The 57671-nt window shown below is 35.9% G+C and carries 47 protein-coding genes (2 of these 47 running past the window's edge); 25 read left to right on the top strand and 22 right to left on the bottom strand.

What is annotated here, in order from left to right; all coding sequences use genetic code 11:
• The 4 genes from PL77_RS07070 to PL77_RS07055 form a co-directional block, all read right to left on the bottom strand.
• Window positions 1-90, bottom strand: partial view of a damage-control phosphatase ARMT1 family protein gene (locus PL77_RS07070; RefSeq protein ID WP_082026433.1) — the start only. 1086 nt of this gene lie to the left of the window's left edge; 90 of the gene's 1176 nt are visible here — the first part of the coding sequence; its start codon is at window positions 88-90; its stop codon lies off the left edge, out of view.
• Window positions 91-342: 252 nt separating this feature from the next.
• Window positions 343-1206 (bottom strand): AraC family transcriptional regulator, encoded by an 864-nt coding sequence (locus PL77_RS07065; RefSeq protein WP_044203221.1) that lies wholly within the window; start codon window positions 1204-1206, stop codon window positions 343-345.
• Between the two features lie 26 nt (window positions 1207-1232).
• The gene (locus PL77_RS07060) at window positions 1233-2846 is read right to left on the bottom strand and encodes a sodium:solute symporter (RefSeq protein ID WP_044203375.1); all 1614 of its coding nucleotides are present in this window, start codon (window positions 2844-2846) and stop codon (window positions 1233-1235) included.
• Window positions 2847-3403: 557 nt separating this feature from the next.
• Window positions 3404-4438, bottom strand: coding sequence for a glycosidase (locus PL77_RS07055; protein WP_044203374.1), 1035 nt, complete (start codon window positions 4436-4438; stop codon window positions 3404-3406).
• Between the two features lie 404 nt (window positions 4439-4842).
• Here PL77_RS07055 and PL77_RS07050 point away from each other — a divergent pair, with 404 nt between their 5' ends.
• From PL77_RS07050 to PL77_RS07040, 3 genes are all read left to right on the top strand, one after another.
• A complete protein-coding gene (locus tag PL77_RS07050; RefSeq protein ID WP_044203220.1) occupies window positions 4843-6831 on the top strand; it encodes a T9SS type A sorting domain-containing protein in 1989 nt (662 codons plus the stop codon).
• 939 nt (window positions 6832-7770) lie between these two features.
• A complete protein-coding gene (locus PL77_RS07045) occupies window positions 7771-8169 on the top strand; it encodes a hypothetical protein (RefSeq protein WP_044203218.1) in 399 nt (132 codons plus the stop codon).
• Between the two features lie 923 nt (window positions 8170-9092).
• Window positions 9093-9491: a hypothetical protein gene (locus tag PL77_RS07040; RefSeq protein ID WP_044203217.1), complete on the top strand. Its 399-nt coding sequence runs from the start codon at window positions 9093-9095 to the stop codon at window positions 9489-9491.
• A 135-nt stretch (window positions 9492-9626) separates the two neighbouring features.
• Here PL77_RS07040 and fbp read toward each other — a convergent pair whose 3' ends face one another.
• From fbp to PL77_RS07015, 5 genes are all read right to left on the bottom strand, one after another.
• Complete coding sequence (gene fbp, locus PL77_RS07035) at window positions 9627-10658, bottom strand: class 1 fructose-bisphosphatase (RefSeq protein WP_044203215.1); 1032 nt, start codon at window positions 10656-10658, stop codon at window positions 9627-9629.
• Between the two features lie 707 nt (window positions 10659-11365).
• Entirely contained in the window at window positions 11366-11932 is a 567-nt protein-coding gene (locus PL77_RS07030; RefSeq protein WP_044203372.1) for an LUD domain-containing protein, read from the bottom strand.
• Window position 11933: 1 nt separating this feature from the next.
• Window positions 11934-13304 carry a LutB/LldF family L-lactate oxidation iron-sulfur protein gene (locus tag PL77_RS07025; protein ID WP_044203213.1) on the bottom strand — a complete coding sequence of 457 codons (1371 nt, stop codon included), beginning with the start codon at window positions 13302-13304 and terminating at the stop codon, window positions 11934-11936.
• Window positions 13288-14061: a (Fe-S)-binding protein gene (locus tag PL77_RS07020; protein ID WP_044203210.1), complete on the bottom strand. Its 774-nt coding sequence runs from the start codon at window positions 14059-14061 to the stop codon at window positions 13288-13290. Before PL77_RS07020 ends, PL77_RS07025 begins: the two co-directional genes overlap by 17 nt.
• 477 nt (window positions 14062-14538) lie before the next feature.
• Window positions 14539-15423: a class II aldolase/adducin family protein gene (locus PL77_RS07015; RefSeq protein WP_044203208.1), complete on the bottom strand. Its 885-nt coding sequence runs from the start codon at window positions 15421-15423 to the stop codon at window positions 14539-14541.
• A gap of 206 nt (window positions 15424-15629) precedes the next feature.
• Here PL77_RS07015 and aldA point away from each other — a divergent pair, with 206 nt between their 5' ends.
• The 8 genes from aldA to PL77_RS06975 all read left to right on the top strand — a co-directional run bounded on the left by aldA (window position 15630) and on the right by PL77_RS06975 (window position 22882).
• A complete protein-coding gene (gene aldA / locus PL77_RS07010; RefSeq protein WP_044203206.1) occupies window positions 15630-17096 on the top strand; it encodes an aldehyde dehydrogenase in 1467 nt (488 codons plus the stop codon).
• An 83-nt stretch (window positions 17097-17179) separates the two neighbouring features.
• Window positions 17180-17359, top strand: coding sequence for a hypothetical protein (locus tag PL77_RS07005; RefSeq protein ID WP_044203204.1), 180 nt, complete (start codon window positions 17180-17182; stop codon window positions 17357-17359).
• A gap of 192 nt (window positions 17360-17551) precedes the next feature.
• Window positions 17552-18742 carry a DUF6786 family protein gene (locus PL77_RS07000; RefSeq protein WP_156152280.1) on the top strand — a complete coding sequence of 397 codons (1191 nt, stop codon included), beginning with the start codon at window positions 17552-17554 and terminating at the stop codon, window positions 18740-18742.
• Window positions 18743-18894: 152 nt separating this feature from the next.
• The gene (locus tag PL77_RS06995; RefSeq protein WP_044203370.1) at window positions 18895-19812 is read left to right on the top strand and encodes an AraC family transcriptional regulator; all 918 of its coding nucleotides are present in this window, start codon (window positions 18895-18897) and stop codon (window positions 19810-19812) included.
• A 341-nt stretch (window positions 19813-20153) separates the two neighbouring features.
• Window positions 20154-20594, top strand: a complete 441-nt coding sequence (locus PL77_RS06990) for a nuclear transport factor 2 family protein (RefSeq protein WP_082026432.1) — start codon at window positions 20154-20156, stop codon at window positions 20592-20594.
• Window positions 20595-20603: 9 nt separating this feature from the next.
• Window positions 20604-21032 (top strand): nuclear transport factor 2 family protein, encoded by a 429-nt coding sequence (locus PL77_RS06985; RefSeq protein WP_044203200.1) that lies wholly within the window; start codon window positions 20604-20606, stop codon window positions 21030-21032.
• Between the two features lie 27 nt (window positions 21033-21059).
• Window positions 21060-21968 carry an alpha/beta hydrolase gene (locus tag PL77_RS06980; protein ID WP_044203199.1) on the top strand — a complete coding sequence of 303 codons (909 nt, stop codon included), beginning with the start codon at window positions 21060-21062 and terminating at the stop codon, window positions 21966-21968.
• A gap of 317 nt (window positions 21969-22285) precedes the next feature.
• Window positions 22286-22882, top strand: coding sequence for a hypothetical protein (locus PL77_RS06975; RefSeq protein ID WP_044203197.1), 597 nt, complete (start codon window positions 22286-22288; stop codon window positions 22880-22882).
• 217 nt (window positions 22883-23099) lie between these two features.
• On the opposite strand, the gene PL77_RS06970 is transcribed toward PL77_RS06975, so the two are convergent.
• Both PL77_RS06970 and PL77_RS06965 read right to left on the bottom strand, forming a co-directional pair.
• Entirely contained in the window at window positions 23100-24920 is a 1821-nt protein-coding gene (locus tag PL77_RS06970; RefSeq protein WP_044203194.1) for an arylsulfatase, read from the bottom strand.
• Between the two features lie 205 nt (window positions 24921-25125).
• Entirely contained in the window at window positions 25126-26154 is a 1029-nt protein-coding gene (locus PL77_RS06965; RefSeq protein WP_044203189.1) for a LacI family DNA-binding transcriptional regulator, read from the bottom strand.
• 229 nt (window positions 26155-26383) lie between these two features.
• Between PL77_RS06965 and PL77_RS06960 the strand changes: the two genes are divergently transcribed.
• The 3 genes from PL77_RS06960 to PL77_RS06950 all read left to right on the top strand — a co-directional run bounded on the left by PL77_RS06960 (window position 26384) and on the right by PL77_RS06950 (window position 31174).
• Window positions 26384-28162, top strand: coding sequence for an L-fucose isomerase (locus PL77_RS06960; RefSeq protein WP_044203186.1), 1779 nt, complete (start codon window positions 26384-26386; stop codon window positions 28160-28162).
• A 228-nt stretch (window positions 28163-28390) separates the two neighbouring features.
• Complete coding sequence (gene fucK, locus PL77_RS06955; protein ID WP_044203183.1) at window positions 28391-29788, top strand: L-fuculokinase; 1398 nt, start codon at window positions 28391-28393, stop codon at window positions 29786-29788.
• Between the two features lie 339 nt (window positions 29789-30127).
• Complete coding sequence (locus tag PL77_RS06950; RefSeq protein ID WP_044203181.1) at window positions 30128-31174, top strand: GntR family transcriptional regulator; 1047 nt, start codon at window positions 30128-30130, stop codon at window positions 31172-31174.
• A gap of 128 nt (window positions 31175-31302) precedes the next feature.
• Here PL77_RS06950 and trpA read toward each other — a convergent pair whose 3' ends face one another.
• Window positions 31303-32079 (bottom strand): tryptophan synthase subunit alpha, encoded by a 777-nt coding sequence (gene trpA / locus PL77_RS06945; RefSeq protein ID WP_044203177.1) that lies wholly within the window; start codon window positions 32077-32079, stop codon window positions 31303-31305.
• 226 nt (window positions 32080-32305) lie between these two features.
• On the opposite strand from trpA, the gene dapF reads away from it, so the two are divergent.
• Window positions 32306-33085, top strand: coding sequence for a diaminopimelate epimerase (gene dapF / locus PL77_RS06940; RefSeq protein ID WP_044203175.1), 780 nt, complete (start codon window positions 32306-32308; stop codon window positions 33083-33085).
• 174 nt (window positions 33086-33259) lie between these two features.
• The gene (locus tag PL77_RS06935) at window positions 33260-35230 is read left to right on the top strand and encodes an OmpA family protein (RefSeq protein WP_052444232.1); all 1971 of its coding nucleotides are present in this window, start codon (window positions 33260-33262) and stop codon (window positions 35228-35230) included.
• 89 nt (window positions 35231-35319) lie between these two features.
• Here PL77_RS06935 and PL77_RS06930 read toward each other — a convergent pair whose 3' ends face one another.
• A complete protein-coding gene (locus tag PL77_RS06930) occupies window positions 35320-37245 on the bottom strand; it encodes a DUF3857 domain-containing protein (RefSeq protein ID WP_082026431.1) in 1926 nt (641 codons plus the stop codon).
• Window positions 37246-37249: 4 nt separating this feature from the next.
• Window positions 37250-39253, bottom strand: a complete 2004-nt coding sequence (locus PL77_RS06925; RefSeq protein WP_082026430.1) for a DUF3857 domain-containing protein — start codon at window positions 39251-39253, stop codon at window positions 37250-37252.
• Window positions 39254-39618: 365 nt separating this feature from the next.
• Between PL77_RS06925 and PL77_RS06920 the strand changes: the two genes are divergently transcribed.
• The 4 genes from PL77_RS06920 to PL77_RS06905 all read left to right on the top strand — a co-directional run bounded on the left by PL77_RS06920 (window position 39619) and on the right by PL77_RS06905 (window position 44025).
• The gene (locus PL77_RS06920; protein ID WP_044203167.1) at window positions 39619-39981 is read left to right on the top strand and encodes a CoA-binding protein; all 363 of its coding nucleotides are present in this window, start codon (window positions 39619-39621) and stop codon (window positions 39979-39981) included.
• Entirely contained in the window at window positions 39981-40883 is a 903-nt protein-coding gene (locus PL77_RS06915) for a histone deacetylase (protein ID WP_044203165.1), read from the top strand. The genes PL77_RS06920 and PL77_RS06915 overlap by 1 nt, the downstream gene beginning before the upstream one ends.
• A 284-nt stretch (window positions 40884-41167) precedes the next feature.
• Window positions 41168-42862, top strand: a complete 1695-nt coding sequence (locus PL77_RS06910; protein ID WP_044203164.1) for a Na/Pi cotransporter family protein — start codon at window positions 41168-41170, stop codon at window positions 42860-42862.
• A 203-nt stretch (window positions 42863-43065) separates the two neighbouring features.
• A complete protein-coding gene (locus PL77_RS06905) occupies window positions 43066-44025 on the top strand; it encodes an acetyl-CoA carboxylase carboxyltransferase subunit alpha (RefSeq protein ID WP_044203162.1) in 960 nt (319 codons plus the stop codon).
• Window positions 44026-44093: 68 nt separating this feature from the next.
• Here PL77_RS06905 and PL77_RS06900 read toward each other — a convergent pair whose 3' ends face one another.
• Both PL77_RS06900 and PL77_RS06895 read right to left on the bottom strand, forming a co-directional pair.
• Window positions 44094-46097 carry a hypothetical protein gene (locus PL77_RS06900; RefSeq protein ID WP_044203161.1) on the bottom strand — a complete coding sequence of 668 codons (2004 nt, stop codon included), beginning with the start codon at window positions 46095-46097 and terminating at the stop codon, window positions 44094-44096.
• Entirely contained in the window at window positions 46094-46930 is an 837-nt protein-coding gene (locus tag PL77_RS06895; protein WP_156152279.1) for a hypothetical protein, read from the bottom strand. Before PL77_RS06895 ends, PL77_RS06900 begins: the two co-directional genes overlap by 4 nt.
• A 334-nt stretch (window positions 46931-47264) precedes the next feature.
• On the opposite strand from PL77_RS06895, the gene PL77_RS06890 reads away from it, so the two are divergent.
• The 5 genes from PL77_RS06890 to PL77_RS06870 all read left to right on the top strand — a co-directional run bounded on the left by PL77_RS06890 (window position 47265) and on the right by PL77_RS06870 (window position 52990).
• Window positions 47265-48539 carry a hypothetical protein gene (locus tag PL77_RS06890; RefSeq protein ID WP_044203158.1) on the top strand — a complete coding sequence of 425 codons (1275 nt, stop codon included), beginning with the start codon at window positions 47265-47267 and terminating at the stop codon, window positions 48537-48539.
• Between the two features lie 3 nt (window positions 48540-48542).
• On the top strand, window positions 48543-49676 hold the full coding sequence (locus PL77_RS06885; protein ID WP_052444231.1) for a glycosyltransferase: 1134 nt from the start codon (window positions 48543-48545) through the stop codon (window positions 49674-49676).
• On the top strand, window positions 49667-50272 hold the full coding sequence (locus PL77_RS06880; protein ID WP_044203156.1) for an RNA polymerase sigma factor: 606 nt from the start codon (window positions 49667-49669) through the stop codon (window positions 50270-50272). The genes PL77_RS06885 and PL77_RS06880 overlap by 10 nt, the downstream gene beginning before the upstream one ends.
• Before the next feature lie 216 nt (window positions 50273-50488).
• The gene (locus tag PL77_RS06875; RefSeq protein ID WP_044203155.1) at window positions 50489-51478 is read left to right on the top strand and encodes an aspartate-semialdehyde dehydrogenase; all 990 of its coding nucleotides are present in this window, start codon (window positions 50489-50491) and stop codon (window positions 51476-51478) included.
• Between the two features lie 201 nt (window positions 51479-51679).
• Window positions 51680-52990: a Na+/H+ antiporter NhaC family protein gene (locus PL77_RS06870; protein ID WP_044203154.1), complete on the top strand. Its 1311-nt coding sequence runs from the start codon at window positions 51680-51682 to the stop codon at window positions 52988-52990.
• A 230-nt stretch (window positions 52991-53220) separates the two neighbouring features.
• Here PL77_RS06870 and atpG read toward each other — a convergent pair whose 3' ends face one another.
• The 6 genes from atpG to atpB form a co-directional block, all read right to left on the bottom strand.
• Window positions 53221-54117: an ATP synthase F1 subunit gamma gene (gene atpG, locus PL77_RS06865; protein ID WP_044203152.1), complete on the bottom strand. Its 897-nt coding sequence runs from the start codon at window positions 54115-54117 to the stop codon at window positions 53221-53223.
• Between the two features lie 73 nt (window positions 54118-54190).
• Window positions 54191-55768: a F0F1 ATP synthase subunit alpha gene (atpA, locus tag PL77_RS06860; RefSeq protein WP_044203150.1), complete on the bottom strand. Its 1578-nt coding sequence runs from the start codon at window positions 55766-55768 to the stop codon at window positions 54191-54193.
• 76 nt (window positions 55769-55844) lie between these two features.
• Window positions 55845-56381 (bottom strand): ATP synthase F1 subunit delta, encoded by a 537-nt coding sequence (atpH, locus tag PL77_RS06855; protein WP_044203148.1) that lies wholly within the window; start codon window positions 56379-56381, stop codon window positions 55845-55847.
• 53 nt (window positions 56382-56434) lie between these two features.
• Window positions 56435-56926, bottom strand: coding sequence for a F0F1 ATP synthase subunit B (gene atpF, locus PL77_RS06850; RefSeq protein ID WP_044203146.1), 492 nt, complete (start codon window positions 56924-56926; stop codon window positions 56435-56437).
• A 123-nt stretch (window positions 56927-57049) separates the two neighbouring features.
• Entirely contained in the window at window positions 57050-57301 is a 252-nt protein-coding gene (atpE, locus tag PL77_RS06845; protein WP_044203144.1) for an ATP synthase F0 subunit C, read from the bottom strand.
• A gap of 134 nt (window positions 57302-57435) precedes the next feature.
• Window positions 57436-57671: the end of a F0F1 ATP synthase subunit A gene (atpB, locus tag PL77_RS06840; protein WP_044203142.1), read on the bottom strand. 826 nt of this gene lie beyond the right edge of the window; only the last 236 of its 1062 coding nucleotides appear in the window; its start codon lies beyond the right edge, outside the window; the stop codon is at window positions 57436-57438.

The following is a 57671-nucleotide window of genomic DNA, read 5'->3' as shown; positions in this document are numbered from 1 at the left end:
ATTTTTTACGGTGTAATACGCAAATGATGATCGGTCACTGGTATGGATCAGTTGGTGCATTTTATCAAAATTATAAGTCTTTCTACACATTCCTGCTATTCAAAAGCAATAAGGGTGTAAAGATAGCCTTATTGCAGTTTTTGCGAAACGAATTTTATATAATATGATAAATGATTTTCGTTAGAAGTCGGAGACTTCTTGTGATCTTTAAAGCACAAATGACGCTGTCGCTTAACATTTGCGCTAGGGGAATGTACTCCCTCAATGGCGCGAATGTTAAGCGACAGCGTCATTCATGTCCTATGAATCATCAGAAATCTCCTGATTTCTAAAAAAAGCCAACTACGCCGTCTGCAAATCCGCCAATGATTTTCTAAAATCGGAAGGTGTCAGGCCTTTGAATTTTTTGAATTGACGGTTGAAATTTGAGAGGTTATTGAAACCGCATTCGTAGCAGATTTCGGCGATGTTTTTATTTGAATTGATCAGGAAGAAGGCGGCTTTGCCTAATCGAATATCGTTGAGGAATTTGATAAAGCTTTTGCCTGTTCTTTTTTTGAAGAAATGACTGAAGGCGGAATCACTCATATTAATCAAGAGAGCTGCCTCTTTGACGTCAATTGGGCGGTGGTAGTTTTCAAAAATAAACTCCAGTACCTTGTTGATTCTTCGGCTTGTCTCTTGTGGATGCACGCCGATAAAACCATCAGAAGCTAGTGATCTTGTTTCTTGGCTGATGCCCATTTGGTGCAAGAGGTTGAAAAATAATATTACTCTTTCGAAGCCCGAACTGATCACCAAATCTTTTAAGATTAGCTTAATTCTATAGCGGTCTGTTCCTTCAAAAACGACGCCTTTACCTGAGTTGGAAAAGAGGGTTTTAATACTTTCAAATTCATTTTTCTTTAAGAGAGAATCTGAAAATATACTTCTTTTAAACTGTAAAGTAGTCACACATGGTTTGTCTGTAGATCCCTCTTCTTTCATCCATTTGTGCTGAATGTTGGGGCCTAAAAACACTAAATCTTCCTGCTCATAATTTTCCACGGAATTACCTACAATCCTTCGTCCATTACAACCTTCCACTAGGGTCAGTTCAAAATCATCATGCAGGTGAATAGGGTAATCAAAGTCTGCATTCATATGATGTTGTAAGACAAATAGATTTTCGTCACTTACCGGTGTTATTTCTGGAAAAACCTTCATGAGCTATATTGTTGTTTACCTTAATTTTAAATAAAAATGACAAAAGAAAGAATCGCTAAGATTGCTAAAATAATGGCTTGTACTCTAAAGTTATGATACCATTTGCTATTTTTCAATTCTTTGGTCTCTTCATGCCATATTTCTGTTGTCCATAGGTTGCCTTTTAATTGTAATGTAGAAGGGGCTTTGGTACTTACGGAAGTGATCACACAAACCGCTACACTGATAGAAACTAGAATCGGTACCATCAATAAGAAATGGACGTCTGCTAGGAATGTTTTGTCTTTGAAAAGTAATAAACCTACAGCTGTAATGGCACCTACTAATAATGTGGCAAAGGCGCCGTTGGCATTGGCACGCTTCCAAAATAAACCTAAGAAGAAGATGGTCACAATTGGAGGTGCCAAGTAAGAAGCCATTTCTTGATAGTAATCTACTAGTGAGCCGAACTTCTGGATATTAGGTGCCCACACTGCGGCGATAATCAAGATGATAACTGAGATCACTTGTCCTACTTTTACCAACTTTTCTTTTGAGGTGTTAGGAAATGCGTTGGAATAAAAGTCCATTGTCAATAAGGTTGAGGCTGAATTGATGGAAGCGGATAAGGTAGAAGTCAATGCTGAAATCATAGCGGCCATGATAATTCCCATCAAGCCTACTGGCATTAAACTCATGATCAGTCTTGGATAAATCTCATTGACGTCTACTAGGTTTGTGACTTCATTACCGAACATGGATAGTGGAACTTCTACCTCAAAAAGATGCATCAAACGAGCGCACAAGCCTGGGAAGATGAAGATGAATAATGTGAAGATGTAAAGGAAACCTACAAATAAAACACCTTTACGTCCGTCTTCAATTGATTTTGCAGAGAGCACTCTTTGTACCATCACTTGGTTATTTCCCCAGAAATAAAAACCGAGTACTGGAATACCTAATATAATACCTAACCAAGGGGTGGTGGCATCGTCCATTGGTCGAACTAAATGCAACCACATTCCATCACTGAAACGGTCCATCAATACATCCCATCCGCCAATTTCAGCAAAGGCTAAATAAGAAAGGATAATAGAACCGATGATCAAAATAACGGCTTGTACTAATTCGGCATTGATGGCTGAAGACAATCCTCCAAAAATAGTATATGAGCCTGCTATAATGGCCATGATATAAATGACTGTAGAAAGATCTGCTTCTGGGAAAATCAATCGGATAATCAATGCTCCTGAATATAATGCGGCGGCGGCATCTAAAAATACATTACCAATTATGGTGATGATAGAGAAGAAGGTCTTCGGTCTTTTGTCGTATCTTTTTTCCAAAAACTCAGGCATGGTATACACTCCTGATTTGATATAAAAAGGAAGAAAGAACATGGCAAAAAAGATCATTACCAAAATGGAAACCCATTGGTAATTGAAAACGGCTAACCCTGTTTTAAAGCCTTCGGCAGATTGGCCAATTAATGTAGTGGACGAAACCGAAGCGGCAAACAAAGATAAGCCCACTGCTTTCCAGGACATATTTCTTCCGGCAAGAAAATAAGATTCTGAATCCGAATTATTTGCATTTTTAAAAGCCCAGAAAAGTATGATTACGATATAAACAACAACAAAGCATAAGTCTATGTTGCTCATTTGGAAGTCCATAAGTTTTAATTTAAATCTGTATATTTCATTTCATATAATTAGCAAGGCACGGTCATTTCACTAAAACGCCCCTTCAGTGTTAAGCATATAATTAACTACTGTCAACTTCCAAGCTTCCTTCTTCTTCATTTTTGTCTTGAAGCAAAAAATTCAAGGCTTAGAAGTCAAAAGCTAAATTTCATTCCTTTCGCCTAAATGATTTTAAACTCGCTGCGCTCAAACAGTAAAATCATTTTTAACGGCTCAATCCATAAAATTCTTAACGCTTTTCCCTTCAAGGCCGGGAGAGCACTACCAAACGAATAGGGTAGTCTTCCAATGGCGCGAATGTTAAGCGTAAGCGTCATTCGTGACCTATAGATCATCAGAAATCTCCCGATTTCTAAAAACCATTCTTGGTTCACAATCTAATTAAGCAATAGTATCACCTGAAACTGAACTTTAGTGATGTCTTCCGACTTAACACTTACGATATAGAAATTATAAAAAAATCATTTCTTTAAAAAAATTAAGGTCCCTGTTGAAACGGGACCCTAATTAACACATTAATCCATTACCAAAGTAGTTTCTTTCGTATTATCCTTAATGAAAGAAACTAGCTCATGGATATCGCAAGTCGCTACACCACAATATTGATCACTACCACCATAATAAATGTACAGTGTGTCATCAACTAAAACATTTCCAGTTGGGAAGACCACACCCCACTTATAAAGACCGCTTTTTTCCCAGTCTTCTTCAGGTTCCATGATGAAATCTTTGGTTCTGTACAAGATCTTTGTAGGATCTTCTAAGTCCAACAAACAAGCTCCAACTCTATAGCAGTTGTCCTTGTCCACACCATGGTAAAGCATCACCCATCCTTCGTCCGTTTTCACAGGAGGAGTGTTGCCACCTACTTTCACTTCCCACCATTCTTCACCTTTTAATAGTAAGTCAGATTCATGCTTCCAATTGACCATATCATCAGAAGATTGAATCCAGATTGCAGGGTATTCCGTACCATATTCCTCACCGATCCACTCTTTCGGGCGGTGTAGCATATAGTATTTATCATTGATTTTTTCAGGGAAAATAATCACATCACGGTCATCCAATTCAGGTTTTGTGATTCTTCCTACCCTACGGAAATTCTTTAAGTCTTTAGAGATAGCTAAGCCCGTATTGGCAATGTTTTTCTTTAATACGTCCGGATGGTACTCATCCATTTCAGGAGCCACAACAGCATCATAACTGTATTTCCAATATTGTCCCGGAGGGAATGCTCTATATGCATAAGTGATATAGAAAGTATCACCAAATTTTACAATTCTTGGATCTTCCACACATCCTGAATCGGGTCCATCTTCTGAAGGAGAAAAAACCGGTTGATCTTGTACTCTAGTGAAGTTGAAACCATCTTCACTTTCAGCAAGACCAAAATAGATCTTATGGTCAAAATCGTCTCCCGCCGCTCGATACATCATATAAAACTTCCCGTCTTCATACCACGCTCCAGGGTTACACACTACCAAGTTTTCCCACTCGTTGGATGCATGTGGAGATAATACTGGATTTCCTTCAAATTTTGTAAGTTTCATGTTCATTTAAGTTTAAAGGCTCCAAGGAAAGAAAGACTATTTCTTGCCCTGATTCCTAAAAACAGTTGAGGAATAAATTTGAACTTCATTTCCTCACCTGCTCAGATAAAAAAAAGATTGACGACGACATGAATACAAATGTAGAGGGGGGAGATGATGCAATCTTATAGGATAAAACGCAATAGTGATACTTTTTTGAAATTGTTAAGATAAATACATTACTATATACTCTAAAAAGTATCTATTGATGATATAAATTCGTGTGATATTCAAAAAAGTATCATGTTGTAACACAAAAGTAGTAGTGAAGGCCCTATCTCCTATCTACCTTTACAACCGTACTAATGCAAAACAACATTACTTTTTGTACGGGTACTTAATCTTTCATTTAATGAGTATGATATATGAAATTTTTACAGCTATTCATTTTTTTATTTTTCGCACTTCAGCTTCACTTATTCGCTTCTACTATTCAACCTGAAATTTTAGAAGTCAACACTGAAAACACTACTATTAATACTTTTGATAAGTTTGAAGCACTTGTAAAAGTAAAAGCAGACTTTGAAAATCCTTACGATCCTCAACATATAGATGTAAGTGCATCGATCACATTACCGGATGCGAGCACTATTACTTATCCTCTTTTCTTTTTAGAAGGTGATAGTGATAACTCTACTTGGGGATTAAGAATTGCCCCTAGAACTTCAGGAGAATATACTTATACGATTACTGTTGTAACCGGTGAGCAAAGTACAACATCCACTTCTTTCACTTTTAATGCTACAGAAAGTGAAAACCCAGGTTTCCTTCATACTATTGACAAAAACTACAACAACTTGGTTTTTGATAATGGTGATGGCTTCAGAGGTTTTGGTTTGAATATGGGTTGGGAAGCTAGAAACAGCGAAAACCCAAAGTATACCTATGACTTCTGGTTTGATTTATTGGCATCACATCAAATCAACTTTGTAAGAACTTGGTTGAATGTACCTTGGAACTTACCGATTGAATGGAACAAAGTCGGTTCAGACCGATACAATGATTATAATGGTGTGGGCTACCACCCTGAAGGTTTGGCACGTATTGAATACATGATTGATGAAGCCGAAAAAAATGATCTCTATTTAATGCTGGCTATGGATTTCCATGGTGCACTTTGGGTCAATAATAATGACGGATGGGGGAATAATGTATGGAAAGATCACCCTTACCAACAATTAGCAGGTTGTGTTAATCCTAATGACTTTTTCACTTTTGAAGAAGCAAGAAGACTTTATAAAAACAGATTAAGATACATCGTAGCACGTTGGGGGTACTCTACTTCGGTAGGCGCTATTGAATTTTTCAATGAGGTGGATAACACCATTATCTATGATGGGCAAAATGTAAATCCTGCTGATGTAGTAGAATGGCATGATATCATGAGTAAGTACCTGAAATCAATCGATTATCATGAGCATATTGTTACGACAAGTATTAGTCATAATACTGTCAATGGTCTTTTTGATGTTCAGGAATTAGACCTTATTCAATCTCACCTTTATGGTTCTGTAGGAGGTATGGCTCAAAAAATTCAAGAGCTAACCAATAAGCATCAAAAACCTTATGTAGTTGGTGAAATGGGATTGGACTTTATGCCACCTAATAATAATGATGAAGCCAAGTGGATTAAAGATTTACAAAAAACAATGTGGTTGGGCATGTTTGAAAAAACATCAATCATTCCTATGACATGGTGGTGGGAAAACTATGAAGTTTGGAATGCTTACGACAAGTTTGAATTCCTTGCCGAGTTTACTGAAAAAATGACGACAAAGAGTGACAATGAAATCGCAGACCTTACATTAGTCAACAGTGAAGATCTTGAAGGGCAAGGAATGGTCCTCAGAAATAGACATGGCTATGCCTTTATTCATGGAAATGGGCAAAACCTCAGAAACATTACCTTCCAAATTGATGGATTACCTCGTGATGAATACACATTCTATGTCTACAATGCCTACACTTATGAAGAAAAAGACAGAGTCGATGTAACAGCAAGTAACTCTGGTAAATTTTACATCGAAATCAAAGAAATCAAATCAAATGAAGATGTAGTGTTGTACTTGGAAAACAAACGTGGTGATGTGACTAGCATTGATGATAGATTCAGAACGATTAACTGGAAACTATTTCCCAACCCTGCACAATCAAAATTGAACTATGCCATTGAGGAAATGTTCAACCCAACTAACGCTCAATTTTTCATTTATGATATGAATGGAAAATTAATGAAACACTCTTCTCTTTCAAAGAGTGAAAGCATCAATATTGAAGGCTTACCGAAAGGTGTTTATGTCTTCAAAATTATTGCAGATGAAAGAGAAGATCACAAAGTGTTTATTAAGCAATAGATTTTAACAATCCTGGATTTATCTGCTCAACGGTTCAATGCTCAATTTCAAACTTTATTTAGGTTTGGGGTTGGGCATTTTCTTTCAATTAAAATTTATACAAGCTTTATAGAAACTACTTTCAAACTACCTTCTTCTTCATTTTTTCCATTGATGAAAAAACGAAGCAAAAAAATCTAGGCTTAGAAGTCAAAAGCTAAATTTCATTCCTTTCGCCTATTAAAAGGATAACTCGATCAAAACTTCATCGTTTTGAGATGCTCAAACAAGAAAATCATTTTTAACGGCTCAAAACATAAATTTTTTAACGCTTTTCCCTTCAAGGCCGAAGATAGAACTAGTAAACTAAAAGTGTAGAAACCCCACTGACGCGAATGTTAAGCGATAGTATTATGGGTGCCTAAAAGATCAACAGAAATCTCACGATTTCTAACTAACATGAACACTCATTTCCCCTCCTTTTTCAAAAACGTACACCTTACGCTAATTTTACATAAAGACGGTATGTATTTAATAATATCTAAAATATAAACTTGAAAAATGATATATTTTTACAGTATTATAAATTTAATGGTTGATTTTTTATGAAAATGACAAATAACATCTCTCCTATTTCAAAAGGTTTTAAATATTACAGCTAACGAATTCCACTCAACAAAACAAAAACAAGATATTTGAGAGCGATCATAAAATATTATTCTAAATAAATGTAAACAAATATAGTGAAACAGAATAATATTCTGGTATAAAACATAAAAAGTGACCGTTTACGAACAAGTTGTTCAGATATGTAATGAAAACAGTGTTTCATTTACACTTAAAACCCAAAACAAACACCATAACACTTTAAAAATCAACACATTAACCCACTTTGGCAAGTCTTTAGTGTATAGTAAAACATAATTCAATGATACAAGAAAACACAAAATATATATAGTCATGAAATCTTTAAAACAACTTTTAGTTCTAGCGTTATTTGCAATCATCACTGTAAATCCTTCTTTCGCTAATCCTACTGATAACGAAGATAATGAGATTGACAAATTACGTGCTGCGGTTGAAAATGCAACAGCTACTGACTGGGAAGCTTACGCTGATGCGGCTGACAGATGTATCGAGTTAAAAGCAAACTTAAGTGAAGCTTATGTTTGGATCGAAAAATCAATTGCAATCGACGCTAATGCTGAGAACTTAGAAATCAAAGGAGATTACTTAGCATTAAATGGAGCAGACGATATGGCGATTGAAACATACAACAAAGCAATTTTAGCAGGAATGCTTGCTGGCGAAGATGTTTCTAAAATACAAAAGAAAGTATTGAAGTTATCTCGTCGCTAAAAAATAGCCTACGAGAGACGGATACTACTAAACATGAACGATAGATAAAGGCCTGTAAGTGAAAACTTATAGGCCTTGTTTTTTATCATCGTGAAAAATTATAATTATCATCAACTTTTACTCGACCTTTCTACAAGCATTTATAGGATCTACTTTCAATCTTCTTTCCTCTTCGTTTTTATCTGATCACAAATTAAAAAACAACTGTTTTGTACTAATATTCTAAAATGGAGTGGTGTAGGAATGTTGCATTGCAACGCCCTCAGGAACCACAAGACACAAATAACATCACCGCTTAATACTTGTGTCAATGGACCTTCTACACAATTCGTTTGATAGAACTGAAATACTCAATGAATAAGTTGAAAAGTCTTTTTAGTAATGCCCAATTTCAAGCTTCATAACTGCTCGAAATTGGGCATTTTTTATGTCTTGCAATAAGTTAATTTCAAAAGCGTACACTTCACATTAATTTTATATGAAGCGGGCGTTAATATGACAATATATCAAATAAACACCTCTAAAAAAGAAAATATTTATACGATTTATAATTTAAAAGCATAATAATTGAAAAAATGATAAATAAACCATCTACTCCTTTTAAAGATTTTAAACATATTGGTTAATAAATCTTTTCAATCAGAATAAAAACAATGCACACTACATTAATTAAAGAATATAATTTTAAATAGATGCAAATAAATATATAAATACAGAATTATATTTCGAAAAATTCAATAAAAAGTGACCGTTTATGGACAAATTGTTCAAATATGTGATAAAAACTATGTATGATTTACACTTAAAAACCCAAAACAAGAATGCATAAATCTGACTATCAACTATTTACATATTATTGGCAAGCCTTTAGTATAAGGTTAAGTGTATTTAATCGAATCAAAAAACAAAAAATATATATAGCCATGAAATCTTTAAAACAACTTTTAGTAATCGCGTTAGTTACAATCATCACTGTTAGCCCTTCATTCGCTAACCCTACTGATAAAGATGATAATGAAATTTCAAAACTACGTGCTGCTGTTGAAAATGCTGCCGCTACTGATTGGGCTGTTTATTCAAACGCTGCTGAAAGATGTATCGAGTTGAAAGCGAACTTAAGTGAAGCTTTTGTTTGGATTGAGAAGTCAATCGCTATCAACGAGAACGCTGAAAACTTAGAAATCAAAGGTGACTATTTAGCATTAAACGGTGCTAAAGATATGGCTATCGAAGCTTACAATAAGGCAATTTTGGCAGGAATGATCGCTGGTGATGATGTTGCAAAACTTCAAAAGAAAGTTTTAAAAATGTCTCGCCGTTAATCACAAAGACATCTGCTAATGTAAGAGTGAACTGCGAATAACAACAAAGCCTTCAGGTGAAAACCTGAAGGCTTTGTTGTATATATAGGATTGTAAAAAATTACTATTGATAATATCTCCTCATTTACTACTCTTTTATTTGAACCTAATCAGCTTCTGAACGTCTTCAAACTCATCTACTAACCCTTTAGAACCAATAATAATCGGCGTTCGTTCATGGTAGCTTTGTGGCTTAATGTCCATAATGCGAATATTACCATTTGTTGCACGTCCTTTTGCTTGTTCGGTGATAAAGGCCAATGCATGACACTCATACATTAATCTCAGTTTTCCCTTTTTATATTGGTCTGTAGCAGGGTAAAGATATACACCTCCTTTTAGTAAGTTTCTATGGAAATCACATACTAAAGAACCTACATACCGTGTTCCTTTTTTCTTGGATTTCAACTCATAAAGGTACGTTTTCACATCTCTAGAAAATTCATCTTTATCCCTTTCATTCACGCTGTAATATTCTCCATCTTGAGGTTGGATAATATTAGGGTGAGATAAAAAGTATTCTCCTAATGACGGTTCGTATGTAAAACCATTCACACCACATCCTGTAGTGTACACTAACATAGTAGATGATCCATATAAAATATACCCTGCCGCTACTTGTTTTGTACCTTCCTGTAAGAAGTCCTCTTTTGTGAAAGGTTGTCCTTGTGGGCTCACTCTTTTGTAAATTGAAAAAATTGTTCCTACGGAAACATTAACGTCTACATTAGAAGAACCATCCAACGGGTCAATGGCCACCACGTATTTTGCATCATAATTCCCAGTGTCGATCACCTCATCACTTTCTTCAGATAAGATGGCGCAAACCTGTTTTCCATTGATCAAAGCTTTCTTAAATCGGTATTCGGCAATAACATCCAACATTCTTTGAGGTTCCCCCTGAATGTTTTCGTCTTCTGTCATTCCTTCAATTCCACTTAGCCCTGCTCTATTAATTTCTCTACTAATAATTTTAGATGCAATAACAATATCTCTCAATAGTTGAGATAATTCTCCAGTGGCATGAGGAAATTCGCTTTGTCTTTGTGCGATGAATCGATCAACAGCAATTCCGACCGGTGACGTAAAAGTGTCCAGGTTAGCTTTAGATTTTTCAGTGTAAATCATAATTTAGTAATAGATATAAGTCTGAGAAGTACTGACTCAAAATTAGTTGGCAATCCTTTTATTTGTAATGAACATCTCACGCAACAAATTCTACTTTATCGCATTAACTGTATAAAAACAAAAGGTGTAAGGTAATTTTGATATTGGTACTTAAGTAAATACTTAGATGAATAATAATATCACTTGGTGTAAAAGGTAGTGTGTTGTTTACTAGTGATAAGAAACTTTTTAAAAGTTAAAACAAAGTTATCGTTCACTTCCAATCGATCTTTCTATAAGCATTTATAGGGTCTACTTTCAAAGTTCTTTCTGCTTCATTTTTGTCTTTAAGCAAAAAATTCAAGGCTTAGAAGTCAAAAGCTAAATTCCATTGCTCTCGCCTAAATGATTTTAAACTCGCTGCGCTCAAACAACAAAATCATTTTTAACGACTCACTTCATGAAATTCTTAACGCTTTTCCCTTCAAGGCCGAGGAAAGTACTGCCAAACGAATTGGGTAGAATGCCACTGGCGCGAATGTTAAGCGTTAGCGGCATTCGTGTCCTACAGATCAACAGAAATCTCCTGATTTCTAAAAATCATAAATATTCGAAAACTTAGTTTACAGTGTATTTAAGAAGGTAATTAAAAAGAATGCGTGATTCTTTATGAGATGTTCTATTTTCTGTGAACAATAAGGGTAGACACCATGGTCTACCCCTTCTTTTTATTTTTGGATAAAGACAGTCAACGATTTGGCACCATGAGCACCTTTTACTAATGACTGCTCAATATCTGCTGTTTTGGATGGACCTGAAATAAATACTCCATATCCACTTTGTCTTGGTTCTACATAAGTGTACGCCTCATGCATATTCCAGACTACTTTTTGATAAGGTAAAACAATCATCAAATGAGAACCAATGGCGGTCAATGCTCTTTCTGTTAAAGCATCTCCTTCTATCCAAATTGCTCCATTTTCTGCTACACCTAATTCTCCTTCAATCACCGAAAGGTTAAGATCTGCCATTTCAGTATTTTCTAAAGTATTGGTATAACCTAGTTCCGAAATAGAAGAATAAACAGGTCCTTCTTCCGCTCGTTCAGCGACAAGCTGTGCTAATGCTGCTTTGTCTTCACTGATGATAACTTCCACACCCAACGTCTCCAATGTTTCCAAGAAGAAGCTGTGTTTATCATCGGATAGTCCTTCAAAAATAGGCACCAAAGGCTGAGCTTTAGAAGGTAATTGAAGGCCTTTTATGTTATTTAAGATTTTTTCTTTTGCTGTCATTTTATGAATTGTTTTTCTTGTACCAATCATCAAATGTTTGTGTAGGAACAGGAAGTTCCCTCTTAATTCCCCAAGTATTCAATGGATTATAAATCAACACTCTCGGACCTTTCAAGAAGGTATTTCCTACTTTACTGATCATCTTAAATAACTTAGGATTTCCCATAGCTTTTCCTACCATTTTCATACTCAACTTCTTGGCTGGATCATAATTGGTTTCTTCCATAATGATCTGTCTCCATTTATAGAGTTGTGTATGAATATCAATTTTCACTGGGCAAACATCACTACAAGATCCACATAGTGTAGAAGCAAATGGCAACGAGCTATGTTTCTTCAAGTCCTTTCCTGGAGATAAAATAGAACCGATTGGGCCTGGAATAGTATAAGTATAGCTATGACCGCCACTTCTTCTGTAAATCGGGCAAGTGTTCATACAAGCACCACAACGAATACAATTCAATGATTTTCTGAAATCATCTCTACTCAATTGTTCCGTTCTACCATTATCTACTAAAACAATGTGCATTTCCTTACCGTCTTTTGGCTTATGGAAATGTGAGCTGTAAGTAGTAATGGCTTGTCCTGTTGCACTTCTTGCTAACAACCTTAAGAAAACCCCTAGATGCTCTACCTTAGGAATAATTTTCTCGATCCCCATACAAGCAATATGAACTGGAGCTAAATTGGCTCCCATATCTACATTACCTTCGTTGGTACAAACGACAAAACCACCCGATTCAGCCACTGCAAAGTTGACTCCTGTAATGGCCGCATCGGCTTGTAAAAACTTGTCTCTAAGATGTTCTCTTGCTGCTCTTGTTAAGTAGGTGGGGTCAGTAGCTCCTTTTTCAGTATTAAGATGCTCATGGAAAAGCTCACCTACTTCTTCCTTTTTCTTATGGATGGCAGGTAGTACAATATGACTTGGATGTTCTTTGGCCAACTGCACTATGCGTTCACCCAAATCCGTATCTACCACATCAATATCATGTTGGTTGAGGTGGGGGTTTAAGCCACATTCCTCCGTCAACATAGACTTACTTTTTACAACGTTTTTTACGTTGTGTTTTTGAAGAATAGACAATACAATATCATTGTGTTCTTGAGCATCTTTAGCCCAATGTACATGAATGCCATTGGCTTGTGCTTGTTCTTCAAATTGCAATAAATATTTATCTAAATGGGATAATGTATGTGCTTTGATTTGAGCTGCAATCTCTCTTAGCTCTTCCCATTCTGGAATACCGTGTGTTGCTTTATCTCTTTTTTCACGAACAAACCATAAGGCTTTGTCGTGCCAAGAAACTCTTTCAGGGTTTTTATTAAATGCTTTCGCCCCTGCCGGATGATTTTTATACTGCGTTGACATAAGCTTTTTCTTTATCAGTAGTTGTTGAGTTGATTTCTGAGGCTAAAATCTCAGCCAAATGAATCACCTTAATTGGTAGCTTTTCACGCTGAATGATACCATCAAGGTGCATTAAACATGACATATCCCCAGAAGTGATGTATTCAGCTCCTGACTCGATATAATCCTTCAATCTATCTGTACCCATTCGTACTGAGATGTCTGGTTCGGAAACACTAAAAGTACCTCCAAATCCGCAGCATTCATCCGCTCTTTTGGGTTGGATCAATGTTACTCCTGTTACCTGCTCCACGAGTACATCTTGCTTTGAAACATCACAAGTTACTCTTTCCGAACATTGACCCAAACGCATTCCCCTTAGTCCGTGACAGCTCTTATGGATTGCCACTTTATGAGGGAATTCAGCTTGAAGCTCTTTTTCTTTCATTACATCATAAATGAACTCCGTTAGATCAAATACTTTATCGATCATTGGGGCCATAGTTGGATATAAATGAGCTCCATGCTCTCTTACGTGTAAGACACAACTTGCAGAAGGTCCAACTACGTAATCAAAGTCTTTAAAATTATCGTAGAATACTTTAAGAGCATCTACTCCATCTTTTTCACATCCTGAATTGGCCATTGGCTGACCACAACAAGTTTGACTCAATGGGTAAGTTACATTTCCATACTTTTGTAATAGCTTAAGCGTAGCTTTTGCTACTTCAGGATAAAACTGATTTATATAGCAAGGTATAAATAATCCAATTTCCATAACTGTTGAACTAAAGGTTAGGGTATAAGTTTAATCAAGTATTAAATGGTTGTTCTTGTTTGATAGTAGAGCGCTGAACGAGTCCTACTCTTCTTTTGGAATCTATCATTGAAGAACGTGATTAGGTTAATTTTCAATCAAATAATTTCTATTCCATTTCGAATCAACAATCTCACAAACTGAAATGGAGGCGGATCAGCTTACAACCTTAAGGTATTCTAAAATCTTCCATTTCATCATTGATGAACAGTTTAAATCTGTTCAATTGGTTTGAAAAAGTATTGCTTGCATAAAAGCAAGCAATACTTAAGTACTAGAAGTACTTATTAGTGATCTCTGTTAAGCTAAAAATAAAGTCACTTTTGAAAAAATTGATAATCCTTTTCAATTCCAACTTAACAAGTAGGCGTCTATAGCTTAAAAAGTTGAATAATGTAATTAAAAAAATGAGTCACACTATTAACCGACACACATCAATTATCTTCTGTTGATTACTTTTGCTTTCTTGTAGAAGTCATTTTGAAGTAACTCATCATCAGACCAGTTAGAACGCTTATCGTACATTCCTAACTTCTCTCTGATAGCAATCATATCACGTGCTTTTTCAATACCTACACAAGAAATCTCAGGAGAAACTGTAGTCGATACTGCTACTGTTTGACAGATTGCCTCTACGTTTTCCATTTTCCAGTAAGCATCTTCAATATGGCTACCCCATACAATCACACCGTGGTTTTCCATTAATACAGCTTGGTGATCAATTGCAGTTTCTCCCACTACTTCTGCACACTCTGGTGAACCTGGCGTTTCATATTTTGCTAATCCCATTTGACCTAAGAAAATATCAGCTTCTGGAATTACACCTGTTGGAGGTACAATTGAGGCAATAGCAAAGGCAGTACCGTGAGGAGGGTGAGCATGAACACAAGCTTTTGCTGTAGGCATTCTTCTCATAATGGCTAAGTGCGTCATCACTTCACTTGTTCTTGGACGGGTACCTGCTTTTTGGTTACCTTCCATATCCACCAAACAGATATCTTTTGGCTTCATTACTCCTTTAGAGATTAAAGTTGGCGTACATAAAACTAAGTTATCACCAACTCTAACAGTGATGTTACCACCGTTACCATCTACATAACCTTTTTGCCATAAACGCTTACCTGCGAAACAGATTTCCTTCTTTAGTTTCTTGATAGGCTTAGAGTTAAAGAATAACTCTACTTCTTCTCTCGTTACTGGGTCATTCCCCTTTTCCCAGTTATATTCTAATTGAGGTAGTTCTGGAGTGATTTTCCAGTTACTTCCTTCTTGTATATCTTTCTTTGATTTCTTTACTTTCTTTATTGGTGCAACTGCATTCATTTCTTCAATTGTTTTGTTGTCTGTTTTCTAAATTATACCTCAAACTTAGCGGTATTAAAACAGGAAACTATCCTTTGGTTTCCTGTATAAAAAGCAGGAAAGTACAGGACATTTAGTATAAAATATAGTCGTAACTAGCAGTAAGTTCAGAGAACATGAACATCCAAATATTGAATTATTACACATATTTTTAGACGATAAACACTATGTCAAACTACACTTATGACGTTGGGACAGATGTAAAAACTTACCAACAATATATTGCGGGCTCTTTTTTCAGTACAGCAGATCACATTGAAGTTTTGAACCCTTGTAATGAGGAAGTAATTGCCCTTGCTCCAAGAGGTACAAAAGAAGATGCAGACAAAGCTGTAGCCGCAGCAAAGGCCGCTCAACCTAAATGGGGATTATTACCAGCAGTAGAAAGAGCGGAGTACTTAAAGAAAATGGCACAGGTGATTAGAGAAAACCGTGTATTTTTAGCTGAAACTCTCGCAACTGAGCAAGCAAAAGTAATGGGCTTAGCACAAGTTGAAATTGATGTTACAGCAGTTTATTTTGACTATTATGCTGGTATGGCAAGGTCTTACGAAGGAGAAATCATCCAAAGTGATCGTCCAAACGAGCAAATGATGTTACATAAATTACCTATCGGTGTAGCTGTAGGTATTTGCCCTTGGAACTTTCCATTCTTTGTGATGGCACGTAAAATTGCTCCTTCTTTGGTAACAGGTAATGCATGTGTAGTAAAGATTAGTGAAGAAACACCAATGGTTTGTTTAGAATTCGCTCGTCTTATTGAAAACATCGGTTTACCAAGCGGTATTTTAAGTATCATCACTGGTTACGGACACGAAGTTGGACAGGCGCTTTCTGAAAATCCAGATGTAGGAATCATCAGTTTGACAGGTTCTGTAGGAGCAGGTCAGAAAGTAATGGAAGCAGCTGCTAAAAATATTACTAAAGTTTCTTTAGAATTAGGTGGTAAAGCTCCTGCTATTGTATGCAAAGATGCAGATTTAGACTTGGCTGTAAAAGCTATTGTAGCTTCAAGAGTAATCTTCAGTGGTCAGGTTTGTAACTGTGCAGAGAGAGTATATGTAGAGGAAGAAGTGTATGAGGAATTCATGACAAAATTACTTCCTGCAATGAAAGCAGTAAGAGTAGGCGATGCTCGTACTGATGCTAAAGCAGATATGAGTGCTCAAATCAACAAAACGCAATTATTGAAAATTGATGAGTTGGTAAAAAGAGCTGTTGAGCAAGGTGGTGAAGTACTTTTAGGTGGTAGAATATCATCTAAATTCGACAAAGGATACTACTATGAACCAACAGTAATTGCCAATGTAGAGCAAGATCATACGATCATGCAAGATGAAACGTTCGGTCCAGTACTTCCTGTAATGAAAGTTTCATCATTCGATCAAGCTATTGACTTTGCAAATGACAGTGAGTATGGATTGACTTCTTCAATTTATACAAACGATATCAATAAAATTCTTCGTGCAACAAAAGAGTTGTTGTTCGGTGAAACTTATGTAAACCGTGAAAACTTTGAGGCTATCCAAGGATTCCATGCTGGATTTAGAAAATCTGGTATCGGTGGAGCAGATGGTAAGCATGGTTTAGAGGAATACTTACAAACTAAAGTAATGTATATCCAACAAAATTAATTTTGATAAAGCGTTTGGGGTGTGCCTATTAGGCATGCTTCAAACACTTTACCCATTTTTTTAACTAATAAATAATACAAAGTATGACACTTTCAATTCAGAATAACATCGACGAGCAACAGATCATTAAATCAATACTTCAAAACGATCTAAAAAAGAAAAAGTGGCTCAAAGCATCAAAATGGTTAAAAACACAGATGATCAAATGGGAAATTGAAAATAACAATGCAAAATTTTCTTCATTGGTCTATACTGAAAAGTAATCTTCTTTCTTAGGAAAGAACGAAAAGCAATAGGCTTTACAGAAGTCTACTCTTTTCATACGACTAACAAACGGATTCATTATAATTTACACACGAATATATAACTATGAAAAACTCTTCATCTTTTATGATAGAGTTTTTTTTACTTTCAAGATTAAAAGAAATACAACTCCCATAAAGCACTGAATACAAATGAATTATTTTATAAAAACTATATTTATCATGGGTTTAACCGCTTCATTAAGTTGTGACAACAAACAAGAATTACAAAAAGGATCATTTGGTTATGATGTATCTTTTCTAAAAGACCATCAGTCCACAATCGTATTAGAAAACAGTACAGGAAAAAGTAAAGTGGCCATTGTTCCTGCTTATCAAGGGCGAATTATGTCAAGCTCGGCACAAGGAGACAGTGGAAACAGCTATGGTTGGCTGAACTATGAAGCTATTGCTTCAAAGGAATTACAAGAAAAAATTAATGTTTATGGTGGAGAAGATCGCTTTTGGCTAGGACCTGAAGGCGGACAATATTCAATTTTCTTTGATCCAAAAAAGGAATTCACTTTTGACAATTGGCGTACACCAAAGGAAATTGACACAGAAGGTTTTGATGTCATTGCTCAATCTTCTTCAAAAGCTGTTTTCGAAAAGGAAATGAAACTCACTAATTATTCTGGTTTTCCTTTCCACATTTTGGTAAACCGTGAGGTAAGTATCTTCGAAAGGTCAGAAATAGAAGCAAAATTAGCCTTGGACCTTTCAGACATGGAGGTGGATTTTGTGGGATTTGAGTCTGTCAATACCATTAAAAACATAGGCAAGCAAGCGTGGAATAAGGAATCTGGCTTATTGTCGGTATGGATTTTAGGCATGTTGAAACCCACTGACGAAACGGTTATCATGGTTCCCTTTAAAAATGCTCCTGCTTATCAAAGCTATTTCGGTGCTATTCCTTCTGATAAATTAAAAGTCAGTGATGAACTGATTTTATTCAAAGGTGATGGTACACATAGAGGTAAGATTGGTCTGAGACCTGAGAATACAGTGCCACTTTTAGGAAGTTATGATGCAGAAAAAGGAGTACTTACAGTCGTTCAATTTAGTTTCAATGATGATCAAGACTATGTTAACTCTATGTGGGAACTGCAAGATGAACCCTACGCCGGAGATGCTGTAAACACCTACAATGATGGTCCATTAGAAAACGGTGATCAGTTGGGACCATTTTATGAATTGGAGTCCTCTTCTCCAGCAAAAGCATTGGGGGTCAATGATTCCGTAATACATCATCATGTGACTTATCATTTTGAAGGGAAGGAAGAAGATTTAAATAAAATTAGTCTGAAGCTCTTCAAATCAGATTTAAAAGGTATTAAAATCTAATCAAGACAGGTGTTGATAGCTGTCCTGATTAGATATAAAAGATAATTCACGTCAGATTTTTAGCTCAACTTCAATTTTTGGAGTTGGGCTTTTTATTTTTAAAATTGAAGTTCCTTAGTTTATTAAAATTATTCACTTTAATCCTTTGTCTTTTGAAGCATTTCAAAACCATTTCAGAATATTGTCAAGCCATTGGAATCGACGCTCCTCAGCATCCTCACTTTGATATCCGTAACTTTGAGGATAATATGGGGAAAGTGGTCGAAAGTATGCCTGCATTTCGTCATGAGTTTTATTCAATTGCTATAAAAGCAGATGGTGGCGGAAAGGCAATTACTGGACATCATTCTGACTTTCCTGAAGGAGTAACCATCTTTTTTAATTCTCCTTTTCAAATCCTCTCCTGGGATATTGTACCTGACTGGACGGGCTACTATATTGTGCTTTCACAAGATTTCCTAGCTTCCTCACATTACTATGATCGTTTATTGGATGATTTTCCTTTTTTAAAAATTGACGAATCCATTCCTTTTGAAATTGATCAACAGGATTTACCTGAAATTATTGGAATTTATCAGCGTATACATCAAGAATATCATAGCGATCATGAGGACAAATTTCAGTTTATACAAGTATACGTCCTCCAACTACTCCATCAAATCAAGCGTCTTTTTCAAAAAAATGTCAATCATGAAGTCGCTAATGAACAAATACGTTCTGCTGATCTGAAACTGCTTTCAAGATTTCAAAAACTCATCAAAACGAGTTTCTACCCGGATGCACAATTGGAGACTTTTGCCAACTTACATTCCCCTTCCTATTACGCTGGATTACTCAACATTCACCCTAATCATTTGAATGCAGTTGTCAAATCTATCACAGGAAAAACAGCATTAAACCACATTCATAACCATATCTTGAAACTAGCAAAAGCAGAATTGCTTCAAACCAATAAAAATGTGAAGGAAATTGCTTACAGTTTGCATTTTGAGGCTCCTAATAACTTCAGTGCATTTTTTAAAAAAAACACTACAATAACTCCAGGAGCTTATAGAAAGAAAGGAGAGTAAATTAAATTATCGTCAACTTTCAAGCTTCTTTTCTCTTCGGTTTGTCTTGAAGCAAAAAATTCAAAGCTTTGAAGTCAAAAGCTAAATTTCATTTCTCTCGACTATTAAAAGGTTAACTCGATCAAAACTTCATCGTTTTGAGATGCTCAAACAACAAAATCATTTATTTAATAAAGTAACTCTTCGATTTATCTCCCCCTCTTCTTTCCTATAAAACACTTTTATAACTCATCCTTTGAAATTTATACTTCTTTCTTTGAAACGGAAAATTCATTTAAAACAATGCTAACGACATTTGTATTGTTCAAAAAGAAAAACAATAACCTTAATTGCCAAAGCTCATGAATTCCGTAGAAAAAGCTGTTACACAAATATTTATCGCAACTGACCAACAGGATTGGGAAAGACTTGAAGTCATTTTTGCCAATCAGGTGGAGCTTGATTATTCCAGTATGAATGGAAATCCTGCTACAACACTATCTCCTCAAGAAATCACAAGTGCATGGAAAGGCATTCTTCCTGGTTTCACGCATACGCATCATCAATTGGGAAATATGATTTCGACTATTGAAGATAACAAAGCGCAGGTTTTCTGCTATGGTACTGCTACACATTTTTTGGAAGATGAGAGAGGAAATGTCTGGACAGTTGTAGGTACTTATAACTTCGAGTTAGTATTGATAAGTGATGAATGGAAAGTGAGTAAAATGAAATTCAATTTTAAATACCAAGATGGTAACACTTCTCTTCCTCAAAAAGCCATCGAAAACATAACGAAATAACCCATTATCATGAGTATTCAAATAGATCAAATGAAAGAAAATACTATTGCGTTCTTGAAAGCATTAGAAGACAAAGACCTCTCAAAAGTAGTGGCATTATTTGCTGAAGACGGTGTTCATATCAACCCTTATCACTCTGGTTTATTTCCAGAAGGAGCCAAGGGAAGAGAAGCAATCAAAGCGTATTGGGAACCTGTTTTTCCAAATTTTGAACAAATGCTTTTTCCTATAGAAGAACTTCACGTAATGGAAGCATCAAAGATGACATTCGTGAAATTCAAAGGTAAAATTGAATTGAAAGAAAATGCGGGATGGTATGAAAATGACTACTACGCCACTTTCAAATTTAATGAAGAAGGCCTTATTACTGAATACGTAGAAATATTCAACCCCATAGTAGCTGCTAAAGGTTTCGGCTTATTGGATCAAATTAAGTAATCACACAAAACACTACCATTTATTGATATGAAAAAGATTAATTTTAAAAGCGAAGGATTTAATTTATCAGGTCACTTATTTTTCCCATCTAACTACACTGAGGGAACACAATACCCTGCCATTGTTGTTTCTGGAAGTTGGACTACTGTAAAAGAGCAAATGGCTGGATTATATGCTGAAAAATTTGCTCAAGAAGGCTTCATTACCTTAGCATTTGACTTTAGAAACTATGGTGAAAGTGAAGGCGAACCAAGGTTTTGGGAAAACCCTGAAATGAAAGTAGAGGATATCAAAAATGCCGTTTCCTATTTGCAAGGTCTTCCTGAGGTAGATTCAAAAAGAATTGGTGCTTTTGCCGTGTGTGCAGGATCAATGTATACACTAATGGCTGCTTCGGGTGATGATAGAATTAAGGCAGTTGTAACTGCTGCGTCTTGGTTGCAAGACGATGAGGCGGTGAAACTGTTTTATGGTGGAGAAGAAGGTGTGAATACTAAAATTGAAGCCGCTCGTAAAGCAAAAGAAGCATTTGCGAAGGAGGGCGTGGTAGAATATATCGAAACAATTTCTACTACCAATACGGCCGCAGCAATGTATGGTAATTATGATTATTATTTGAACCCAGAAAGAGGTGGTGTGAAAGAATGGAGCAATGATAAATTTGCAGTAATGAGCTGGGAAGATTGGTTGACATTAGACCCAATGCCGTATGCTCCCAAACTTCAAGCACCCACATTAATGATTCATTCTGACGGTTGTGTACTTCCTCAATACACTAAAAATTTCTTCGAGAAAATTGCCACTGATGACAAAGAATTAGTTTGGTTAGATACTGAATTAGAGTCTCCAATCCAACAGTTTAATTTTTATGACCAGGAAGAAGAAGTAGGTTTAGCGGTTGCTAAAGGAAGCGATTGGTTTAAGGCGAAATTGTAATTCTTATTAGAAATCGGAAGATTTCTAGTGATCTAAACAGTTGACGCTATCGTTTAACATCCGTGCCATGGGTCTATGTACTTTTAGCGCAGATGTTAAGCGATAGCGTCATTTGTATTTTAAAGACCGTAAGAAGTTTCGGACTTCTACAATACAGATTAAATACATACACTTTTAAACAAAACAGCATTAAAATAGAATAATTCTTAGATCATATATAAACTATTAACTTTTTTATAAACAATACAAACCTAATTCAGTTCTCTTGTGGAATGCTCACATCGCAACTACTCTTTTCTAACTAAAAGTCTAATCTGATGAAAACTATCGTTTTACAACTCATTGCCTTATTCCTTATTTCCTCTTGTACTACTACAAAAACAGCACTTGTAGTACCTCCTAACAGCAGTATTGAAATTGATTATCCTAATATGGATGTCTTTAGAGCTAGTATCAAAAATGGTGGTGATGACGTAGGAATTGCTGTATTGTCTAAGTCAACTGAACAGCAAATAAGAGGGTTTGGCTTAGCTCCTCGAGCAAATGCAGATGTAATGGTAGAAAGGGAAAATAAATTGACTGTCAAAAACGAGATGGATCACTCTGTCACTATCAAATTAAAAGTCACCAAAGAAAGTAGAGCTGTTTTTGAAAAACAGGGTGAATACGTGAGCTTTACGCTTCGAAATAAAAGTGCTCAATCCATTCCATTGATCATTCCGACCGTCATGAACCCTAATCTATCGCCCTTTTCTAAAAGTGGTGTAGATTTAAAAATGGGACAAGAAATTTTATTTAGAATGAAAGGTCGCAATTATAACCTGCTTACTGTTGACAAGAGTATTAGTAACGGTGATGAAATTGATGTGGCTGACCTTCTAAAAAATAGAAAGAGAGAATTAAACCTTGATTAACAGGATGAAAGTACTAAGATCATAATAGGCCTGCCCTTAATACTACTTTTGAATCATTTTCCCCTACTATCTACTTAATCCATTTTGTTCAATCACACCTAAATAAAAAGACTACCACAAAAAATGTGGTAGTCTAAACACTTTCCAAAACACCGTAATTTAATGTTGGCAAAACTAAAAAAGGTGCCTTTGTCTAATTAATAGAAATTTACTGCGACTATATAGTTTCCGTTTTCCCTTCAACATAAATGTAGAAAGCATTTGTCTCTGTTCCATCAACAGTTGTAAACCAAGCTGTCAATTCTGTATCACCTTTAGTTAATTTCGTTTCTATAGTTGCAGAAGGCAATGTGTTGTCTACTTCTACAGAATATACTTTTTCTCCTACTTTCAAGTGAGCGGTTTTGAATTGAATCGCCTTACCGCTTACCCTCGCATTCGTAGCTTTTGTTGCAGGATATGCATCTTCAATTGAAGCACCTAATGCTAATCCACTTTCTTCAGGCCATCTGCTTAAGTCGAACTTATAAGTACCTTCTTTTGTAAAATTGACTAATATCTTTGCGGGCTCCATTGGCTTACCTGCACGAATCAATCCTTGATTCCAAGGAGGGTTAACTCCTAATGGCGTATGGGCATCGTGACAAGTCAATACATCTACTGAATCTACTCCTAGATTAATGATAGAATATTTCGTTTCCTTGATCATACCATCCCACCAAGTATTATAGAACGCATCCATTTTAGCTACTCTCTCTGGATATTGAGCTGCAAGATCTTTCGTTTGTCCTGGATCTTCAGAGATGTTATAAAGTGCTTTTCCATCAATCAATCTCCAATCTCCTTGCATCACACAACTTTGCTTTCCTTTTCTTGGCCAAGGAATACGTTGTGTATCTACCACTAACATACGATCTTTTGGTTTTTCTTCTTTTTGAAGATAAGTACTCACATCCACACCGTCCATTTCTTTTTTAGGCTTGAAATCAATACCTGCAAACTGTGTTAATGTAGGTAATAGATCTACATGAGCGATCAACTCATTTAAATGCTTACCACCTGTAAGTTTACCGTTTGGCCATCTGATAATAAAAGGTACTCGGTGTCCGCCATCATAATGACTTGCCTTGGTTCCTCTCATACCTGCATTGTAACCGTAGTATTTCTTTGTCTTTTTATTTTGCTTGTATCCTGCTGCAGTACCATTGTCTGAGGTGAAGATCACAATAGTATTATCAGCAATTTTCAATTCATCCAATTTCGCTAATAACACTTTGAAGTTGTCGTCAATATTAGTGATCATTCCATAAAACCTTTTTTGAGTTTCCAGAAGGTTTTTCTCTTCAGCATATTTATTATAATACTCATCAGGTACATTGTAAGGACCATGAGGAGCATTTAAACTCAAGTAAGTGAAGAAGGGCTTGTCTTTGTTGTCTTCAATAAATTGGATGGCTTCGCTAAACCATACATCTGTACAATAGCCTTCTTGCTTTTCTGGTACTCCGTTTCTAAAATAAGTATCATCAAAGTAGTCATTGTTCCAGTAGTCTGGCGTTTGTCCAACACCCCCGCCACCATGATAAAAGGCTACATCAAAGCCTTTATCATGTGGTCTAAAGGGGTGGTTGTCTCCCAAGTGCCATTTTCCAAACATCCCTGTGCTGTAACCGTTCTGTCTGAAAACTTCTGGCATTGCTAGTTCATCTCCATTGAGCATTGATGCTCCCTTAATTGTATGCCACACACCATTTCTATTCGGATTTCGTCCTGTCATCATGGCTCCTCGTGTAGGAGCACAAGTTGTTGACACATGATAGTTGGTTAAATTGATAGCTTGTGTTGAAAAATTATCAATTGCAGGAGTCTGGATAATTTTATTCCCAGTATTTCCCATATCACCGTACCCTTGATCATCAGTAATCACAATAATCACATTAGGCTTACTTGTTACATCTTCTTTTTGACTTACTTTTTGGCATGATGCCAAAAACATCATAATGCAAATCACTGTAAGAGTGGAAAAAATTGTTCTCATCTAAAAAATATTTTTGTAACTGAATGGGTTGAAGTATTACAAATCAAAAATACTCAATCTATTATTCTATTTTGATCAGCTGAAAATAATACGCTACATAATGTAATATGAACGATCTCTTTTTATCGTTTGAATTCGAAATAATAGCAATACTTAAATAAAAACACTTCTAAAATAAATTTATCAACTCTTTATATTTGCTCGCTCACTTCGTGCTTTCTCTCTTCAAATAAAAGGTATTGACCATGCTTGTCTGATACTGATAATTTTCTCCTTTTCTATTTTTGTCCATTTCATCCAATAATAAATAAGAAGCTTGAACACCCATATGCTCGGCAGGTTGATTGATGGTGGAAAGTTTTGGAGAAGTGTAGGTTGATAAAGGGTCATTGGCAAATCCTAATAATGATACATCATCAGGAACACTAATATTTTTTTCTTTTAAAAGTTCTAAGGCTTGAAATGCATAATAATCATTGAAGCAAGTGATCAGGTCGATATCTTCAATAGTATATTTTCTCAATAAATTACGGAGACCTGATTTCACTTCAGATTCATGTTCACACTTAATGATAAAATCTGGGTTCACTTCTATTCCTTTTTCTTTTAATGCTTCTTGATATCCTTGCAAGCGACTGAAAGATGTAGACACTTCTTCACTTCCTTTGATATGTACAATATTCTTACATCCTTTATCAATAAAATCGGATACCGTTTCAAACATTCCTTTAAAGTCATCACTCACTACATAGTTGGCATCAATCTCTTCATAAATACGGTCCATAAATAGAAGTGGAATACCTTCGTCTTGAATATCGATCAGAAAGGATGGATCTTCATGATCATAAGATAGGAAAATGATAATTCCTCCAACGTGATAAGATGATAAAGCCTGACAAGCTTCTTTTTCTTGAGCAGCCGAGTTACCCGCTGTTGAGATAATAATTTGATACCCTTTGTCATGCATCACTTTTTCTATCCCTTTTAATACTCTAAAAAAGAAATTGGTATCGAAAGTTGGGAAAATCACACCAATAGTCTTAGTATCCTGTTTCTTAAGCCCTTGCGCCAATGGATTGGGTTTGTAGTCCATTTTCTCTGCCAAAGCTTTCACTTTTGCTTTGGTCTTGTTGCTAATTTTTGGATGATCATTTAATGCTCTTGAAACAGTAGAAACATTCATTCCTATCGCTTTGGCTAAGTCTGTCAGAGTAGATTTCCTAGATTTTTTCATCACATCATGATTAGGTTTTGATGCTCAATGATACGTTTTGAAGCGTAAAAATGCAAACGTTTGCATTGTCTTTTCATTTTCAGCCCTCTATAATTGTATCATCAACACGAAACAAACAACAATAGGTAACTCTTCAAAAATCTGAAATGAAATGTTGATCAAATGCATATGTATAAAACATATACTAAGTTTTTGAGGAGGACATCGGAACTATATATATAATACAATTATGATCTTAACAGCATCTAACTTACCAAAGATTGGTATCCGCCCTACAATTGACGGCAGACTAGGAGGCGTTCGTGAAAGCCTTGAGGAACAAACAATGGAAATGGCGAAAACCGTTCAGAAGTTCTTAGAGGAAAACCTAAAATACCCAACAGGTGAAGCTGTACAATGTGTGATTGCAGATTCGACAATTGGTAGAGTAAGAGAAGCAGCAGAATGTGCTGAAAAGTTCGCAAAAGAAAACGTGGGTGTGTCTATCACTGTAACGCCATGCTGGTGCTATGGTAGTGAAACAATTGATATGACGCCACACATTCCTAAAGCAATTTGGGGATTCAATGGTACAGAAAGACCAGGTGCTGTATACTTAGCGGCAGCATTAGCGGGTCACTCACAAAAAGGTGTTCCAGCTTTCAGTATCTACTCTCATGAGGTACAAGAAGCTGGTGATACTAATATTCCATCTGACGTTCAAGCAAAATTATTAAAGTTTGCGAAGTCAGGTTTAGCAGTTTCTATCATGAAAGGCAAGTCGTATCTTTCTATTGGTTCGGTATCAATGGGTATCGCGGGATCAATCGTAGATGAGACATTCTTCCAAGAATACCTTGGCATGAGAAACGAATATGTAGATATGTCTGAGATCTCAAGACGTATCGAAGAAAACATTTTCGATCAAGCAGAATATGAAAAAGCATTGGCTTGGACAAAAGAATACTGTGAGGAAGGTATTGACTTAAACGAAGAAGGTGTTAAGAGAACAGATGCTGAAAAAGCGAAAATCTGGGAGAAAGTTGTGAAAATGACTTTGATCTGTAAAGATTTAATGCAAGGCAATGATAAATTAAAAGAGGCAAGATTTGGTGAAGAGGCTTTAGGTCACAATGCCATTGCTGCTGGTTTCCAAGGACAAAGACAATGGACTGACTTCCAACCAAACGGTGACTTTATGGAAGCGATCTTGAACTCTTCGTTCGACTGGAATGGTATTAGAAATCCATACATGATGGCTACAGAAAATGACGCTTTAAACGGTGTTTCTATGCTATTCGGATACCTATTAACCAACCAAGCACAAGTATTCTGTGACGTTAGAACTTTCTGGTCTGCGGACTCCATCGAAAGAGTAACTGGCGAGCGTTTAGAAGGTTTAGCAGGTAACGGTGTGATCCACTTGATCAACTCAGGTTCTGCTACATTAGACGGTACTGGTCAGCAATCAGATACTGAAGGTAACCCAGTAATGAAGCCGTTCTGGGAAATTACAGAAGAGGAAAAAGAAAAATGCTTACTGAATACGAAATGGCCTGCCGCCATTCACGAGTACTTCCGTGGCGGTGGCTATTCTTCTCAGTTCTTAACAAAAGGTGGAATGCCTGTCACTATGGCGAGAATCAACATCATCAAAGGTATAGGACCTGTACTTCAGTTGGCTGAAGGATGGAGTGTTGATCTTCCTAACCATGTGCACAAAGCATTAGACCAAAGAACAAATGAGACTTGGCCTACGACTTGGTTCGTTCCAAGATTAACAGGTGAAGGTGCGTTCAAAGACGTTTATTCAGTAATGGCGAACTGGGGTGCTAATCACGGTGCATTCTCTTACGGTCACTATGGCGAAGAATTAATCACTTTAGCGTCAATGCTTAGAATCCCTGTTTGTATGCACAACGTGGATACGAACAATGTATTCAGACCTAGCTCATGGGCTGGTCACGGAATGGATGCTGAAGGGGCCGATTACAGAGCTTGCTCTAATTACGGGCCTTTATATAAATAGGAAGACTATCATCACTAAGAGCACATTAAAGGCCTAAATTTTAGTAGTGATAATTCTTCATTTTAGGTTGTGAGGAAATTAATTTTTGAGAAAATAGTGGTGCTATAGTTGATAAAATTAATAAACTCACGTTCTGAAAGGATGGATTATCACTAAAAGGGAGGTCTTAAATGTGCTCTGAAGGCTATCAATTTTGGTAGCCTTTTTTCATTAAAAAATTAATCTATTATGACAAAAGATTTAGCGGTTGTTCTGGATTGTGGAGCGACAAATATCAGAGCCATTATCCTTGATAAAGAAGGACAAGTAGTTGCAAAATACGCTGTAAATAATAACTCTAGACCTGATCCTTCGAACGAAGAGTATACGATCTGGGACATTGAGGAAATTATGGACAAGCTAAGCTACTGTTCTCAAAAAGTAATCGAATTAGTAGACCATAAAAGAATTGCGAGCATTGGTATCAGCACATTTGGTGTAGATGGTGCTTTTGTGGGTGAAGACGGACAATTATTAAGTCCTGTGATCTCATGGAAATGTCAACGTACTATTCCAGTTCTTGATACTATAGATAAGTATTTTTCTAAAGAAGAATTATTGATGAAAACAGGTGTGGGAGCATTCAGTTTTAATACCATCAATAAGATGATCTGGTACAAGGAAAACCAAGCGGAAACGATTTTGGAAGCCAAGCACTGGTTATTTATTTCTTCTTTGATTGGCTATAAATTGACAGATCAGTTCTATACGGATCACACCATGGCCGGTACTGCTCAGTTATGTAATTTAGTGTCTCAAGATTTCGATCAAGAGATTTTAGATAAAATTGGTTTAGACCGCGACCTTTTCCCTGAAATGAAATATGCAGGAGAAAAAGTGGGTGAATTAAACCAAAGTGGTGCTCAGTTATTAGGTCTTCCTGAGGGAATTCCTGTAAAGAGTATTGGTCATGATACGCAGTTTGCCTTATTCGGTGCGGGTGTTGATCTGACAAACGCTGTATTAAGTTCGGGTACTTGGGAGATATTGATGGTACAAGCCAAAGAAGTAAACCTAAAACCGGAATTAGCAGAACACGGAATTACGGTAGAATTTGACCCTGCCAAAGGACAATACAACATCGGTCTTCAGTGGATGGCATCTGCCAATATCGAATGGGTGAAAAATACTTTCTTTGCTGATCTTGCAGATGATGTAGTATACCAAACGATGATTGCGGAAGCTATGAAATCTGATTTGGAAGCAGACGTTTATCAACCAAAGTTACAACCGGATCAAACGATCAATATTTCTTCATTAGAGCTTTCTTCTAATCGTGGAGACATCTTCAAGTCATGTATGCAAAGCTTAAGCAAGCAATTGAAAAAAGCGGTAAGCATCTTGGAAGACGTAGGAAACTTCAAAGTAGAGCAAATCACTGTAGTAGGTGGTGGTGCCAAAAACGATTATTGGAATCAATTGAAGTCGAACGAAACCAACTTAAAGATTCAAACCATTCAGGAAAAAGAAACAACCGTATTAGGAGCTTCTTTCTTCTTGTTTGACGAAACTGCTGAGGAAATCAGATCAAGCTACCAATATAGCTTCACCAATTTCGAACCTCAAGAGAATATAATTCTTATTTAAGGAAAGAGGGATGAGGTAAGAGGTAAGAAGGAAGAGATTATTCTTAAAAAAATTTACTGTGAACACCTAAAAAGCGGTATTCACGTCAAATCGAAAGAAAACTGTTGATACTTTTTAGTAAAGTGTAATCATAATACTTAACTCTTCCCTCTTAATTCTTCCCTCTTCCCTCCACAAAAATGCTCAATTCTTTCCAAATAATATTCAGAATGTAAAATATCGTACATTTTGTACTCCGAATATTATTTTATATTTCTTTTTGAAAATTTCTACTTAACTTCATAGTGCAAATAAGAGTTGGAACACTCAACTTCGATAAACACACCTACCGCATAAACAATGACTGATTACGTTGAGCAGTTGTCTACCATTTTTCAAGAAGAAAGTAAACAGAATGTACCCAAGTATGTTCAATTAAGTAATACGTTCAAAAACCTAATCAAACTAGGTGTCTTAAAGGCTGAAGACCGTATGCCTTCTTTTAATGAATTAATCTATAATCTTGATGTATCAAAAGATACAATTGAAAAGGCCTATAAAATTCTGAAAGAGGAACACTTTATCATTAGTGTTAGAGGCAAAGGTACTTTTGTGATGAGTAATTCGTCTTTAGGAAAAATAAAAGTATTACTCATATTTAATAAAATGAGTAGCTCCAAGAAAAAGCTCTATGAATCATTTGTCAAAACATCCGAGAACCACTTAGAAACGGATTTACTTTTACATAATGGTAGCTTATCACATTTGAAGAAAATCATCACTGAACAGAAAAACAACTATAACTATTTTGGTATAATTCCCATTTTCAATCAGGTAGACGATATAGATGTTGAAAAGGTACTGCAACTCCTTCCCTCCCATAAATTGTTATTGCTGGGAAGAGCAGAAAGTAACCTTAGTAAAGAAATACCAAGTGTGTACGAAGATTTTTCTGAAGATATTTTCAATACTCTTCAACAGAATATCAAACCCATACTCAATTTTGAAAAAATCCATCTTGTCATTGCCAAAGATAGCACCAGGGCCTTGAGAGACATTTGGTCTGGATTTGTACGTTTCTGCATACATTTCAACTTACCTTACAATGTCACCTCACAATTTAAAGTCGGCGAAATTGTAAAAGACACTCTCTATATTAGTACGGATGACCAAGACCTAACCAATATCGTCAAAGATTGTAAGGCCAATAATTTTGTATTGAGTAAAGACGTAGGAATCATCTCTTATAATGATTCTCCATTGAAAGAAGTGGTCGGCGGTGATGGTATTACAGTGATTACTGCATCTTTTAGAGATATGGGAAAAATTGCCGCTCTTCAGATTATCAATAAGAAACTGGAAAGTGTGAAAGTTCCATTTTTGATGAAGAGAAGGGGGTCTTTGTAGGGAAGAGGGATGAGGTTAGAGGTTAGAGGTTAGAGGTGAAAATCTATAAAAGACGGTGGTATAGAGCATAAAAAAATGCTATCAGGCCTAAAACCCAATAGCATTTCTATATCATAAAAAGAGAAAAATTATTCTCCTCTAATTCCTTTTACGAAAGTATTAATATCAGCAGGCAGGTCCTTTGACTCCTTGATCAATTTTACGAAAGCAGAACCGATAATAGCTCCATTTGCGTAAGATGACGCTTGCTTGAATGACTGATTGTCTGAAATACCAAAACCGATCAATCTTGGATTTTTCAAGTTCATGTCTTCAATTCTTTTGAAGTAATCTACTTGAGTATCAGAAATTCCTGTTTTTGCACCGGTTACACTTGCAGAAGATACCATATAGATAAATCCTTCAGTGTTTTCATCAATCTCACGGATACGCTCTTCAGAAGTTTGAGGCGAGATCAAGAATGTGTTTCTGATACCGTGCTCATCAAACATCTTTTTCAAGTTCATTTGATATTCGATCATTGGTAAATCTGGAACAATAATACCATCAATACCTACTCTCTGAGCATCTTTACAGAACTTTTCTAATCCGTATTGCATAATTGGGTTAAAGTAACCCATTACCACTACTGGTACTTGTACCTCTTCTCTGAAACCCTCTAACTGTTCAAATAACTTATGCATAGTCATACCGCCATCCAAAGCCACTTGGTTACTGTCTTGGATTGTAGGGCCATCCGCTACAGGATCTGAAAAGGGAATTCCAATCTCAATCAAGTCTACACCTGAGTCTTGAAGTGCTTTAAGAATTACTCTTGTATCTTCTAACTTTGGAAAACCTGCTGTAAAATAAATGTTTAAGACGTCTTCTTTCTTTCTCTGAAATAATTCATCAATTCTATGCATAGTTCTATCTGTTTGTTTTGTCACGAAAGTTACGGATTAAACATCAAAGTAACACTCTTACGGTTTGAATTCTTATCGGTAAACCTACACATCTACAATTATTTGCTTTTTTTTCAATAATTATCTCAATATTTTTGTAGTGTAAAGGAACTACACTTGTGAATAAATTTAAAATCACACCCATCCTTTCGATAATTTATAATAAATCATAGAATCTGATAACAAAATGATAAACTTCTGGAAATACCAAGGCGCAGGAAATGACTTTGTAATGATTGATGACAGAGACAATAAGTTTGACATTAATGATTATAAAAAGGTGGCTTTCTTATGCGATAGAAGGTTCGGTATTGGTGGCGACGGCCTTATCCTTATCCGTTTGAAGGAAGGATATGATTTTGATATGGTTTATTTTAATGCAGATGGACACCTTGGTTCTATGTGTGGCAACGGCGGTCGTTGTGCAGTTCGTTTTGCACATACTTTAGGTTTATTCGAAACCAAAACAAAGTTCTGGGCTGCAGATGGTGAGCATGAAGCTGAGTTGGACGAATCCAATACCGTACATTTAAAAATGAACCCTCCGGGTGAAATCGAGGTAAACGCTGACCATTATTTTATGGATACAGGTTCCCCACATTATGTTCGTTTTGAAAGTACTCTAGAAAACTTTGATACGGTTGAAGAAGGAAAAGCAATCCGTCATAATGAGCGCTTCAATGAAGAAGGTACGAATGTCAACTTCGCTGAAGTAACAGGTGATCAAGCACTTACTGTTTATACTTTCGAAAGAGGTGTTGAAGATGAAACCTTAGCTTGTGGTACAGGTGTAACCGCTTGTGCAATTGCTGCTAATATTGAAAAAGGAATGGCTTCACCAATTGCTATAAGAGTAAAAGGTGGTAACCTTGCTGTTGGTTTCAACAAAGTGGAAGATAAAAAATACGACAATATCATTCTATCAGGGCCAGCAACCCCTGTCTTTGAAGGAAAGATTGATGCATAAATGAGTGATAGAGTAAAATCTCTACTCTGAAAAATAGCCTTTATCCAAGATTTTTATTTGGATAAAGGCTATTTTTATACCTCAATATTTGCACAAAAGTAAACAAACTCCTAACTTCTATACAGTAGTCTTTTTTTACTAACCTCAGCAAACCATTGCACGCCCTAAATAAATATGAAGCGTCTCCTTATAGCAATATCAATCGCAAGCCTCTTCGGAAGCTGTTCCTCTCCACTTTCAGTAGCAGAAAAGCACTTTGACAATGGTGAATACCAGCCTGCTATACATAAATATGAAAACATTGTATCCTCAGACAAATACAAAAAGGAGAAACCTGAAGCTTATTTTAAAATAGCTGAAGCATACCGTCTGTCCAACCGCCTGATAGAAGCCTTACCTTATTACAAAAAGGCGAAAGACAGCGGATATGAAAATATGGACATGTACTACTATTATGCTTATGGTTTAGAACTGCAAGGGGATTATGAAAAGGCAAGGAAATTATTTTCCAGATATGCAAAAGAGGGAAGCGATCGTCAATTGATTCGTAGAGCGAAGGATGAAATCAAGCAGATTGATATGGTAGACAGCCTTTCTAAAGTCGTAGATCCATTTATTGAAGTCACAAAGTGTGATGCTATTAATACCGAGGCATCTGAATATTCTCCAATGTTCTTAAAAGGAGATATGATTTTTGCTTCTACAAGAGATAGTAAAAATGCAGTTTATCATGGTACTGGCGAAGGGTATTCTAGCCTATATCGTTACACTTTTGATAAGGCTGACAGCTGCAATGGTACCGTTACTTTCTTCGACAGCTTAATCAACAATCCTAATTTCCATGAAGCTTCCGCAACGTTCAACCGTGAAGGAAATTATATGATTTTTGCCAAAAGTAATAGTGGTCATCATAAGGAAAATTACAAAGAAGTAGACCTTTATGAATCAAGATTGGAAGGTGGGAAATGGACAGAACCAAAAATATTAAATATTAGTAGCCCTCAGTCTTGGGATGCAAGCCCCGCACTATCTACCAATGGAAAAACATTGTACTTCGCTTCCAATAGAAAAGGTGGATACGGCGGTATTGATATCTATAGGTCTCAGTTAAATACAAATGGTACTTGGGGTAAACCAAGAAACATGGGACCAAAAATCAACTCAAGAGGAAATGATATGTTCCCGTTTGTGGCCCCAACAGGTAAAATGTATTTTGCATCAGATGGACACCCCGGTTTAGGCGGGTTAGACCTTTTTGAAGCCACTCGTAAAAACAAAAAAATCAGAATCAGAAATATGGGTAAGCCTTTTAACTCTTCTGCTGATGATTTCGGTCTAGTTTTTATGGAAAAACGATTCGGGGCTTTCACTTCTAGCAGAACTGAAAGAGAAGGTGAATCAGCTACAGACCATATTTATTTCTTCTCAGATCAAACACCTATCTTAAAACCTGTAAAATATTTCTTAGCGGGTACTGCATTTTCGCTCAAAGACACTACACAAATTCTTTTGGCTGGGGTTGATGTGACGTTGTATACTCCTGAAATGGAACTGATTGAAAAAGTAGTTTCCAATAAAGAGGGGCGATACGAATTCAAGACGCAGTTAACAATGGGAGATGAGTATATTTTGATGGGGGATAAAGACAAATATTTCCAAGACTCAGTCTATTATACTACTGCTGATAAGGAAGTGGATCAAGAAGATATCAAAGACCTTCCAGAAAAAATAATCAGTTGGACTTTAGAATCTGAAGTTGAATTGACAAAAGATTTCTATGATGAATTAATCGAAGAAGGTGAGATCACATTGAACAACATCTTTTATGATTTCGATGATTACCGTATTCGACCTGATGCCGCTAGAGAACTAGATAAGTTAGTAACACTTTTAAAACAGCATACTAATATTATCATTGAATTGGGCTCTCACACTGATGATAGAGGTTCAGAAAAATACAATTTAAAGTTATCACAAAAAAGAGCTGAAGCAGCCGTTGAATATATTGTGAGTAGAGGAATTGATCCAGAACGATTGGAAGCAAAAGGTTATGGGGAACTTCTTCCTGTTGAATTCAATGCACAAACGGAGGAAGAACATCAATTAAACCGTCGTACCACAATTGCACTTTTAGATGAAATTTAAAAACCTGTAAGGGGTTATTTATAAAAGTAACGAGGTCATTTTGAACCAAATCAAAATGACCTCGTTTGTATTTTAATAGGAAGTTATCACTACAAATCATCTTCATCATCTTTATAATCTGGAGAATATTCCATCCAAGGCGCCATTGAATCATACGATCTCACCTTTTTCATAAAGCTGTAATAATCACCATATTTTTCCTTAGCATAAACTCCTCTCTTGATCGTCAACTTTCGAATAAGGCGAATACAATTCTCTCCGTTTTTAACTACTGATGTGGAGTAGTTGCCAAATTCAGACTCTAACGATTGAGCTGTAGGTAATGCTTTCTGTATCATCCCTTCTAAAAGATAAATATCTACAGTATCCACATCTGTATATGGGTAATCAATGACAAAATCAGTTTTTCGTGATCGATACCTTTTGGGTTGACTATAACTTCCTTTATAAGGAAATAGGTTAAAAGACATACCTCCATTGACGATCTTACTGTAATTTCGAACGTTGATAGTGTAGTCCATTGTAAATGTAGGATCTGGATAACTTTTATCGTTCTGTACTTCAATAGATTCCAACTCAGAAGCAGATAGTGCATATTTCTTCAAAAACTCCTTCTTTAGATCTTCTTCAGATTCTCTTTCTAAACGATTATATCCACCATATTGAAAACCCTTCGCTGTCAAGTGAGTTTGTATCCAAACGCTTTTATCTTGTTTTAGTTTAACAGTTGTTTTTCTCTCTTGAAGATTATCCTCTGCCGTATATTGTTTTGTATCCACTAACTTACTATTCCCTTCCTCAATAACAAGTGCTTTCCTATTTCCAGTGAATCTTCCAATATAACCAAAAGGACTCATTTGAGAAGTACATTCTAACCACACTGTATCTTGATCTACAATATTCGGAAGGCATAAAATAGCGTGATTAAATTGTGACCCCACCATTTCTTCATCAACAGTGGTGTACTTTCTTCCTCCTTTAATAATGATATATCGAGCATCTATACCTACGGCCTTCATCAAGTTGTAAGTATAATTCGATAACCCTTTACAATCACCATATCCTTTCTCATGTACTTCGCTTGCATTGAATGGTTTTAGACCTCCTATACCTAATTGTATACTTACATACCTCGTTTTACTTTGCATGTACTCATAGATTATCTGAGCTTTTTCTAAATCATTCGCTGCATCTTTCGTCATTTCTTGCACTTCAGCAATCACTTCAGGAGAAAGATCCCTCGTTCCTTTATTTAGTCCTACAATGTAATCTCCAAAGTTGGACCACGTTTCTAAGCTACCTTTTGTTCCCTCATAGATAAAGCTGTAAGGTTGAACGGATACATTAGGAAAAATAGAGGTAAAAGGAAGACTTTTATATTCCTTCTTTTTAGGAGAATAATCTTTTAAACTCCATTGGTAAACCTCCTTATCTCCAACCACTTTTTTAGTTTTAGGAGTTGTATTATGTTCTCGGATTCTCAGCTTCATTCCTTTTGGAAAACTGACAGTAAACTCAGAAGAGAGGACTGCTTCTCTATAATATTGAACAGGATACCATTTCGGGTATACAAAACTTCCATCATAGTTCTTTGTATATTCATATTCTATCACTGCTGGATAACGTGCGATAACAGGTGAGATGACTTTCACTCTATTGTCCGTCACATACCCTGCATAGGGGCTAGTCGCATAATCCAAAATATCTGAATCCTTGAACTTTTTAGGTTTCTTATACCCAGGTTCCTTAATTGAGCCTTCCAGTTGAGTGATTTTTACACTGTTATCATAATAGATAGTCAATCGTGCTTTCTCCATACCTTCCCTATTGAGTACCAATAATTTCTGACGGCAATGAAAGGTAATTTCTTCTTCAGATTCAACGATCAGTTCTTCTTCAGATTCAAGCATTACAAAGTCTGCTCCTTTCAGTAACTTTTCATCGATATCTTCCTCTTGCCCGAAAACCATCGGAATGGAAAAAGAAAATAGAAAGACATAAATTAAAAACCTCATTTTCTTATTGGTTTTGAGTTAATACAATCGGTGAATCTTGGAAAGCTAAACTATCCTCAATAAATTTTTTCAAGTAAGGATATTCATCAGGTGTAAATACAAGTCGGTTTAGTTTGTAATCCACCATAATTGTGATAACTCCATTATTCTGAGAAATTAAATACCTTAAACTTCCACTCTTTTTATCAATCAAACCGATTGTTGTAGGTTTCGGCATTTCTTTTACACTAAAACCCTCAGGAATAGTAATTTGAACCATGAACTTTGCTTTTCTTGCATAAGGGAATTCAACGGGGTACCTCCTACTTTCCTGTTTGAAAGGGCTTTGAGATTTTGATAATAATCTTAATGGGTAGATAACATACCCATCTCCCAACTTTTGAAGTCCGTTTTCATACTCAAAATCATATCTTTCAGTTACATCTTTATTGATATTTTTCAAACCGGAATTGGAATAATTCTCAATCAACATCCCTGGATGAGCATCCTCTAATTTTGTCAGATATTCATCTTCGTCATCACTCGAATGGTATTTTTTTCGGAAACTTACGGCATCATAACCATGATGTACTCCCTTGTAACTTCCTTTTATACTCAAATCTGATTGAACAGATAACTTTAGTGTTTCTGTCCACTCTTTTTTAGTAGTAGGCATAAGGGATACGAAAGTGCCATTCACATGTTTATTGTCAGACATTATTACACCTTGATAGTTCAAGGCACGAGGAGGTAGTACATTGAACGGATAATTTTTTGCCGTAGCATCTAAAAAATATTCTTTTCCTCCATCCGAAACATAAGCAATAACATAACGAAGTTGAGTCAATGCAGGGTTTAACTGTACCACTTTACCACCTGATCTCACATTTCCCATCAATGGGGCAGCTGACACCCCCACTTCCCTTAATGCCGCTACCAACATTAAATTGATTTCAACCACATTTCCTTTTCTTTTTTGATACGCTTTCCTTGTTCCTCCTTCTCTCACATAATGACCATATTCCTCATCCCAAGTCATACGCTTTTGAATCAGCTTGTACACCAACTTTGCTCTCTCTAATGTATTATCCGTTTTCGCTTTGATGGCATTCAACTCCTCTTTCATAAAAGCAGTTTTTGTTAGTTGTTGACCACAATAACCACTATTCATAAGGTTCGTCAATACTGATTTCCAAGTTGTAGTATATTGATTCATTCCATTCCTTGTGGTTGACAGTTCCATTTCCAAACGTGCCACATACTCATGAGGAGATGTCATATAAGGTTCTTTTTCAAAAGCTGGAATATATTCATGACGCCAATGACGAGTATTCACTTGTTGTGAGATTGTCTCATCATAATCAGTGAAACGGTAAGATTGACTTGATATCGATGATTTCGTTTCATTAATTTTATAATACCTTGAATTCTTTACTTCGTAAGTAAGGTACTCTGGAACGGCAAAACTAAAATCAGTTACGAGGGTTGGAATTTTTCTTTGAGCAATCCAATCATCAGGAGCATAGATAAAATCAGAATACTTCACATAAGAGTATTCAATCACTGAACCTACTTTTACATTTGTAAATGAAATTTTCTTTGCCTTTTTATTTTCTGTATAATCTTCCTTAAAAATATTGTCGTTGTCTAACTTTTCTCTCACCACTTCTCCATCTACCATATTATACACATAGCCCTTGATCGAAGATATTGACTCTTTTGAGTTTCCTTTTTCATAATATCGAAGTACAACGTCTGCATAGTCCAATCCTTCTGTTTTAAGAATTTTAATTCTTACATGTCGTAATAATACAGTTCTAAAAAAGGTTCTACCACCTGTAAATGATAAATGTCCAAAGTCTCCTATTACAAAAGCAACCGCTGAAGTATCTTTTTCATAAGTTGTCAAGGCCACCATTTCACGGTCTACCTTTCCCATTTTCATTTTTTGAGGCGGTGTTTGAGCATAAGTGGACAACCCTACTATTAGTAAAAAAGGAATTAATAATGCTTTAAGTTTTGTCATCATAAGATATAGTTTGAAAAAAGTGCGTCTCACATAGTTTGTTTTACACCAATAATTACAATTCAATCATAAGAACGAATAAGCAACGTTAATTATTAATTTGAAAATTGAGTATTGTTTTTACCAATTACAATAAATAGTTCTTCTCTTTCAGAGTCAATGAAAAGAATCACTCTATAATTATTTACTACATGGTATTAAAGTGAATATTTAAGACACAGTTTGCTTAATAATTTACGATGGCAAAGTTCACTAAAACCACGGAATAATCAAACAGTTACCACCTACTTCTTGTTATATTCTAAGATTTAAAACGAAAGAAATGCCTATTTTTGTGGCATTATTTGAATATAACATTCCAATACTTTATGAAAAAAACAGTCATTATAGGTGCCACTCCCAATCCTTCAAGGTACGCATTCTTTGCTGCAGAAAGACTTACTCAAAAAGGTCATCCCATCGTTCCTTTAGGAATTAAAAAAGGAAAAGTAGGTGATGGTATTGATATCATTAATGATAAACCTGCAATTGATGATGTTGACACTGTTACGATGTATGTCGGACCTCAAAGACAAGAAGAGTGGATTGACTACATCATTTCTTTAAAACCTAAAAGAATTATTTTCAACCCAGGAACTGAAAACCCTGTTTTTTACAAAAAAGCTGCTGAAGCCGGAATCTTCACCGAAGAAGCTTGTACTCTAGTCATGTTATCCTCACAAACTTACTAATGCTAAAAGTCGCTTATCATCCAAGATACGGACACCCTGTAGAAGAAGGGCATCGCTTTCCAATGGATAAATACCCTTTATTGATGGAACAACTTCTGTTTGAGGGAACTATTACAGAAGAAAACCTTTTTGTTCCTAACCCAGTGAAAGAAGAAGATATTCTCACTACTCACACTTTGGAATATTGGCAAAAATTAAAGCACCAAACACTGACCTATCATGAGGCACGCAAAATAGGCCTCCCAATGTCAGATGACCTTATTTTAAGAGAACTCATTATTACACAAGGAACCATTGACTGTGTGGAGTATGCTTTAAAATATGGAGTGGCGATGAATATTGCCGGTGGTACACATCATGCATATTCAGAACATGGTGAAGGGTTCTGTATACTCAATGATTTTGGAGTAGCAGCTAATTATCTTATTCGAAAAAAAGGATATAAGAGAATTTTGATTTTGGATTTAGATGTTCATCAAGGCAATGGTACCGCAGAAATTTTCCAAAACACTCCAGAAGTTTTCACTTTCAGCATGCACGGTGCCAATAACTATCCAATGAAAAAAGAAGTTTCTGATTTGGATATTCCTTTAGAAGATGAAATGGATGATGCCACCTATCTTTCTATTTTAAAGCCTCAACTTGATGAGCTTTTTGAAACACTACAACCCCAATTCGTATTTTACCTTTCTGGAGTTGATATTTTGAACACTGACAAACTAGGAAAACTAGGCATGACCATTCAAGGTTGTAAAACTAGAGATGAAATGGTCTATCATAAATGCCATGAAAATGGTATACCAGTGGTTACAAGTATGGGCGGCGGCTATTCAAAAAAGTTGAGCACAATCATCGAAGCGCATGCAAATACCTTCCGAGTTGCTAATAATATTTATTTCTAGCCCAACAATTAGGAGTAATATTATGATTATTAAAAGTAAAGTAAGAATATTGCACCGAAAAAGAGATCAATACTTTCACTAGTTGAAAATAACAATCTTGCTTTCGATAATTTTTAATAAACTTCTAAAATAAGAATACTCATTTTTTATTATAATCTGGTTAGATTAACAAATTATTAATTTAAGTAGATGTTATCAAAGAATAATAAGGAATTGAGTTACTTTGCGATCTCTAATCCCTGCTTTTTTATCAGGGTTTTGATTTTGTTGTATTTACATTAGATATGGAATTTGGAATTTTTGAGTTTCTAAAGCTTGTAGGAGCACTCGGCTTATTCATCTACGGGATGAAAGTGATGAGTGAAGGTATCCAAAACGTTGCGGGAGATAAGATGAGAAATATTCTTTCGGCGATGACCTCCAATAAATTTGCGGGTGTTTTTACAGGATTCTTAATTACTACTATCATTCAATCCTCTTCGGCAACTACAGTAATGGTAGTTAGTTTCGTAAATGCAGGATTACTTTCCCTCACTCAGTCTATTGGCGTAATTATGGGAGCCAACGTAGGTACTACTGTTACCGCTTGGATCATCTCAATATTAGGCTTCAAAGTGAAAATGTCAAAGCTAGCATTGCCTATCATTGCTATTGCATTCCCGATGATGTTTTCTGGTTCTAAAAGAACAAAAGACTGGGGTAATACTTTAATTGGATTTGCAGTATTATTTATTGGTTTACAGATGCTTAAAGAAGCTGTACCATCATTTAGTGCAGAGCAATTATCGTTCTTAGAGACTTTCCAAAACTTAGGAATATTTGCACCTGCAGCATTTGTTATCATTGGTACTTTAATTACAATCGTAGTACAATCATCAAGTGCCGCCATGGCGTTAACGCTTGTACTTTGTAATCAAGGTGTTATTCCATTTGAAATTGCAGCTGCGATGGTGTTAGGAGAAAACATCGGTACTACAATCACTGCTAACCTTGCTGCAGTTGTTGGTAATACAAATGCTAAAAGATCAGCTCGTGCTCACCTTATTTTCAATGTTACAGGTGTAATTTGGATGCTTTTAGTTTACCCATTATTCCTTAAAGGAGTTATTTTCTTTATGAATGGCTACACGGAATTTGGAGACCCTACTACAGATCCAACAGCAGTTCCTATTGCATTATCGATCTTCCATACATCATTTAATATCCTCAACACTTCAATCATGATATTCTTTGTTAATGCAATTAAGAATGTTGTAGTGAAAATGGTACCAGAAACAGAAGATCAAGACGAATACAGCCTTGAGTTTATTTCTGATGGCAGACCAATTGCCAATGAAGCGGGTGTTGAGCAAGCTAGAAACGAAATCAAACGTTTTGCTCAAATCATCTCTAAACAGACAACAACTGCCAAAAACTTATTCAGTTCTGGCAAAGAAAATAAAAAAGAAAGAAAGGGTTATATCTCAAAACTTCGTAAAGTTGAAGAGAATTCAGATAGAATGGAACAAGAGGTTTCAGACTTCTTATCTAAAATCTCAAGAGATCAACTACTTTCATCTTCTCAAATTGATGAAGTAAAAAGCTTAATGCGTGCCGCTCATGAAATTGAGAGAATTGGCGATATCTTCAAAGGCATGACCTTTACAATTGAGAAAAGATACGAAGAGAAAATTTGGTTAACTACTGACCAACAAACAGACTTAACTGAGTTTTTAAATGTAGTTGATAATGCTTTCGGAATCATGTTATCCAATATCGAAGCGGATAAAGTGAATTTAGAAGCTGCACAAAGTGCGGAAAAAGCTGTCAATCAGAAAAGAAAAGAACTACGTAGAAAACACCTTAATCGCTCAGAAATTAATGCTGAAGGCGTTTCTACAGGTGAGATTTTAGCTTATAATGACCTTCTTGCTTCTATGGAAAGAATCGGGGATCACATCCTTAATATTTCTGAAGCTTTTGCAGGAGAAGTAGAATAAAAAAAATTATAACTCACTCAGATTAAGCCTCTTCCAAGAAAGGAAGAGGCTTTTTTTATATCATTTAACGGTTTTCTTGTTCCAATAAAGTTTTTATTGCGTATGTTTGCTTTCTGAATAGTATTATTTTAGAATTCAATCTTTTAATAAATCATTCCTTGAGTGATTTTTAAAGAATATTAAACATCATATTTTTCGCAGCAATGGATCAGAATACACTGCTAGATTTCGAAAAGCCTATCGCTGAGCTTGAGGCGAAACTTGAAGACATGAGAGATCTTGCATCTAAAAATAATGTAGATGTAAGTACAGCTATAGAAGAGCTTGAACATAAAATCGTAGAGCTTAAAAAAAGTACTTTTGAAAACCTAACTCGTTGGCAAAGAGTACAACTTTCTCGTCATGCTGACAGACCCTACACGCTAGACTATATCTATCAAATTACAGATGACTTTGTGGAACTTCATGGTGATAGAGCCTTTGGAGATGATAAAGCAATGGTAGGTGGTTTTGGTACTATCGACGGAAAAACTTTTATGTTGATCGGTCAGCAAAAAGGTAGAAATACAAAACAACGCCAAATGAGAAACTTTGGTATGGCTAATCCTGAAGGTTACAGAAAAGCACTTCGCTTGATGAAACTTGCAGAGAAATTTAAAAAGCCCGTTGTTACTTTTATTGATACTCCGGGTGCATTCCCTGGTCTTGAAGCAGAAGAAAGAGGTCAAGCAGAAGCAATTGCAAGAAACTTAAAGGAAATGTTCAAATTGACCGTTCCTGTAATCTGTATTGTAATTGGTGAAGGTGCTTCTGGTGGTGCTTTAGGTATTGCTATCGGTGATTCAGTAATGATGCTTGAAAACACTTGGTACTCTGTAATTTCTCCAGAATCTTGTTCTTCAATTCTTTGGAGAAGCTGGGATTACAAAGAGCAAGCAGCTGAAGCTTTAAAACTAACAGCAAAAGATATGGAATCTTTCGGATTAATCGACAAGATTATTCCTGAACCTCTTGGTGGTGCACACACAAATCCTCAAGAAATGTTCAAAATCATGAAAGATACTATTTTAGCAGAAACTGCTGAATTAGAAAAATTAGACACACTAACACTTAAGAATAACAGAATTGAGAAATTCTCTACAATGGGTGTTTTCCAAGAATAATCTTTTCTGATTATTTGAATAAATAAAAGCGATTTTAGGATTGACCTAAAATCGCTTTTTTATTGTCTTTACAAATTTACTTTCAGTTGGAAAGCCAAGTCATGCCTAGCATTTCCTTCTATTTCATCCCAACCACTTCCTATTACTTCTCGATCATGATAAAAAGTATAGGACCATCGGGCAATCACACGAAGCTTTTTAGAAAGTCTGTATTTTAAGAGTAAATAATTTTTCCATCCCTTACCATAGTAGGGTGGATATGAAAATACATACTGTAGATTTTTTTCATAACTATATAGCCTTGAATTATAGTCATCCGTAGAGAAATAAGCAATACGAGTATCTAATTTAAGGTTATCAAAAAGTTGTGCACTCAAATCCTGGGCAAGTAAATATCCAAAACTTTTCTCTTCTCCCTGATAAAAATGAAATTGTACTTGAGGTTTCAAGGTAATGTGATGATCTTCAATAATTGCCCCGAGGCTTAGCTTTTGACTAATTTCCTTGATGAGAACTGATTTAAAATAGTCTTCTTTTGTAATGTATTTACCTCTTTCAAATGTTGAAAAATTAAGGAATAGAGACGTATTATTTTTCAATTTCAATTTACTTCTCCCTCTAAATTCAACCCCTTCAATACCCACATCATTTCTATAAGTAGAAAAAGGAAAAGAATATAAATCAATGTATCCTTCAAGTAAGAACTTTTTGCCTTTCTTCCATTTAAAACCAACATAAAAACCTTCTTCATTTGTAGTATTTGTACTTTCTGAAAGTGCATTACCAAAGAGTGAAACATAATTGTGAGCATAATCACGAAATGAAAAAACAAGATCGAACCCCTTCTTTAAACTAACATAGGTAGAAAACAAATAGGCCATTCCTCCAAAATTGGATCTAGCGACTTCAGAAAAGAAAGATAAATTTCTCCAATAATAATTCAGGTCCACACTAAAATTTGTAGCATACCTCCCTTCAAAAACAGAAAGGGAATCTTTTCTCACACCTGGGTCAATATAGTTGGAGTACTGGCTCGTAATAAAATTACACCCAATATTTAATGCATTAAAGCTACTCTCAAGTCTACTCCCAACACTTACTAATGTAATCTGACTTCTCTTTTCAATCTCTTTTGTTGTTCTATGCAAACCATTATTGATTACCCTTGTAGTATCAGAGGCATAAGCATCAATATTTTTATAACTTCCCATCAATGTTAATTTCACATTACTTATAGGTTTTACGGTAACCAATCCTCCTCTGAAAAAACCGCTTTCTGTTACTGAAGTGTAAGGCCTTCCCTCTGAAACTGCTCGGGTAATATTTAAAATAGGATCTCCTCCTTTTCCCAAAAAGTAACCTCCTCCAAATACTAAACCTTGTCCACCGATCATCTGAAAATCGCCTACAAGTAATTGCTGAAGAAAACCATCATTATGGATACTCAAATGAGCTGAAGTAAAATCAAATCCAAAATGTCTTTTTGAAGGGTTCCAATCCCACACCTCCCCTTTGTCTTGTTGTAAGGTTAGACCGAAACTATAATTATTCCGTTTCGACCAAAGTAGTTTTTGTTGAAAATAAGCGGGAGCTCCCAAATAGTGATCTTGAAGAAATCCTTTAGAAATCGGAGTAGAGAAACCAAAATTACTTAATGAATAATGTAAATCAGGGGCTTTCAATTGCTCTTTTCTACTTAATCCTTCCTCATTGAAATTGGAAACATAAGTACAGGCTTTCACTCTCCGAGTCAATGATTCATTCCACCCTTCTATTCTATTTAACTCATTTGTACTTACAAAAGCACCATACAACTTTTTATATTTTTGAAAAGACTGTACTTCATCATAAGTCAAACCAAATAGTGTCTGTAATTCCCAAGCCTTGAGCTTATTCAAGTTTTTAGGATTTCTATGAAACGACAACCAATAATCCACTTCCTTAGGAGTTAATATCTCCATTTTATCTTTCTGAAAGATACTTTGTAACCATAGCATTTCTTCATCATTTGATTGAGCACTAACAACAAAGACTTTTAATGTTAGAAGTACAATAACAATACTTTTTTTCATGACTTAGAAATTACATAAGATAAAGAAAAAGCATGTGTCCAACCTAGCACCTGATGCACTTGAAATGCATAATCAAAGATCCAGTGTTTATAATTCAGCTGAGAACCTGCTCCAATTCTGACAGATGGAAAAGTAATTCCACTGTATATTTTAAAAAGGTCTGTCAACTGATAGGAAATTGTACTTCTAGAGGTTAAAAGCTGATCCATTTCCTTTTCTATTTGGGTACTCAGATGAATCGATTGATCCATTTTATAGGCGATACCAAATCTGTACACAGAAGAGATTGGTATCTGTAATTCATCAACAGCATAGCTCTCATTTAATATATTGTGACCATGAAATGAGAGTATTATATATTCACTCAATATTGTATTAATCCCAAAGTTGAACGTCATAGCATTCAGTCTTCTAATAGTCTCACCTCCTACTTGATAAAAGTTCAGACTTCCTCCTAATCGAACAATTCCTATTTTTTTCCCAACACCCAAAACAATAGATTGCTCATTAAAATCAGCATCTCCAAATTTTTGAAATGAGGCGGATAAATGAAATTTCCTAGTAGGTAGAATGGAAGAAAAACCAAAAGTAGATAACGCTAAAGCATGATGTGGAAGTCTATGACTGACACCAACGGTGGTATTCTTTAGGGTTGAAATATTGGCAATAGCATTCACCGACGACCAAACATCATCTACAAATAGATTTGCATCTGTTCTACCCAAAGAAGACGCTCCAATTTTGTGTAATGAAGAAGTAGAATAGATCGATTGAGCCTGCATTATTCCTATTGATATACAATAGAGAATAACGATTTGAAGTACATGAATCATTATTTTTAATTAGTTATATAGTTAGCCTTTAAGCATGATACAGAAAAAAGAATCGTAAGCTTTCCTGAATCGTAAACATTCAAAAATTAATAGATCATCTTCTACTTTCATAATAATCAGTATAAAATTGTAAAGAATAGAGGAAAGAATTGTATTTTCATTGTTCAATGATGATATTAATATATTATCGATCGAGAGTGTATTAAAACAAGAGAAAATCAGATAATTGTATAATTATGAAAAGTGAATGAAGAGTACGTTACTAACCTTCTCTTTAACAATCACTATAGATCTTTTGTCATGGTACTTTGAGAGTTAGAAGAGAGAGAGTTTAATGAAAGAGATAAAACAACTTAAATTTATATTGCTGGGATTACTTTGGTTCTTGGTTTCACCTGCTTTTGCGAATTACATACTAGTGCCAATGGATCATTCCCAAACAAATCATTTGAAAGCGTATGGAGTTACCTATTGGGTACTTCAGAAAGATGTTGAAGCAGAATGGCTACTCAATTTCAGAGGTGGAAGTTTCTTATTCAAATATGCTCAGGATTTTGAAAATGAAATGATTGTCAGAGGGGTAAGTTATGAAGTTATCTCAGATGCTCAAGTAGTGGGGATCAAAAGAGAAATAGAACACCCTGAATCTAATATGGACATCATGCGTTTGGATGTTCCTCCTAAAATTGCTGTTTATTCGCCTCCTTCTAAAATGCCATGGGATGATGCGGTAACACTCGTTTTAACCTATGCAGAAATACCTTATGACGTGATTTTTGACGATGAAGTAATTGCCGATTTGTTACCAAAATATGATTGGTTACACCTTCATCACGAAGACTTTACCGGACAATATGGTAAGTTTTTTAGAGCGTATGGCCGACAAAAATGGTACATTGATAATCAAAAGAAGTTTGAAGCATCCGCTCATAAACATGGTTTTGATAAGGTTTCGCAATTGAAGTTGGGTGTTGCTAAAAAAATCAGAGACTTCTGTGCAGGTGGAGGTTTCCTCTTTGCTATGTGTTCTGCTACAGATACGTATGATATTGCATTATCTGCCGAAGGAGTAGATATCTGCGACTTTATGTATGATGGGGACCCAGCGGACCCCAATGCTCAGTCAAAATTAGATTACGACAAAACCTTTGCTTTTAAGAATTTCAAGCTGTACATGGATCCTTATAAATATGAATATTCTGACATCGACAATCAGTATTATGAAAGAGGATTAACAGAAAGTAATGACTTTTTTAAGTTGTTTGCTTTTTCTGCTAAATGGGATCCTATTCCAACTATGCTTACTCAAAACCACGAACAAAACATTAAAGGTTTTATGGGTCAAACAACTGCGTTTAAAAAGCACCTTGTAAAGTCTGATGTTATTGTATTGGGAGAAACAAGTGAAGCAAATGAAGTAAGATATATTCATGGTACTTATGGAAAAGGAACTTGGACTTTTTATGGTGGTCACGATCCTGAAGATTATCAACATTTAGTGGGTGAAGAACCTACTGACCTTAACCTTCATCCTAATTCACCAGGATATAGACTTATTTTAAATAATATCCTTTTCCCTGCAGCGAAGAAGAAAAAGCAAAAAACATAGGCCATGCATGCATTTTCTTCTTCTGAAGAGCTTCAAACATTCACCACTCTTATTTACTTCATTTTACTGCTTCCTCAGTTTATATTTTGGGGAGGGATAGCTCCATACAACCTTTGGAAAAATAGAAAACAAGAAAAAGGTGCCACACCTCCTGTTAGTATTATTATAGCGGCTAAAAATGAAGCAGGTAATCTTTCAAAACTTTTAAGCTCTCTTGTCGGCCAGAATTATTCATCCTTTGAAATCATTGTTATTAATGATCGGTCGACTGATAATACGGCTAAAATAGTTGATCAATTCATCCAGAAATATAACTTTATTCGAAAGGTAGAAATCAAAGAAACCGACACCAATTGGAGTCCTAAGAAATATGCCTTAACCCAAGGTATTACAGTAGCAAAATATCAAAATTTCCTCTTTATAGATGGTGACTGCTGGGTAGAAAATGATAAATGGATAGCCACAATGGCCCCCTATTTCCAGCAGTATGATATACTTATTGGTGTTGGATTATATAAAAAAATAGAAGGGAACTGGGTTGCTAACATGACACAGTTTGAGACGCTTTCCACCGCTATTCAATACAGTTCTTTTAGTAATATTGGAATAAACTATATGGCCGTAGGAAGAAATTTTGGATACACGAAAAATATTTTTGATAATGCTAACGGTTTTCAAAAACACAAAAGTGTTTTAAGTGGTGATGATGACTTATTTGTTAACCAAATGTCGAGTAAAAAAAATACCGTCACAATCATCGATAGTAATGCACTCACTTATAGTTTACCCGAAAAAGAATGGAAAACATGGTTTCGACAAAAAATTAGACATGTCAGTGCAAGTTATCATTATAAATTTTCAAATAAATTAATTTTAGGTACACTAAGTACTTCGCACATATCAGTATATTTTATATATTTACTAATGATACCGCTTGAAATGGCAAATTTATTGCAACTCTCAGTACTACTCTTGATTCGGACATTATTGATAATGGTATGTTTTAAGAAGTTTACCAAAATGGTAGGTGAGCAAATCAAGTGGTGGCATATACCAATTTTGGACCTAATGCTAATTGCATATCAAATATTAATAGGAGTATCCTCTGTGATCTCGAAGCGAAAAACATGGATTTAGACAGACAGTTTTCCCAAAAGGCGCTTGAAGATTTTGAATTAATAGACGAAGCGATTGAAGGTAATGAGCAGGCTTACGCACAGCTGATGGGCCGTTACCGTAAATCGGTATATCATACGATATTAAAAATGGTTAGAAATGTAGATGATGCAGAAGATCTAACCATTGAAGCTTTCGCTAAAGCATTTAAGAATCTCTCCAAGTTTAAGAAAGACTACACATTCAGTACGTGGTTATTTAGAATCGCGTCCAATAATGCAATTGATTTTATTCGTAAAAAGAAATTAGAAACTTATTCTATCGATGCTGAAGTCACCAATAAAGATGGTGATACTATGAGTATGAATATTCAAGATTCAGGGCTTACTCCACAGGAAGAAGCTATTAAAGCTCAAAAGATACAGATCGTTAGAGAGTTCGTAAGTCTACTTCCTCCAAAATATCAAAGGCTTGTAAAATTGAGATATTTTGATGAGAAATCTTACGATGAAATTGCTGCTGAACTTGAAGCTCCTTTAGGTACCATCAAGGCACAGCTGCACAGAGCAAGAGAATTACTATATGATTTAGCCAAAAATAGTAAGAACATTCTTTAGGAAAGAACGCCTTGTAAATGCAGCATCAGTACTTATGAAAATACTGATGCTGTTTTTTTTATAACACTATGTGTTATTATTGTATAAAACAGTTTTATAAATAACAATTTAAAAATTGTTTTTCTACATTTACACCGTAATCTATCTAGAAGGCCAAAATATTAATTTTCAACGGCCTTAGCGGTTATTTTCAAACAAACCAACTATCAAAATATTATGAAATTAGCAGTTGTAGGCGCCACTGGATTGGTTGGCGAGCAAATTCTAAATGTCATCGAAGAAAGAGGTTTCAAATTCGATGAATTATTACTCGTTGCATCAGCTAGATCGGCTGGTAAAGTAGTTACTTACCAAGGTAAAGAGTATACAGTTATTACTGCAGAGGAAGCGATTGCTCAACAGCCTGACATTGCTATCTTCTCAGCAGGAGGTGCATCTTCGTTAGAGTACGCTCCTAAATTTGCTGAAGCAGGAAGTACAGTAATTGACAACTCTTCTGCATGGAGAATGGACCCATCAAAGAAGTTGATTGTTCCTGAGGTAAACGCTAAATCTTTAACAAAAGAAGATAAAATCATTGCAAACCCTAACTGTTCTACAATTCAAATGATTGTAGCTATCGGTCCTTTGCATGAAAAATATAAAATCAAAAGAGTTGTTGTATCTACTTACCAGTCAGTAACTGGTTCTGGTAAAGCAGCAGTTGATCAATTATTCGACGAAAGAGCTGGTAAAGAGGCTAACATGGTTTACCCTCATCAAATCGACTTGAACGTTCTTCCTCACATTGACGTATTCCAAGACAATGGATATACTAAAGAGGAAATGAAGATGATCAACGAAACAAAGAAAATCTTAGAAGATGATTCTGTAAAGGTTACTGCTACTACAGTTCGTATCCCTACTGTAGGTGGTCACTCTGAATCAGTAAACATTGAATTTGAAAACGAGTTTGATGAAGCTGAATTACGTCAGATCTTAGCAGAAGCTCCTGGTATCATCATCCAAGACGATCCTGCCAACAACGTATATCCTATGCCGTTGACATCTCACAATAGAGATGAAACATTTGTAGGTCGTATCCGTCGTGATGAAACACAAGAGAAAACAGTAAACATGTGGATCGTTGCTGATAACCTTCGTAAAGGTGCTGCGACAAACACTGTTCAAATTGCTGAATATTTAGTGGAAGCAGGATTAGTATAGTTTTAAATCAGATTATATTTATATCCAAAACTGAGGTAATTCATTTTGCCTCAGTTTTTTTATTTATAAGGATTAGTATTAATTAACGCTAGCTGTCAGCCCAAGTATAAATTCTTTTGTAGTTTAGCCGTTTGATTTGTTTTGCTTAAAAAGCTACTGATCAACAAACTACATTTTACTATAAACCAAATTTTAATCGTTTTGGAAAACAATATAAAGAAAGGGAATCCTTATGCTTTAATACCTTTACTAACATTCCTGGTCAGCTATTTAGCTGTATCAATTATTACAGGTGACTTTTATAAAATGCCTGCTACAGTATCCTTTTTACTAGCTTCTGTAGTTGCATTATCAATGAACCCTAAAGCTTCTTTAAAAGAAAAAATAAACACTTATACACAAGGAATGGGACACAGTGACATCATGTTAATGTGTATTATATTCCTATTAGCAGGTGCATTTGGCAATGTGAGCAAAAGTATGGGGGCAATAGACTCTACTGTTAACCTTGCACTTACTTACCTTCCAAGCAACTTATTAATTACTGGTCTATTTATCATCGCCTGTTTCATTTCTATTTCTGTAGGTACATCAGTAGGTACCATAGTAGCAATTGCTCCGATTGCTGTAGGTATTGCAGAAAAAACAGGAATGCCGATTGGAATTGGGCTTGGAGCTGTCATCGGTGGTGCAATGTTTGGAGATAATCTTTCAATGATCTCAGATACCACCATAGCAGCTGCTAGAACACAAGGTGTTGAAATGAGAGATAAATTTAAGGCTAATATTAAAATTGCTCTTCCGGCAGCCATACTTACCATTATCATCTACCTAGTGAGTACAAGTGGTTTCTCACTTAGCTTAGAAGATAGCTATGAGTATTCATTTATTAAAGTTATACCCTACTTAGTTGTATTAATTGGAGCTTTATCAGGAGTTAATGTTTTAATTGTTCTCCTTTTAGGTACATTACTTTCAGGAGTAATCGGTATATCGGTTGGATCATTTGATATCTGGGGGTTGATTTCAGCAACCTCTACAGGGTTTATGGGTATGTCAGAAATTATCATCCTTTGTCTAATGATTGGAGGTGTAGTAGCCATCACTCATAAAAATGGAGGAATTGAATATATCATCTACGCCATTACATCTAGAATCAACAGTACTAAAGGTGGTGAATTAGGAATTGCTTTATTGATTTCGTTTATAGATATGTGTACTGCAAATAATACCATTGCTATTATTATTGGAGGTCCTATCGCTAAAGAAATTAGTACAAAATACAATATTGAACCTAAAAGAGCGGCAAGTATTCTAGATACTTTCTCCTGCTTTACACAAGGCATCATTCCTTATGGAGCTCAAATTTTAGTAGCTGTAGGGGCAGCTGAAGCATTATCTCCATTAAGTGTGATTCAATACCTCTACTATCCATTTCTATTAGGTATTTGTGCTTTAGGGTATATATTCATTATGAAAAGGGAACCAAAACAACCAGCTGTTGCAGCATAGGAAAGTTTTTTAATTATAAATAATATAATAGCCTTATTGAGATCTTTTTGAAAGTAACTCAATAAGGCTATTTTTTTCAATATTTCATGTAGCCAAGCAGTTTACTAAGCGAACAAAATATTCATTCGAAGTCTTGAAATAAGAGTTTATTGTTACAAGAATCTTATAAATAAAAAAGTCTCAACCTTTTACAAGATTGAGACTTTATATATTCAAATGAGGAATTGCTATTAACCTTCAGCCAATGCGTTTGCACCACCAACGATTTCAAGAATTTCATTAGTAATAGCTGCTTGACGCGATCTATTATAATCTAATTTCAACTCTTTTAATAACTCACCTGCATTCTCTGTTGCTTTATCCATTGCAGTCATACGAGCACCGTGTTCTGCCGCATTCGAATCAAGCAAATGCGTATAGAAGTTCACCTTCAACGTTTTTGGAATCAACTCTGAAAGAATTTTTTCTTTTTCAGGTTCGAAGATGTAATCCGCTTCGTTACCATCATTCTCATCAGTAGATTCTGCCGTTTCTAAGGCAAAAGGTAAGAATTGTTTCGTTCTCACGATCTGAGTTGCAACATTTTTGAACTCATTATATACAATCACTACCTTGTCAAACTTTCCTGAAACATAGCCATCCATAGCATATTCAGCAGCTTTTCTAGCTTCTTCAAAAGTCACTTCGTGGAAGAAGTTTACGTAATCAGAGTTTGTCTGAACACCACTCTTTTTAAAGAAGTCAGTACCTTTTGAACCAACACCTAAGATTTCAACTCTACCTGCTTTATGTTGAGCTGCGAACTCTTCATTCAACAATCTAGAACCTTCTTTGATGATATTGGCATTAAAAGCACCTGCTAAACCACGGTCTGAAGTTACTACAATAACAAGAACGCTATTCACTTCGTCATGTGCCTCAACGAATGGACTAGAAAAGTCGTTTCCAAGTGCCGCAGTAACGTTTTCAAGTATAGACGCAAGCTTATCAGCGTACGGGCGCATACCTGTTACACGGTCTTGAGCTCTACGCATTTTTGCCGCTGAAACCATTTTCATGGCTTTAGTGATTTGCTGCGTGGAGTTTACAGAGGTAATTCTCTCTTTTACTTCTTTAAGACTAGCCATTTTCTGTTTGAGTAATAAAAGTGAATTAGCAACAAGAGTATTGAGAATACCTTGTTGCTAATTTCTAATATAATTATTTGTGGTTTTGAGCGATTTCCTCACCAACTTTCTTAAGAACGTTGATATGCTCATCTGCCCACTTACCTGAAGCGATTTGAGACATAGTATCAGCATGCTTAGAGTTAAGTACTTCTAAGTACTCAGCCTCGAATGCTTTTACTTTTTCTTCAGCTACTGGATCAAGGATACCGTTAGTACCTGCCCAGATAATTGCCACTTGGTTTTCAACTCTATAAGGAGTATACTGAGCTTGTTTCAAGATTTCAGTATTCTTACGACCACGGCTAATTGTTAACTGAGTTACTGGATCAAGATCAGAACCGAATTTCGCGAAAGCCTCTAATTCACGGAACTGCGCTAAGTCAGTCTTCAATTTACCAGAGATTTTCTTCATTGGCTTGATCTGAGCGTTACCACCTACACGAGATACTGAGATACCTACGTTCATCGCTGGGCGTACACCTGCGTTGAATAAGTTAGTCTCTAAGAATACCTGTCCGTCAGTAATCGAAATTACGTTTGTAGGGATATATGCTGATACGTCACCTGACTGAGTTTCAATCAATGGAAGAGCTGTTAAAGATCCACCACCTTTCACTAAGTGCTTGATTGATTCAGGAAGGTCGTTCATATTCTTTGCGATCTCATCTGATGCGTTTACTTTCGCCGCACGCTCTAAAAGACGCGAGTGAAGGTAGAATACGTCACCTGGATAAGCTTCACGCCCTGGAGGACGACGAAGAAGAAGTGATACCTCACGGTAAGCTACCGCTTGTTTTGAAAGGTCATCATATACTGCTAATGCAGGACGCCCAGTATCACGAATAAATTCACCAATTGCCGCACCTGTAAAAGGAGCGAAATATTGCATTGGAGCAGGGTCAGAAGCGTTTGCTGCAACAACCACTGTATATTTCATTGCACCAGCTTTCTCAAGCGTTTGTACAATTGATGATACTGTAGAAGCCTTTTGACCTACAGCAACATAAATACAGTATACAGGTTCTCCTTTATCGTAGAACTCTTTTTGGTTGATGATTGAATCAATCGCAACCGCTGTTTTACCTGTTTGACGGTCACCAATGATTAATTCACGTTGGCCACGTCCAATAGGAGTCATCGAGTCAATAGACTTGATACCCGTTTGCATTGGCTCATCTACTGGTTGACGGTACAATACACCTGGAGCTTTACGCTCTATAGGCATTTCATACGTTTCACCTTCGATCTCGCCCTTGCCATCGATAGGGTTACCTAATGCGTCGACAACACGTCCAAACATACCTTCACCTACATTAATAGATGCAATACGTCTTGTACGTTTTACTGTATCACCCTCTTTGATATCTGTGTATTTACCCATAATTACGGCACCTACATTATCTTCTTCGAGGTTCAATACCATACCTACGACACCTGACTCGAACTCGATCAACTCGCCAGCTTCAGCATTAAGCAAGCCATAAATACGAGCTACACCATCACCTACTTCTAAAACAGTTCCCACTTCTTCTAACTCAGAAGAAGCTTTAAACCCTGTAAGCTGTTCCTTCAGGATCGCAGACACTTCATCTGGTCTAACTTGAGCCATTTTTGTATCTGGATTTGAATTTGACTATTCTTTTCTAAAAAAAAGCATCCAATAAGAGGACACTTCGCATTAAAGCTTACTGAAAAGCAACCTTTAATTGTTGTAACTGTGTTTTTACTGAGCAATCTAATTGCTTATCTCCCACAGTCAGGATGTAACCACCAATGAGAGCTGGATCAACTTTTTCTTCCAACTCAACTGTTTTACCAGTAGATTTAGCTACTTTCTCTACCAATACAGCTTTTGTGTCAGCTGCCAAAGGAGATGAAGTAACTACAGTAGCTCTTTGAATATTTTTCACAGCATCAAATTCGCTCAAAATAGATTCCATGATCTCTTTTAAGGCACTTGTTCTGTTTTTGTCTACCACCAAGTTAAATAACTTGTTAGTTAGATCGCTTACTTTCGCTGAAAAAATTTCTTTCAGAATTGCTGCTTTTTTCTCGGCTTTGATGATTGGACTGTTTAGCGCTAAGGCTAATTCTCTACTATCAGTAATAGTATTCAAAACAAAATTTGCGTCATCGTATAATTTCGTCTGATCTTGTCCGTCTAATGCAACCGATACAAAAGCTTTTGCATATCGAGATGCTACTCTAGATTCTGCACTCATGGTTATGATTTATATACTACAAGGTGAACACCTTGTTTGATTTCCTGTTTAACTTAGATCTTAGCTTCAGCAACTAACTCTTTTACAAGTTCTTGTTGAGCCGCATCATCTGAAAGTTGCTTACGAACAACTTTTTCAGCAATGTCTAAAGAAAGCTCTGCTACAACACCTTTGATTTCAGACAAAGCATCTCTCTTCTCAGCTTCTATTGAAGCTCTAGCTTCATCAATGATTCTTTTAGACTCAGCTTTTGCACTTTCAGCTGCCTCAGCAACCATTGCATCTGCTTTCGTTTTAGCCTCATTGATAATTTCTTCTCTCTCAGCACGAGCAGCTTCTTTCATCTTCTCGTTATCTGCCTTAAGTTGTGCAATATCAGCTTTTGCTTGCTCTGCACTTTTTAGAGCGCTATCAATAGACTCTTCTCTATCCTTTAAAGATTTAGAAATTGCAGGAACAATTTTCTTTCCGATAATTAAGAATACTACTAAGAAAAATAAAGTATTCCAAAAGAGAAGGCCTACACCTGGAGTTATGATATCCATTTTCGTTTATATTTTGCGTGTGAGCTTTGACGTTTCTTTGTTTGTTGAAAGATACCCATCGCCGGGCAAACCCCTTAAGCGATGGATATCCAAACAAAATGTTTCTTTTGTGCGGGATTAGGATTAACCTAAACCGATCAATAGACAAACTACTACTGCGAAAAGAGCAACACCTTCAATCAAGGCTGCTGCGATAATCATTGCAGTTTGAAGGTTACCTGCGATCTCTGGCTGACGTGCCATCGCCTCAACAGCGTTACCACCAATTTTACCGATACCAAGACCTGCACCGAAAACTGCAAGACCTGCACCGATTGCTGCACCTAATTGACCTACGCTACCACTTACTTCTAGTAAAATCGAAAGTAATGACATTTTGAATTTTGTTTAAATAGTTTTAAAAAAAGAAACGTATATGAAGCTTTCGCTTGCGCGAAGATCATTCATTATATTCACTTATCCATGCTTAACTCGTTAAAGAACTAAAATTCAGCATGTAAGACAAGATTCTAGTGATGATCGGATACTGCTGACCCGATAAATAATGCTGAAAGCATTGTAAAAATGTAAGCTTGTAAGAAAGCTACAAAGATCTCCATAAAGAACAATGGAACGATGATAAATGATGCTACACCTCCTACCCAAGCTGCTTTAAGGATAAATACTAATGACATGAATGACAATAATACGATGTGACCACCTGTGATATTGGCAAACAAACGAAGCATTAAGGCAATCGGCTTAG

It is taken from the genome of Flammeovirga sp. OC4 (assembly GCF_000812565.1).
In the GTDB taxonomy this organism is placed as follows: domain Bacteria; phylum Bacteroidota; class Bacteroidia; order Cytophagales; family Flammeovirgaceae; genus Flammeovirga.
This window is presented reverse-complemented; position numbering and strand designations above follow the sequence as displayed.

What these genes read in the sequence shown, in the direction of transcription:
- PL77_RS06875 (WP_044203155.1), top strand. Translation starts at nt 50,489, where the DNA reads ATGAAATTAGCAGTTGTAGGCGCCACTGGATTGGTTGGCGAGCAAATT.
- PL77_RS06885 (WP_052444231.1), top strand. Translation starts at nt 48,543, where the DNA reads ATGCATGCATTTTCTTCTTCTGAAGAGCTTCAAACATTCACCACTCTT.
- fbp (WP_044203215.1), bottom strand. Translation starts at nt 10,658, where the DNA reads ATGATTTACACTGAAAAATCTAAAGCTAACCTGGACACTTTTACGTCA.
- dapF (WP_044203175.1), top strand. Translation starts at nt 32,306, where the DNA reads ATGATAAACTTCTGGAAATACCAAGGCGCAGGAAATGACTTTGTAATG.
- atpE (WP_044203144.1), bottom strand. Translation starts at nt 57,301, where the DNA reads ATGTCATTACTTTCGATTTTACTAGAAGTAAGTGGTAGCGTAGGTCAA.
- fucK (WP_044203183.1), top strand. Translation starts at nt 28,391, where the DNA reads ATGACAAAAGATTTAGCGGTTGTTCTGGATTGTGGAGCGACAAATATC.
- PL77_RS06935 (WP_052444232.1), top strand. Translation starts at nt 33,260, where the DNA reads ATGAAGCGTCTCCTTATAGCAATATCAATCGCAAGCCTCTTCGGAAGC.
- PL77_RS06980 (WP_044203199.1), top strand. Translation starts at nt 21,060, where the DNA reads ATGAAAAAGATTAATTTTAAAAGCGAAGGATTTAATTTATCAGGTCAC.
- PL77_RS07025 (WP_044203213.1), bottom strand. Translation starts at nt 13,304, where the DNA reads ATGTCAACGCAGTATAAAAATCATCCGGCAGGGGCGAAAGCATTTAAT.
- PL77_RS07060 (WP_044203375.1), bottom strand. Translation starts at nt 2,846, where the DNA reads ATGAGCAACATAGACTTATGCTTTGTTGTTGTTTATATCGTAATCATA.
- PL77_RS07055 (WP_044203374.1), bottom strand. Translation starts at nt 4,438, where the DNA reads ATGAAACTTACAAAATTTGAAGGAAATCCAGTATTATCTCCACATGCA.
- PL77_RS07040 (WP_044203217.1), top strand. Translation starts at nt 9,093, where the DNA reads ATGAAATCTTTAAAACAACTTTTAGTAATCGCGTTAGTTACAATCATC.
- PL77_RS07045 (WP_044203218.1), top strand. Translation starts at nt 7,771, where the DNA reads ATGAAATCTTTAAAACAACTTTTAGTTCTAGCGTTATTTGCAATCATC.
- aldA (WP_044203206.1), top strand. Translation starts at nt 15,630, where the DNA reads ATGTCAAACTACACTTATGACGTTGGGACAGATGTAAAAACTTACCAA.
- PL77_RS06950 (WP_044203181.1), top strand. Translation starts at nt 30,128, where the DNA reads ATGACTGATTACGTTGAGCAGTTGTCTACCATTTTTCAAGAAGAAAGT.
- atpF (WP_044203146.1), bottom strand. Translation starts at nt 56,926, where the DNA reads ATGGATATCATAACTCCAGGTGTAGGCCTTCTCTTTTGGAATACTTTA.
- PL77_RS06960 (WP_044203186.1), top strand. Translation starts at nt 26,384, where the DNA reads ATGATCTTAACAGCATCTAACTTACCAAAGATTGGTATCCGCCCTACA.
- PL77_RS07005 (WP_044203204.1), top strand. Translation starts at nt 17,180, where the DNA reads ATGACACTTTCAATTCAGAATAACATCGACGAGCAACAGATCATTAAA.
- PL77_RS06915 (WP_044203165.1), top strand. Translation starts at nt 39,981, where the DNA reads ATGCTAAAAGTCGCTTATCATCCAAGATACGGACACCCTGTAGAAGAA.
- PL77_RS06930 (WP_082026431.1), bottom strand. Translation starts at nt 37,245, where the DNA reads ATGAGGTTTTTAATTTATGTCTTTCTATTTTCTTTTTCCATTCCGATG.
- PL77_RS07050 (WP_044203220.1), top strand. Translation starts at nt 4,843, where the DNA reads ATGAAATTTTTACAGCTATTCATTTTTTTATTTTTCGCACTTCAGCTT.
- PL77_RS06900 (WP_044203161.1), bottom strand. Translation starts at nt 46,097, where the DNA reads ATGAAAAAAAGTATTGTTATTGTACTTCTAACATTAAAAGTCTTTGTT.
- PL77_RS06910 (WP_044203164.1), top strand. Translation starts at nt 41,168, where the DNA reads ATGGAATTTGGAATTTTTGAGTTTCTAAAGCTTGTAGGAGCACTCGGC.
- PL77_RS07065 (WP_044203221.1), bottom strand. Translation starts at nt 1,206, where the DNA reads ATGAAGGTTTTTCCAGAAATAACACCGGTAAGTGACGAAAATCTATTT.
- PL77_RS06985 (WP_044203200.1), top strand. Translation starts at nt 20,604, where the DNA reads ATGAGTATTCAAATAGATCAAATGAAAGAAAATACTATTGCGTTCTTG.
- atpA (WP_044203150.1), bottom strand. Translation starts at nt 55,768, where the DNA reads ATGGCTCAAGTTAGACCAGATGAAGTGTCTGCGATCCTGAAGGAACAG.
- PL77_RS06905 (WP_044203162.1), top strand. Translation starts at nt 43,066, where the DNA reads ATGGATCAGAATACACTGCTAGATTTCGAAAAGCCTATCGCTGAGCTT.
- PL77_RS06970 (WP_044203194.1), bottom strand. Translation starts at nt 24,920, where the DNA reads ATGAGAACAATTTTTTCCACTCTTACAGTGATTTGCATTATGATGTTT.
- PL77_RS07030 (WP_044203372.1), bottom strand. Translation starts at nt 11,932, where the DNA reads ATGACAGCAAAAGAAAAAATCTTAAATAACATAAAAGGCCTTCAATTA.
- PL77_RS07020 (WP_044203210.1), bottom strand. Translation starts at nt 14,061, where the DNA reads ATGGAAATTGGATTATTTATACCTTGCTATATAAATCAGTTTTATCCT.
- atpH (WP_044203148.1), bottom strand. Translation starts at nt 56,381, where the DNA reads ATGAGTGCAGAATCTAGAGTAGCATCTCGATATGCAAAAGCTTTTGTA.
- PL77_RS06895 (WP_156152279.1), bottom strand. Translation starts at nt 46,930, where the DNA reads ATGATTCATGTACTTCAAATCGTTATTCTCTATTGTATATCAATAGGA.
- PL77_RS06925 (WP_082026430.1), bottom strand. Translation starts at nt 39,253, where the DNA reads ATGATGACAAAACTTAAAGCATTATTAATTCCTTTTTTACTAATAGTA.
- PL77_RS07000 (WP_156152280.1), top strand. Translation starts at nt 17,552, where the DNA reads ATGAATTATTTTATAAAAACTATATTTATCATGGGTTTAACCGCTTCA.
- PL77_RS06920 (WP_044203167.1), top strand. Translation starts at nt 39,619, where the DNA reads ATGAAAAAAACAGTCATTATAGGTGCCACTCCCAATCCTTCAAGGTAC.
- PL77_RS06990 (WP_082026432.1), top strand. Translation starts at nt 20,154, where the DNA reads ATGAATTCCGTAGAAAAAGCTGTTACACAAATATTTATCGCAACTGAC.
- PL77_RS06965 (WP_044203189.1), bottom strand. Translation starts at nt 26,154, where the DNA reads ATGAAAAAATCTAGGAAATCTACTCTGACAGACTTAGCCAAAGCGATA.
- atpG (WP_044203152.1), bottom strand. Translation starts at nt 54,117, where the DNA reads ATGGCTAGTCTTAAAGAAGTAAAAGAGAGAATTACCTCTGTAAACTCC.
- PL77_RS06975 (WP_044203197.1), top strand. Translation starts at nt 22,286, where the DNA reads ATGAAAACTATCGTTTTACAACTCATTGCCTTATTCCTTATTTCCTCT.
- PL77_RS06890 (WP_044203158.1), top strand. Translation starts at nt 47,265, where the DNA reads ATGAAAGAGATAAAACAACTTAAATTTATATTGCTGGGATTACTTTGG.
- PL77_RS07015 (WP_044203208.1), bottom strand. Translation starts at nt 15,423, where the DNA reads ATGAATGCAGTTGCACCAATAAAGAAAGTAAAGAAATCAAAGAAAGAT.
- trpA (WP_044203177.1), bottom strand. Translation starts at nt 32,079, where the DNA reads ATGCATAGAATTGATGAATTATTTCAGAGAAAGAAAGAAGACGTCTTA.
- PL77_RS06880 (WP_044203156.1), top strand. Translation starts at nt 49,667, where the DNA reads ATGGATTTAGACAGACAGTTTTCCCAAAAGGCGCTTGAAGATTTTGAA.